Origin of the sequence: Kitasatospora sp. NPDC058063 (genome assembly GCF_042885395.1) — a bacterium.
GTDB classification, from domain to species: Bacteria; Actinomycetota; Actinomycetes; order Streptomycetales; family Streptomycetaceae; genus Kitasatospora; species Kitasatospora lactacystinica.
The window spans coordinates 1-56,869 of the sequence record NZ_JBHVSD010000006.1; the positions used below are offsets into that span (position 1 = coordinate 1).

Consider the following 56,869-nt stretch of genomic DNA (forward strand, 5'->3'; position numbering starts at 1 on the left):
CGCCCCACCCACAGGGTCGGCAGTCTGAAAATCATCCAGCCCCCGGAGCACCCACCCCCTGCGCCGCCCCCGGCCCCCCACCCTCCCGAGAGCCCCCTCCCGAAAGCCCCCCACCCAGCACAAACAAGAGCGCCCCCTCCCCGACCCGTGGGTCGGAAAGGGGGCGCCCTCAAAAGGCTCTGCTACAACCTCAGTTGTCGCCGTCCTCGTCGATCAGGAAGCCCCGCATCGGCGCCGGAGCCTGCTGCATCGGCTGCGGCGGCTGCGGTCGGACCGCCGCCATCGGCTGGGTCATCCCGGCCGGCTGCATCTGCGGCGCACCGCTGTTGCCACCGGTCGACTGCCCGCCGAAGCTCGGCGCCGGGGAGTTGCCGCCGAAGGCGCTGTTCCCGCCGAAGGACGGCGAGTTGCCACCGAAGGACGGCTGGTTGCCGCCGAAGCTCGGCGCACCGCTGCTCATCGCACCGGCACCGGCCGGGGCCATCGACGAGGCCGCCGGCGGCAGCGACGCGGTGGCGGGGATCCGCGGCGGAGCGAGCGAGTCGTCGGCCTGCGACTCCAGCTGGCGCAGCTGGGTCTCCAGGTACGACTTCAGTCGCGTGCGGTACTCACGCTCGAACGCCCGCAGGTCTTCGACCTTGCGCTCCAGCGTGGCCCGCGCCGACTCCAGCGATCCCATCGCGACGCGGTGCTTCTCCTGCGCGTCCCGCTCCAGCGCGTCGGCCTTCGCACGGGCGTCGCGCTCCAGGCCCTCGGCCCGGCTGCGCGCCTCGCCGACGATCTTGTTGGCCTCGGAACGGGCCTCGGAGATCGCCTGGTCGGCGGTCTGCTGAGCGAGCGCCAGCACACGGGCGGCACTGTCGCCGCCGGGGCCCTGCTGCTGCATCGGGCCGCCCATGGGGCCGCCCATCTGCTGCGGGCCGCCCATGGGGCCGCCCATCGGCTGCATCTGCTGCTGGCCCATGCCCTGGCCCATCGGGTTGCCCATCTGCTGCGGGCCACCGGGACCGCCCATGGGCTGCAGCATCTGACCGCCCATCGGCTGGACCAGCTGCTGCTGGCCGCCCATGGTCTGGTTCATCTGCTGCTGCTGCGGGCCGCCGGCGGGAAGCTGCGGCGCGGATCCGGCGGGCAGGCCGAGGGGCTGGTTGCCCATCTGCTGCTGCTGCTGCGGGCCGGGGCCCATCTGCTGGGGACCACCCGGGCCCATCTGCTGCGGGCCGCCGGGGCCCATCTGCTGCGGGCCACCCGGACCCTGCTGGCCGGGGACCGGCGGGCCGGATATGGCGGCCGGCACCGGGGCGCCGCCCTGTCGGGGCGCGTCCTGCTGCGGCTCCTTGCGCAGGTTGGCCTGGTTCTGCGCGGCGGCACGAGTCGCGGCGGCCAGCTTGGCGCGCAGGTCCTCGTTCTCCCGGAGGAGGCGGGTCAGCTCCGCCTCGACCTCGTCGAGGAAGGCATCGACCTCGTCCTCGTCATAGCCTTCACGCAGGCGGACGGTCGTGAACTGCTTGTTCCGAACGTCCTCGGGGGTCAATGGCATCTCTTCACCTCAACGTGATCGTCGGCACACCGGCATCCTGTCGCATCGCTCACCTACGACTAGGGGTGCACAAGCGAGATCAGGACATACACAATGATCATCAGTACGAAGAAGGACAGGTCGAGCGCCACGCCCCCGAAACGCAACGGCGGAATGAGCCGCCGAAGAAGCTTGAGCGGCGGATCCGTGACAGTGTACGTGGCCTCCAGGACCAGGACCATGGCCTTGCCGGGCCGCCACGAACGCGCGAACTGGAAGACCCAGTCCATGACCAGCCGTACGAGCAGGAACACCAGGAAGACGGTCAGGGCGTAGTAGAGCACCGCCCACACGATGTCCATCGCGTATCCCTCTCCCCGGTCCCGATCCCTCGGGCCTGCCGCTCGTCACCTGTCGCCAACCACTGTTGATCAGATCCACACGTAAAGTCGTGGCCGGGTCAGCTCTGGTTGAAGAACCCACCCTCGGCGATCCGAGCCTTGTCCTCCGCCGTGACATCGACGTTAGCAGGCGACAGCAGGAACACCTTCTGTGTCACGCGCTCGATACTGCCGTGCAGACCGAAGACGAGTCCAGCCGCGAAGTCTACGAGGCGCTTCGCGTCGGTGTCGTCCATCTCGGTCAGATTCATGATCACGGGGGTCCCGCCACGGAACTGTTCCCCGATGGTACGGGCCTCGTTGTAGGTCCGGGGGTGCAGCGTGGTGATGCGGTAGGGCTCTCGTTCGTTCACGACCTTGGGCATGATCACCGGCGCGCTCTTCTCCAGGTTGTGGCGACGTTCGGGTGTGATGGACGACACGGGGGCCATCCTCGGAGTCTCCTGGCGGATCGGCACCGCCGCGGGCACCGGCTGCGGGGTGATCGAGGAGACCGGGGCGGGCGCGGCGGCCGCGGGAGCCGGGGCCGGCCGGGGGATGTCCTCGGTCCGCTGGCCCGTCCGGATCGGTTCGGGGTCCGCGTCGTAGTCGTCGTCGGGGTCGTACCCCTGGCCGTCGTACGTCTCGTCCTCCACGAGGCCGAGGTAGACCGCCATCTTGCGCATTGCGCCGGCCATGCTCCTGTCTCCTCCGCTCATAGCCACCTCGCTCGCGCTCGGTGGCGGCTTCGCGATGCGCGCACCTTCTGATGGTCGCTTCGCTCGTTCCGTACGGACCGGCTCCGGCCCGGGCCGTACGGCCCCGCCTGCGGATTCCGCGGTCCCTCCACGACGGCGTGTCAGCCCGACGGCCGGTCAGATGCGTGGAGTGGGGGCCGCGGAGCTGCGATCCACGGTTCGCTAGCGCTCCGAAGAGCTGCTAGATTCTGTCCTATTTTGTCCTGCTGTCTGATCTACTTACCCGGTGACGTTACCTGAGGGGTGACCTCACTCCGAGTACCGCCGTTCCGACGCGCACATGTGTCGCTCCGGCGGCAATCGCCTGCTCAAGGTCACCGCTCATCCCTGCGGAGACCATGGTGGCAGCCGGATGGGCCGCCCGTACGGCGGTTGCGATTTCCGCCAGCCGATCGAAGGCCCGGGCCGGGTCTCCGGCCAGCGGGCCGGCCAGCGGAGCGACGGTCATCACACCGTCCAGCCGCAGCCCGGGCGTGTCGGCGATCGCGTCGGCCAGTTGCGCGACGTCCTCCGGCGCGACCCCCGCCCGGTGCTCACCCTCCCCGTGCGCCTTGTCCAGCGCCACCTGCACCAGGCAGCCCAGCTCCGGGCGCTCCGCCTTGAGCACCGCCGCGGAGAGCGACTCGACCAGCCGGAGCCGGTCCACCGAGTGCACGTGGTTCGCGTAGCGGACGACCGAGCGGACCTTGTTGGTCTGCAGCTGGCCGACGAAGTGCCAGTCAAGAGGAAGGTTTCTGCACTGCTCCGCCTTGGGAGCGGCGTCCTGGTCCCGGTTCTCCGCGACGTCCGTCACCCCGAGACCGGCCAGCAGCGCGGTGTCCTCGGCGGGGTAGGTCTTGGTGACGACGACCAGGGTGACCTCCTCCCGGGCGCGCCCGGCGGCCGCGCACGCGTCCGCGATCCGGCGCTCGACCACGTCGAGGTTGGTGCCGAGTTCCTCGTACCGGGCCCGCTGGCCCTCCGTCAGCGCGGCGGTGAACTCCGGGCTTCCCGGGAACGGTCCGTAGATGTCGTTCGTCATCAGTGATCAGAGCCCAACCAGACGTAGCTCGCGAGCCGGCCGGTGCGCTGCTCGCGGCGATAGGAGTAGTGATCGGCGGATTCAAGGGTGCAGACCGGTGATCTCACCAGCTCCTTGACCCCCACCGCGGCCAGCTGGGCCGCGACTCCCTCCGGCACGTCCAGCGCCGGAGTCCCCCAGGAGGTCTCGGCGAAGGCCTCCGGCACCACCGCGGCGACCTCGGCGCGCAGCTGCGCCGGCACCTCGTAGCAGCGGCCGCAGACCGCGGGCCCGGTGGCGGCGGTGATCCGCGAGGGCTCCGCGCCCAGTTCGACCATCGCCCGGACGGCCGCGGGCACCACCCCGGCCGCCAGCCCGGGCCGGCCCGCGTGGGCCGCGCCCACCACGCCCGCCACCGGATCGGCCAGCAGCACCGGAGTGCAGTCGGCCGTCAGCACCGCCAGTGCGAGCGGCCGGTCGGAGACCACCGCGTCCACCGTCGGGGCCTGACCGGGCGGCTGGCGCCCGGTCACCACGGCAACCTCGGCGCCGTGCACCTGGTTCATCCACACCACGTCGGCCGGGTCGAGACCCAGCTGCCGGGCGGCCAGCGCCCGGTTCTCCCGCACGGCCTCCGGGTCGTCCCCCACCGCGCCGCCGAGGTTGAGCTCCCCGTACGGCGAAGTGCTCACCCCGCCCCACCGGGAGGTGAAGGCGAAGTGAGCACCCGCGCGGATCGAGTGATCGATCACTTAAGGAAGTCCGGGACGTCGAGCTCCTCTGCCGGGCTCTCCACGTACGGCTGCCGGGCCGGCTGCACCTGCGGCGGCACCGGGGCGGCGGTCGTGGTGGCCGAGGTCTCGGCGGTCCGGCTCGACGACGCGGTCGAGGACTCGCCCTCCGACCGGGACGTCACCGAGCCGATGCTCCCGTAGGACGGGCGGCCGGCCGGACGCTCCGGGGCGGCCGGCGGGGTGGCCGGGCGCTCCGGGGCGGTGGACTTGACCACCGGGTCGCGGACGATCGCCGGCGGCTGCCCGCCGTCGAAGCCGGCCGCGATGACGGTGACCCGGACCTCGTCGCCGAGCGCGTCGTCGATGACCGCACCGAAGATGATGTTCGCCTCGGGGTGGGCGGCCTCGCTGACCAGCTGGGCCGACTCGTTGATCTCGAACAGGCCGAGGTCGGAGCCGCCCGAGATGGACAGCAGCACGCCGCGGGCGCCGTCGATCGAGGCCTCCAGCAGCGGCGAGGAGATCGCCATCACGGCGGCGGCCTTGGCGCGGTCCTCACCGCGGGCCGAGCCGATGCCCATGAGCGCCGAACCGGCCTCCGACATCACGGACTTGACGTCGGCGAAGTCGAGGTTGATCAGACCCGGGGTGGTGATCAGGTCGGTGATGCCCTGGACACCGGAGAGCAGGACCTGGTCGGCCGAGCGGAAAGCGTCGAGCACGCTGACCTGGCGGTCCGAAATGGACAGCAGTCGGTCGTTGGGGATCACGATGAGGGTGTCGACCTCTTCGCGCAGGGAGGCGATTCCGTCCTCGGCCTGGTTGGCCCGGCGCCGTCCCTCGAAGGTGAACGGACGGGTGACCACGCCGATGGTCAGGGCGCCCAGGGAGCGCGCGATGTTGGCGACGACGGGCGCGCCGCCCGTGCCCGTGCCACCGCCCTCACCGGCGGTCACGAAGACCATGTCGGCCCCCTTGAGGACCTCCTCGATCTCCTCGCGGTGGTCCTCGGCGGCCTTCCGGCCGACCTCGGGGTTGGCGCCGGCGCCGAGGCCCCGGGTGAGTTCACGGCCCACATCGAGCTTGACGTCGGCGTCGCTCATCAGGAGGGCCTGCGCATCGGTGTTGATCGCGATGAACTCGACGCCCTTGAGACCGACCTCGATCATCCGGTTGATGGCGTTGACACCACCGCCGCCGATTCCGACGACCTTGATGACTGCGAGGTAGTTCTGCGGTGCTGCCACGTCGAAGGCCTCTCGCCTCGAATTTCCGGGTCGGCCCGACCCGGGGCGGGGCCGTACCGACGGATGTCGATGGGTAGGGAGCCTGGTTTCTGACTGAATGTCCGAAATGCCGACCGCCGACCCCAACCCTAAACTTGACCTTTAGGGTTAGTTCTGTGCCTCCGTCACATCACCAGGAAACACAGTCTGGTGACACAGGACACTAGGTGGCTCCGGGCACGCGTTTCAACGAACACGCCGAGCTTCCCTTTTTCTTTTGAGCCTATGTGATCATCGGCCGGCATAGGAAACCGGGGGTGACCACCAAGAGTCGGGCCGACACTTCAAGGCGTCAACCCCTCCCTCAGGCAGAGAACCTACCGGATCATCCCGACACCGCCGGCGCCTCCGGCGCCGTCACGTCGAAGTTCGTGCCCTTCTGCTTCATCAGTGCGACCAGCACCCTGGCCTTCCGGTCGATCTGCTCCGGACTCCCCCAGCGCACCGTCGCACCCCCGCTGAGCTGCAACTCGATGTCGTCGTAGGAGTGCACCAGCACCGAGCCGGCCCGCTTGGCGACCTCCGGCGGCAGCCCGGCGGCCACCGCCACCGCGCCCTGCACCAATTGCGGACGGGAGATCACCCCGTCCACGTCGTTCGCCTGCTGACTGAGTCGCAGCTCGACCACCGGAACGCCCTCCGGCGGAGCCGGTTCGGTGGCGAAGCTCACGCCCCCGGCATCCACCTGGGTGAACTGGCCGTCATCCCCCTTGACGGCGGCCACCGCCTTGCGCTGGACGACCTTCACCCGCAGGGTGTGCGGCCAGCCCCGCCACACCTCGGCCTCGGCCACCCGGGGGATCCCCTCCACCCGGTGCCGGACGTCGTCCAGGTCCACGCGCGCCAGCGGGCCGTCACCGAGCCCGCCGACCGCCGCGCGGACCTGGTCCGCCGTCAACTTGTCGTCGCTCATGCCCTGGACCGCGACGCTGCGCACGTCCAGGACCGAGGAGAGGAACACCAGCCAGGCCAGCACGCCGAGCACCGTGGCGCCGAGCACGCCCAGCACCACGATGCCCCGCCGGGAGAGCCGGAGGCGGGGAGCGGACTCCTCCACCTCCAACTCCTCCTCCAACGGGTCGGCGAGCCGGCCGTCAGCCACGGCGGCGGCCGCCGCGGTGGGCCTGGATCGCCTCGTAGACCATGCCGACCAGCAGGTCGTCGGCGTCCCGGCGGCCGAACTCGGCGGCCGACCGGCTCATGTCCCACAGCCGCTGCGGGTCGGTGAGCACCGGCAGCACGTTCTGGAGCACCCAGTCCGGAGTCAGCTCGGCGTCGTCCACCAGCAGGCCGCCGCCGGCCTTGACCATCGGCTGGGCGTTCAGCCGCTGCTCGCCGTTGCCGATCGGCAGCGGGACGAAGGCGGCGGGCAGGCCGACGGCCGCCAGCTCGGCCACCGTCATGGCGCCGGCCCGGCAGAGCATCATGTCGGCGGCCGCGTAGGCCAGGTCCATCCGGTCCAGGTACGGCACCGGGCGGTACGGCGGCATCCCGGGGACGTCCGCCACCTGCGGCAGCTCGTTCTTCGGGCCGACCGCGTGCAGGATCTGCACGCCGTACTGCTGGAGCCGCGGGGCGATCGCGGTGATCGTCTCGTTGAGCCGGCGCGCGCCCTGGGAGCCGCCGGAGACCAGCAGGGTGGGCAGCCGCTGGTCGAGGCCGAAGTAGTGGCGGGCCTCGGGGCGGGCCGCGGCGCGGTCCAGGGTGGCGATGGTCCGGCGCAGCGGGATGCCGATGTACCGGGAGTCGCGCAGCTTGCTGTCCGGCGTGGAGACCGCCACGAAGTCGCTGTAGCGGGCGCCGATCTTGTTGGCCAGGCCCGGGCGGGCGTTCGCCTCGTGCACCACGATCGGCACGCCGGCCCGCTTGGCGGCCAGGTAGGCGGGCATCGCGACGTAGCCGCCGAAGCCGACCACGGCGTCCGCGTTGACCCGCTCGATGATCTCCTGGGCGGCCCGGACGGTGCCGCGCAGCCGGCCGGGGACGGTGATCAGCTCCGGGGTGGGCTTGCGGGGCAGCGGCACGGCCGGGATGAGCTCCAGCTGGTAGCCGCGCTCGGGGACCAGCCGGGTCTCCAGTCCGCGCTCGGTGCCCAGGGCGGTGATCCCGACGGACGGGTCGTGCCTGCGGAGGGCATCCGCGAGGGCCATGGCCGGCTCGATGTGACCGGCGGTCCCCCCGCCGGCGAGTACGACATGCACCGAAATTCACCGCTCCCTGCGTGCCGGCCCCGGGGCCGGGCGCGCTGTGGTTCGTCGTCGTGGCAGCACCCGGGCCAGTTGTCTCCTGATCCGGGAGTTCTTGCTCCGGGCGGCCAGGGCCGCCTTCGCGCCCGAGGTGCTGCGCGCCAGGCACAGCAGCACTCCGATCGCGGACATGGCCGACAGCATGGCGGAACCGCCGTAGGAGAACAGCGGGAGCGGGACGCCCGCGATGGGCAGCAGTCCCAGCGCCGACCCCAGGTTGATCATGGCCTGCGCCATGATCCAGGTGGTGGCGGCTCCCGCGGCGTACCTGACGAAGGGGTCCTTCGTACCGATGGCCACACGGATACCCGCGTAGCCTAGTGCCGAGAAGAGACCGAGGACCGACAGCGTCCCCACCAGACCGAGTTCCTCGCCGGTCGCGGCGAAGATGAAGTCGGTGTGCGCCTCGGGCAGCTGGCCCCATTTCTCCACGCCGGCGCCGAGGCCGGTGCCGAAGCCGCCGCCGTTGGCGAACGCGAAGACGCCGTGCAGGGCCTGGAAGCAGGCGCCCTCCGGGTCGAGCTTGGTGACGCCGATGCAGCTCAGCCGCTCCGCCCGGTGCGGCACGGTGACCACCAGGGCGGTGCAGACCACCACCGCCACCCCGAGGGTGGCCACGAACAGCCGCAGCGGCGCGCCGACCATCCAGAGCAGCGCGAACACCATGGCCACCAGGATCATCGAGGTGCCCATGTCGCCGCCGAACATGATCAGCGCGAGCAGCAGCAGGGCCCCCGGCACCAGTGGCACCAGCAGGTGCTTCCACGAGTTGAGGGTGCCGGCCTTCTGCTTGCGGGCGAGCAGGTCGGCGCCCCAGAGCACCAGCGCGAGCTTGGCGAACTCCGAGGGCTGGAACTGGAAGAAGCCGAAGTCCAGCCAGTTCTGGTTGCCGTTGATCCGCACCCCGATGCCGGGGATGGCCACCAGCGTGAGGGCGCCGATCACAGCGATCATCACCGGATAGGTGATCACCCGCAGCACCGCCACCGGGACGGAGGCGAAGCCGATCAGCAGGACCAGGCCGAGGATGGCCGCGATCAACTGCTTGAGGAAGTAGTACTGCGCCGTGTGGTGCTGGTTCAGGGCGAGGATCTGCGAGGCCGAGAAGACCATCATCAGACCGAGCACGACCAGCAGCAGGGTGCTGCCGACGACCAGCAGGTACGGGGTGAGCGGCCGGTCCAGCCAGTACCGGACCCGGGCCCGGAAGGCCTGGACGCGGGCCAGTGGACCGGCCGACTTGTACTTGGTCGTGGTGGCGGAGATCACTCTCATCGGCTCGGCGGCGTCCCGCTTCTCCACGCCGGAATCCGCTCTGCCCTGCCCCGCCACCGCTCCCCACTCACTGTTCTCCGTCCGACGCCCGCGCCGGACCGCCTACTCGCCCGCCAGCTCCCGGACGGCCGCCGCGAAGAGGTCGCCGCGCTCGCCGTAGTTGGTGAACATGTCCATCGAGGCGCAGGCCGGTGCCAGCAGCACCGTGTCACCCGATCGGGCGAGCGACGCGGCCGTTCGAACGACCTCGGCCATCGCCACCGCGCCAGTCTGGCCCTCGGCCGCCTCGATCACCGGCACATCCGGAGCGTGTCGCTCCAGCGCCTCCCGGATCAGCGCCCGGTCCTCGCCGATCAGCACCACCCCGCGCAGCCGCTCGGCCGCGCCCTGCACCAGGTCGTCGAAGGTCGCGCCCTTGGCCAGTCCCCCGGCGATCCAGACGATCGGCCGGTAGGCGGCCAGCGAGGCGGCCGCCGCGTGGGTGTTGGTGGCCTTGGAGTCGTCGATGTACGCGACCTCGCGGACCACGCCGACCTCGGCGATCCGGTGGGCGTCCGGGCGGAAGGCCCGCAGGCCCTCCCGGACGGCCTTCGGGTCGACGCCGTACGACCGGGCCAGCGCCGCCGCGGCGAGCGCGTTGGCGATGTTGTGCGGGGCCGGCGGGTTGACGTCCTCGACGGCGCCCAGCTCGGCCGCGTTCTTGGCCCGGTCCTCGACGAAGGCCCGGTCCACCAGCAGCCCGTCCACCACGCCGAAGTTCGACGGACCGGGCGCGCCGAGGCCGAAGCCGATAGCCCGGCAGCCCTCCTCGACGTCGGCCTCGCGGACCAGCGCCTCGGTGGCCGGGTCGGCCAGGTTGTACACGCAGGCGACGACGTTGCCCTCGTAGATCCGGCCCTTGTCGGCGGCGTACGCCTCCATCGAGCCGTGCCAGTCGAGGTGGTCGGGTGCCAGGTTGAGCACCGCCGCCGAGTACGGGCGCAGCGAAGGCGCCCAGTGCAGCTGGTAGCTGGAGAGCTCGACGGCGAGCACGTCGTACGGCTCCTCGGCGAGCACCGCGTCCAGCACCGAGACCCCGACGTTGCCGACCGCGGCGGTGCGCCGGCCGGCGGCGGTGAGGATCGAGGCGAGCATCTGGACGGTGGTGGTCTTGCCGTTGGTGCCGGTGACGGCCAGCCAGGGGGCGGGTTCGCCGGTGCCGGGCAGCGGCCTGCGCAGCCGCCAGGCCAGCTCGACGTCGCCCCAGACCGGCACCCCGGCCGCCTCGGCGGCGGCGAACAGCGGGCTGTCCGGCGCCCAGCCGGGCGAGGTGACGATCAGTTCGGTGCCCTCGGGCAGGCTCGCCCCGTCGCCGAGCCGCACGGTGACGCCCAGCGCCTCCAGCTCGGCGGCCCGGGCGGCCAGGCCGGGCCCGCTGCCGCCGTCCACCACGGTGACCCGGGCGCCGAGGCCGTGCAGGACGCGCGCGGCGCTGATGCCGGAGACGCCCAGCCCCGCGACGGCGACCGGCAGGCCGCCGAAGTCCGGGTTGGTCAGGTCGGGGTCGGTCATCCGGTCACCCATCCCGCGTAGAACAGTCCGAGGCCGACGGCGACGCACAGGCCCTGGATGATCCAGAACCGGACCACGATCAGGACCTCGGTCCAGCCCTTGAGTTCGAAGTGGTGCTGCAGTGGCGCCATCTTGAAGACGCGCTTGCCGGTCATCCGGAAGGAGCCGACCTGGATGATCACCGAGAGGGTGATGATCACGTAGAGGCCGCCGAGCAGGGCGAGCAGCAGCTCGGTGCGGGAGCAGATCGCCAGACCGGCCAGGGCGCCGCCGAGGGCGAGCGAGCCGGTGTCACCCATGAAGATCTTGGCGGGCGAGGTGTTCCACCACAGGAAGCCGAAGCAGGAGCCCATCAGGGCGGAGGCCACGACGGCGAGGTCCAGGGGGTCGCGGATGTCGTAGCAGTTGGCGGTCGCGGTGATGGCGTAGGCGCAGCTCTGGGTGTGCTCCCAGATGCCGATGAAGGTGTAGGCGCCGAAGACCATCACCGAGGCACCGGTGGCGAGGCCGTCCAGACCGTCCGTCAGGTTCACGCCGTTCGACATCGCGGCGATCATGAAGTACGCGAAGATGACGAACAGGACGGGGCCGATCGCCCACTTGAAGTCCCGGACGAAGGACAGGCTCTGGGACGCCGGGTTGAGCCCGCGGTCGTCCGGGAACTGCATCGCCAGGACGGCGAACCCGAGGCCGACGATCGACTGGCCGGCCAGCTTCGCCTTGGCCCGCAGGCCCAGCGAGCGGCGCTTGACCACCTTGATGTAGTCGTCCAGGAAGCCGACCAGGCCGAGACCCGCGGTCAGGAAGAGCACCAGCAGCCCGGAGGCCGTCGGGCTCTCGCCCGTTATCGCCTTCGTGGCGAAGTACGCGATCAGGGTCGCCAGGATGAAGGCGATGCCGCCCATGGTGGGCGTGCCCTTCTTGCTGTGGTGCGCCTTGGGGCCGTCGTCACGGATGTACTGGCCGTAGCCGTGCTTCGCCAGCACCTTGATCAGGGCCGGGGTGCCGAGCAGCGACAGGATGAGACCGATCATCCCGGAGAAAAGGATCTGCTTCATTATTCGGCCACACCGTCCGCCAGGAGGGCCTCGGCCACCTTCTCCAGCCCCACCGAACGGGAAGCCTTCACCAGGACCACATCCCCCGGCCGCAGCTGACTGCGCAGCAGCTCGACCGCCGCGTCCGCGTCGGACACCAGCACCGACTCCTCACCCCACGAACCTTCGTTCCTCGCGCCGAGTTCCATGCAGGCCGCCTCGCGTCCGCCGACCGCCACCAGCTTGGTGACGTCGAGCCGGACCGCGAGCCGCCCGATGGCGTCGTGCTCGGCCAGGCTCTCCTCGCCGAGCTCCCGCATCTCCCCGAGCACCGCCCAGGTGCGGCGGCGCTCCGGGCCCCGGCCGCCCATCGAGACGAGCGCCCGCAGCGCGGCCCGCATCGAGTCGGGGTTCGCGTTGTAGGCGTCGTTCACGACGGTGACACCGTCGGCCCGGTCGACGACCTCCATGCGCCAGCGGGACAGCGCACCCGCTTCGCCCAGGGCTGCCGCGGTGTCGTCGACGGACATCCCGAGCTCCACCGCCACCGCAGCGGCGGCGAGGGCGTTCGAGACGTGGTGCTCACCGTACAGGCGCAGCTGCACGGTCGCGGAACCGGCCGGGGTGGTGAGCGTGAAGGATGGCCGCCCGGTGGCGTCCAGGCGAACGTCGGTGGCCCGTACGTGGGCGTCCGGTGATTCCCCGAACAGGACCACCTTCGCCCTGGTGCGGGAGGCCATCGCGCGCACCAGCCGGTCGTCCGCGTTGAGGATCGCGGCACCGTCGGCGGGCAGCGACTCCACCAGTTCGCCCTTGGCCTCGGCGATCGCCTCCTGGGAGCCGAACTCGCCGACGTGGGCGGTGCCGACGTTGAGGACCAGGCCGATCCGGGGCGGGGTGATCGAGGTGAGGTACTCGATGTCGCCCTTGTGCCGGGCGCCCATCTCCATCACCAGGTGCCGGGTGCCGGCCTCGACCCGCAGCGCGGTCATCGGGTGGCCGATCTCGTTGTTGAGCGAGCCGGGCGGGTAGACCGTCGCGCCGTGGCGCTGGAGCAGCTGGGCGATCAGGTCCTTGGTGCTGGTCTTGCCGGCCGAGCCGGTCAGCGCGACCACGGCGGTGCCCTCGGCGCGGGCGACCACGGCGCGCGCCAGCCTGCCGAGCGCCTCCACCACACTGTCGACCAGGACGGCGGGCACGCCGACCGGGCGGGAGGCCAGCACCGCGACGGCGCCGTCCCCGACCGCCTTGGCCGCGTAGTCGTGGCCGTCCACGTGCTCGCCGACGAAGGCCGCGAACAGGCCGCCGGGGACCACCTTCCGCGAGTCGACCTCGACCGGGCCGGTGACCAGGGCGTCCGGGTCGGCGCCGTCCAGCGTGCCTCCGACGGCGGCGGCCACCTCGGCGAGGGTCAGTGCGATCACTGCTGCTCTACTCCTCGGTCGCCCCGTACGGCCGCGGCCCGCGCGACGGACTCGCGCAGCACCTCCCGGTCGTCGAAGGGGCGGATCTCGTCTCGTACGTACTGGCCGAGCTCGTGGCCCTTGCCGGCCACCAGCACGGTGTCCCCCGCCTGGGCGCGGGCGACGGCGAGTGCGATCGCCTCGGCCCGGTCGGGGACGACCAGGACGGCCCCGCGCTCGGCCTCGGGCACCGCGGCGGCGCCGTTCAGCATGGTGGCGAGGATCGCCAACGGGTCCTCGCTGCGCGGGTTGTCGCTGGTCAGCAGGGCGGTGTCGGCCAGGCGGGCGGCGATGGCGCCCATCGGGCCGCGCTTGTGCGGATCGCGGTCGCCGCCGCAGCCGACCACGACGTGCAGCCGGCCCTCGGTGACCTGGCGCAGCGAGGCGAGGACGGCCTGGAGGGCGTCCGGCTTGTGGGCGTAGTCGACGACGGCGACGAACGGCTGTCCGGCGTCCACCCGCTCCAGCCGGCCGGGCACGCCGGGGACGGCGGCGACGCCGGCCACGGCCCGCTCCAGCGGCAGCCCGGCGGCGACCAGCACGGTGATCGCGGCGAGCGCGTTGGCGACGTTGAACGGACCGGGCAGCGGGACGGAGGCGTCGGCCTCGGCGCCGTCCGGGCCCAGCACCCTGAAGGTGGAGCCGACCGGCCCGAGCCGGACGTCCACGGCCCGCCAGTCGGCCCCGGCGGCGCCGGTGGCGGAGAAGGTGGTCACCGGGATCTCGGCCTCGGCGGCGAGCCGGCGGCCGTACTCGTCGTCCAGGTTGACCACGCCCCGGCGGGACTTGCCGGGCTGGAAGAGCCGGGCCTTCGCCTGGAAGTAGTCCTCCATGTCCGGGTGGAAGTCGAGGTGCTCGGGGGTCAGGTTGTTGAACAGCGCGACGTCGTACGCGACGCCGTCGGTCCGGCCGAAGACCAGGGCGTGGCTGGAGACCTCCATGGTCACCGCGTCGGCGCCGCGCTCGGCCATCACGCCGAGGATCGCGTGCAGGTCGGTGGCCTCGGGGGTGGTGCGCTCGCTCTTGATCCGCTCCTCGCCGACCCGCATCTCGACGGTGCCGATCACTCCCGGGCTGCGCCCGGCGCCGCGCAGGCCGCCCTCGACCAGGTAGGAGGTGGTGGTCTTGCCGTTGGTGCCGGTCAGCCCGAGCATCAGCAGCCGCCGGGAGGGGCGGCCGTAGACGATCGCGGCCAACTCGCCCATGACGGCCCGCGGCCGGTCGACGACCAGCAGCGGAAGGCCGGTGGCGGCCGCCTGCTCGACGCCGGCCGGGTCGGTGAGCACCGCCACCGCGCCGGACTCCGCGGCCTTGGCCGCGAAGGCCGCGCCGTGGTGATTGGCGCCCGGGAAGGCCACGTACACGTCGCCCGGGCGGACCGCGCGGGAGTCGTGGGTGACACCGCTGACGGCGCCGCCCTCGACGGGCGGCAGGCCCAGTTCGGCGGCCAGCTCGGCGAGCGGCAGGGCGGTGGTCCCGGTCGGGCGGGGCGGACTCACGGTGGTTTGATCGGGTTTCGGCACGGCGGGAAGGCTATCCGCCGAAGGGTGTCCAGGGCCAAACCGGCCCTTCGCCGCGCCGTGCTCCGGCCCGGCCGGTTCGTTGCTCATCGCTCGTTCACGGCTTCCAGTCGACGGTGAGGTTGGGCGCCTGGCTGCCGCTCGGTGGGACCTGCATGGTCTTCAGGGTGAACTCCATCACCTGCTTGAACACCGGGCCGCACAGCTGGCCGCCGAAGTGGCCGTTGACCGGGCCCTGGAGGGTGCAGGAGACGGTGTACCGGGGGGCGTCGGCGGGGGCGAAGCCGATGAAGGAAGCGGTGTAGCCGTCGTAGCCGACGCCGTTGGCGGCGCCCCGGTTGGCGGTGCCGGTCTTGCCGGCGACCCGGTAGCCGGAGATGGCGGCCTTGCCGCCGGTGCCCTGCTCGTCGTCGACGACCGACTCCAGCATCGAGGTGAGGGTCTTGGCCGTCTCCGGGCTGACCACCCGGGTCTGCTCCCCCGGCGCGCTCGGCGTGTACTTGCCGTTCGGGTCGGTGACGCCCTGGACGATGCTGGGCGCGACCCGCACCCCGCCGTTGGCGATGGTGGAGTAGACCGAGGTGGCCTGCAGCGCGTTCATCTGCAGCGGGCCCTGGCCGAAGGAGATGTTGTACTTCTCCGAGGCGACCAGGTCCTCCGGCTTCTTGAGCATCCCGGGGGTCTCCCCGGGGAAGCCCAGGCCGGTCGGCCGGGCCACGCCGAACTTGCGCATGTAGCCGTCCAGCACCTGGTTGGCCTTCAGCTGGTCGCCGTCGCCGAGGGTCTCGACCGCCTCGATGGTGCCGATGTTGGACGACTTGGCGAGCACCCCGGCCAGGGTCAGGTACCAGGGGTCGTGGTCGATGTCGTCCTTGAATTGCTGCCCGGCCCGGACCAGCCGGTTGGGCACGGTGACCTTGGTGTCCCAGGTGGCCTTGCCGGAGTCCAGCACGGCGGCCAGGCTCATCAGCTTGGCGGTGCTGCCCGGCTCGTACGCGTCGGCCAGGGCGGGGTTGCCCAGCTGCGCCTGCTTGGACAGGCTCAGGTCGTTCGGGTTGAAGCCGGGCGCGGTGGCCATCGCGAGGACCTGACCGGTCTTCACGTCCTGGACCACCACGTAGCCCTTCTCCGCGCCGGAGTTGGCCACCTGGTCGGTGATCGCCCGCTGGGCGGCCCACTGGATGTCCCGGTTGATGGTCAGCTTCACGTCGTCGCCCGGCACGGCCGGCTCCATCGAGCCCCCCGCGGTGGGCACCAGCCGCCCGCCCGACTGGGCGTAGCTGCTGTGGCCGTCCTTGCCGGCCAGCAGCTTCTGATACTGGAGCTCCAGGCCGCCGGCGCCCTCGCCCTCGGCGTTGACGAAGCCGACCAGGTTGGCCGCCAGCCCGTCCGCGGGGTAGATCCGCTTCTGGGTCTCCCGGTTGAACACCCCGGCCAGCGGGTTGGCGCACTCGTTGTCCACCCGGGTGCGTCCGCCCTGGTCGGCGGGCTTGCCGAGCAGCCTCTTCTGGGCCTGGCAGGCCCGCGAGCCGGCCTGCTTCTCCAGGCCCGACTTGAGGTCGCTGATCTGCTTCTTGGCGGCCGGGGTCCGCTGGGCCGCGAGCCGCTTGTAACGGCTCTTGGGGGTGTGCAGGTCGGCGGCGATCTTCTCCTTGGGCACGCCGAGGATCGGCGACAGCAGCGCGGCCGCCTGCTCCGGCGCGTCCGGGATGCCGGTCGCCTCCGGGGTGAACATCGCCGGGTCGGCGGTGATGTCGTACGCGTCGACGGTGGCCGCCAGCGAGACCCCGTCGGAGGACGTTATCGAGCCGCGTTCGGCGGTGATCGGGATGTTCAGGTAGCGGTTGGTGTTGGCGTCGGCGGCCAGCGCGTCGGCGTCCACCAGCTGGAGCTGCACCAGGCGGCCCGCGAAGACGGAGAACACCAGCGACAGCACCACGCTGATCACCCGCAGCCGGCGCTTCGGTTCGGCCAGCTTGAGCGCCTTGGGGCGCAGCGACGGACGGCTCCGCGGGCGCACCGCCGCCTGGCTGCGGGCCGGCGGGCGTCCCTCGGGGCCGCGCTGCTGCGGCGCCCGCGGGGTACGGCCGACGGAGGCCGACCTGGAGGGCTGGGCCTTGGCCGACTGGCTGCGGGCGGGCTGACCCTTCGCCGGCTGGCTCCTGGCCGGCTGGCCCTTCGCGGGCTGACCCTTGACCGGCTGGCCGCGGCCGGAGCCGGACTGCGCGCGCGGCGCACCGCCGCGGGGCACCGGACGGCGGCCGTTGCCGCCGCCGGACCCACTGGTGGGCTGACGTGGAGTGCTCATGCGACCACCTCGCTGCGCTCGGCGGACGCTTCGCACCATTCGTACCTGTTGACGGTTCGCCCGTTCCGCCCGCTCACCGGCCGGCACCCCCGCTCGGCTTCGCGCCCGCGGCGGGCGGGACCGGGTTGAGCTGGATCACCGAGTCACCGGCGGACGCCGCCGGGGTCGGCGCGGGCGGCGGGGCTGCGGGCGACGGGGCACCGCCCGGCTGCGGCGCGGCCGGCGACGGCCCGGCGCCGGGCTGGGCGGCACTCGGCTGGGCCCTGGTCGGCCACGGCTCGGCCGTGGACCGCTTGACCGGCGGGCTGTCCTGCGCCGGGCCCGGGGTGCCGATCACCTTGCCGCCGTTCGGGACGTCCAGGAAGGCCATGCCGCCGGCCGGGACCATGCCGAGCTCGGCCGCGCGCCGCGACAGCGCGTCCGGGGCCGAGCTCTGGTCGATCTCGTGCTGGAGGCCCTGCTGCTCGTCGGTCGCCGTCGTGGTCTGCTTCTGCAGCCGGGACAGCTCGAAGGAGCCCTCGTTGAGCGCGGTGTTCAGCGTGAGCAGGCCGAGCAGCCCGGCCGCCAGCAGCACCACGATGAGCACCGCGAACGGCGTGCGCCGCCGCACCGGGCGCCTGCCCGGCCGGACCGTGATCCGTGCCCTGCCCTGCCTCGGGAGTCCTCCCCGCCCCGCCCGGACCTCACCGGCCACCGGCCCCACCGCTCTCCTCCGCCCTTCGGACCCGCCGGGACCGGTTCGTCAGCCCCGCTTGCTACGGTCCCTGATCCTCTCCGCCACCCGCAGCCGCACGGGCGCGGCACGCCGGTTCTCCTCGATCTCCTCCTCGGTGGCCAGCTCGGCACCGCGAGTGATCAGTTTGAGCCAGGGCTGGTGCTCCTCCGGGATGAACGGCAGGCCCGGCGGAGCGGTGCTGGTCGCACCGGCGGCGAAGCACTGCTTGACCAGGCGGTCCTCCAGCGACTGGTAGGACATCACCGCGATCCGGCCGCCCACCGCGAGGACGTCCAGCGCGCCCGGGATCGCCCGGTCCAGGACCTCCAGCTCGCCGTTGACCTCGATCCGCAGCGCCTGGAACGTCCGCTTGGCGGGGTTCCCGCCGGTCCGACGGGTCGCCGCCGGGATGGCGTTGCGCACCAAATCGACCAGACGCGCGCTGTTGGTGAACGGTTCCTTCTCCCGCTCCCGCAGGATCACCGAGGCGATCTTCCCGGCGAACCGCTCCTCGCCGTACACCTTGAGGATCCGGGCCAGGTCGCCGTGGCTGTAGGTGTTCAGCACCTCCGCCGCGCTGATCCCCCGGGTCTGGTCCATCCGCATGTCCAGCGGCGCGTCCTGCGCGTACGCGAAGCCGCGCTCGGCCTCGTCCAGCTGCATCGAGGAGACGCCGAGGTCGAACAGGACGCCGTCCACCTCGTCGATGCCCAGGCGCTCCAGCACCTCGGGGATCTCGTCGTAGACGGCGTGCACCAGGGTGGCCCGGTCGCCGAACGGGGCCAGCCGCTCGCCGGACAGCTTCAGCGCCACCGGGTCGCGGTCCACCGCGACCAGCCGCACCTGCGGGAACTGGGTCAGCAGCGCCTCGCTGTGCCCGCCGAGGCCGAGGGTGGCGTCGACCACGACGGCACCGGGGCGCGAGATCGCCGGGGCCAGGGCGTCCATGCACCGCTGGAGCATCACCGGAACGTGCTTGGGGCCCGGTTCGTTGGTGGTCATGCGCGGTGGCGCCCTTCCTCGGTGCGGAGCAGCCCGACGTCCGGGAGCTGCGACCATTCTCGCCCACCGTGCCCCGGCACGACGAAGCGGCCCGTGGTCCCCGCCCGCTCAAGGGGAAGGTCGTGACCGCCCGGCACCGGGGAAGGTGCGCCAGGTGGACACGGAGCGGGAGGAGGCCACGGACCGCGTCGACCGGGCCGCACCGGCCGGGAAGGCCCGGTTGACGGGCCCCGGCGGGTGTGCTCCACTGCGCCGCAAACTCTATCGCGCGGGCCTTGCCAGTCAATGGTCCGCTCCGGCGCACCACCCGGGCGGCGGTACGGATCACCGCAGGTCGCGGGCGTGCGGGTGGACCGGTGGCGGCACGGATCGGGGGCCTTCGACGGCCGGCGCGCGCCCCCTCCCCGCCCCGCGTGCGGGTCACCCCGCACCAGCCCGGACGAACCCTCCGGTTGTGGCGATGCACCCGATCGCGGCGCCCGGTTCTGTAGCTCCCCGCCCCACCGCGCGCTCCTGATCCGCACTAACGTCGCCACCATGACAGTGACACCAGACCGGCCCTCGCCGAACGCCGCTGCCGCCCCTGCCAGACCCACCGTCATCGACCGCTTCGTCACGGCCAACCGCACCTACGCCGTGACCTTCCAGGACGGCGGGATGGACGCCCGCCCGGTGCAGAAGATCGCCGTGGTCGCCTGCATGGACGCCCGCCTCGACCTGTTCGCGGCGCTAGGCCTCGAACTCGGCGACGCGCACGTCATCCGCAACGCCGGAGGCGTCGTCACCGACGACACCATCCGCTCCCTGACCATCAGCCAGCGCGCCCTCGGCACCCGCTCGATCGCGCTGATCCACCACACCGGCTGCGGCCTGCTCGGGCTCACCGAGGACTTCCGCCGCGAGCTGGAGCTGGAGGTCGGCCAGCGCCCGCAGTGGGCGGTGGAGGCCTTCGTCGACCTGGACGGCGACGTCCGCCAGTCCATGCAGCGCGTCCGCACCTCTCCCTTCCTGCTGCACACCGACGACGTCCGCGGCTTCGTCTTCGACGTCCACACCGGCCTGCTGCGCGAGATCGACTGAGTACTCCGTCCGCTCGTCCCCGGGCCCGCCGCAGCCGCCCGGAGACGAGCGGACCGGCCACCCGCGGTCCAGGCATTCGGGAACCGCCGAATGGTGACTTCTGGCCATCCCGCGGGGGAGAATGCGCCTGCCGGTCGGACCCCGAACCACCTGGGGCGGCCAGGCCGCAGGCCGCCTTTCCCGGCGCCGGATCCTTGTTCGGAACCGCCCCCGGGACGGCCGCGTCAAGCATGGGGTGGGGCCCGGCCTCGGGACGGGGCGGGCACAGGGTGCCAGGGAGCGTAAACGGGTGACGAGCTACAACGATCAGGCCGGACTCGGCAGTCCTGCGGGGGGCGAGCAGCAGAGGGCGAACGGGTACCAGCCGGTCGGGCTCCCCGAGCTCGCCGCGGTCGTCGACCGCGTCCGCGCCAACGTCGAGAGCGTGATCGAGGGCAAGCCGGAGGCCGTCCGGATCGCCCTGACCGTCCTGCTCGCCGAGGGCCACCTGCTGCTGGAGGACGTGCCCGGCGTCGGCAAGACCATGCTGGCCAAGGCGCTCGCCCGCTCGCTCGACTGCACCGTGCGCCGCATCCAGTTCACGCCCGACCTGCTGCCCTCGGACGTCACCGGCACCAACATCTACGACCAGCAGCGGCACGACTTCGAGTTCCGCCCGGGCGCGATCTTCGCCCAGGTCGTGGTCGGCGACGAGATCAACCGCGCCTCGCCCAAAACCCAGTCCGCGCTGCTGGAGTCCATGGAGGAGCGCCAGGTCACCATCGACGGCACCAGCTACGAGCTGCCCTCGCCGTTCATGGTCGTGGCCACCCAAAACCCGGTCGAGATGGAGGGCACGTACCCGCTGCCGGAGGCCCAGCGCGACCGCTTCATGGCCCGGATCTCGATCGGCTACCCCAGCCCCGAGGCCGAGCTCGCGATGCTGGACGTGCACGCCGGCGCCAGCCCGCTGGAGGACCTCCAGCCGGTCGCGCACGCCTCCGACATCCTCAAGCTGATCGACCTGGTCCGCGGCGTGCACATCGCCGACCCGGTCCGCCGCTACGCCGTCGACCTGGTCGGCGCCACCCGCACCAGCCCGGAGCTGCGCCTGGGCGCCTCCCCGCGCGCCACCCTGCACCTGGTCCGGGCCGCCCGCGCCGCCGCCGCGCTGGACGGGCGCGACTACGTCACCCCGGACGACATCCAGCGCCTCGCCGTCCCGGTCCTGGCACACCGTCTGATGCCGACCGCCGAGACCCAGCTCAGCCGCCGCACCTCCGAGCAGATCGTGACCGACCTGGTCGCCCGGCTGCCGCTGCCGCGCCCGCAGGGCGGCCCGGCCGTCCGGAGGGGCTGAGGTGACCCAGTCCGACTCCGCTTCGGGACTGCGGGCCGGGTTCCGCGGTCTCACCACCCGGGGGCGGTCCTTCCTCGCCGCCGGGGTCACCGCGGTGGTCTGTTCCTACCTGCTCGACCAGAACGCCCTGCTGCGCGTCGGCGTCCTGCTCGCCGCCCTGCCGCTGGTCGCCGTGGTGGTGGTCGCCAACACCCGCTACCGGGTGGCCAGCGGACGCCGGCTCAGCCCGCGCCGGGCCGTCGCCGGCCAGGAGGCCCGGGTCCACCTGCGGGTCGACAACGTCTCCCGGGTGCCCACCGGCGTGCTGCTGCTGGAGGACAAGGTCCCGTACGTGCTCGGGCCGCGCCCGCGCTTCGTGCTGGACCGGGTCGAGCCGCGCGGCAACCGCGAGGTCTCCTACCGGGTCCGCTCCGACCTGCGCGGCCGCTACCCGCTCGGGCCGCTCCAGCTGCGGCTGTCCGACCCGTTCGGGATGTGCGAGGTGACCCGCGCCTTCACCGCCTCCGACGTCCTCACCGTCGTCCCCCAGGTCCAGGCGCTGCCGTCGGTACGGCTCAGCGGCGAATGGATCGGCCAGGGCGAGAGCCACAGCCGCACCCTGGCGCTGGCCGGCGACGACGACGTGATCCTGCGCGAGTACCGGCCCGGCGACGACCTGCGCCGGGTGCACTGGCGCTCCACCGCCCGGTACGGCGAGCTGATGGTGCGCCGCGAGGAGCAGCCCCGGCAGGCCCGGGCCACCGTCGTGCTGGACACCCGGGAGATCGCCCACCGGGGCAGCGGCCCCGCCTCCTCCTTCGAGTGGGCGGTCGGCTGCGCCGCCTCGGTCTGCGCGCACCTGCTGGAGCGCGGCTACCAGACCCGGCTGCTCACCGACACCGGGCTGTCCGTGCCCGCGCCCGGCGCGGGCGGCGGCCACGGCAGCGCCGCCACCTCCGGGCTGATCCTGGACGCCCTCGCCGTCGCCGACCTGTCCGACGGCGGCACCCTCTCCCGCGCCGAGGATCCGCTGCGTGCCGGCGGCGAGGGCCTGCTGGTCGCCGTCCTCGGCGACCTGGACGACGCCCAGGCCACCCGGCTGGGCCGGCTGCGCAGCCGCGCCGGCGGCGCGATCGCCCTCCTGCTGGACACCGGCACCTGGGCCGGCCTGCGGATGCTCGCCCCGGACACCGGCGGCGACGACTTCCGCGCCCGGGTCCGGCAACTGCGCGAGTCCGGGTGGACGGTGATCCCGGTGCGGGCCGGGGACTCCGTACCGGACCTGTGGCGGGCCGCCGACGGCAGCAGGACGACCGCCCCCTACCGAGAAGAGGCCGGCGCGTGACCACCCGGGCCAAACTGACCGCGTACTCGGCGCTGGCCACCGCCCTCGCCTCGCTGTGCATGATGCCGCTGCTCACCACCCGCAGCTGGTTCACCCACGCCGTCCTGGTGATCGCAGTGATCTCCGCGGTCGGCGCGGGCCTGCGCCGCTCCCCGCTGTACCGCTGGACGGTGCCGGTCGGGCAGCTGCTGGTCCTGCTCCTCCTGCTGCTGCTCGGCTTCGCAGGCGCCGGCGGGGTACTGCCCGGGCCGGCCACGATACGGGTCCTGGACCAGGTCCTCAGCTCCGGCCTGGACGACATACAGCAGTACGCCATCCCGGCTCCGCCGACCGCCGGACTGCGGCTGATCCTGGTCTCGGCGATCGGCCTGATCGCCGTCGCGGTGGACACCGTCGCGGTGACCTACCGGCGCTCGGCGCTGGCCGGGCTGCCGCTGCTGGCCCTGTACTCGGTCGGCAACGGCCTGGCCGGGGAGCACGGCAGCTGGGTCTGGTTCGCCGTCGCCGCGGCCGGCTACCTGCTGCTGCTGTTCGCCGAGGGCCAGGACCGGGTCTCCCGCTGGGGCCGGGTCTTCTACGGCGGGGCGCGCGGCTCGGTGGAGTCCGGCCGGGTCAGCCCGGGCGGCCGGCAGGTCGGCGTGCTGGCCCTGGCGGTGGCGCTGCTGCTGCCGGTGATCCTGCCGCAGTGGAGCTCCGGACTGCTGAACTCCGGCTCCGGCGGGTCGAAGGGCAAGGGCGCCGGCGGGAGCCTGACCAGCCTCGACCCGATGGTCAGCCTGGAGGCCGCGGTCACCAGGCCGACCGACGCGGAGCTGCTCACCTACACCCTGGACAGCTCGCTGGCCGATCAGACCTATCTGCGGACCGGCTCGCTCGACCAGTTCGACGGCACCAACTGGAAGCTCGCCAGCCCCACGGTCACCGACCTCCCGGCGACGCTGCCCACCCCCGAGGGCCTGCGCGACGCCCAGCTCCCCCGGATCGACGTCGACCTCAAGATCGGCGACCGGCTGGAGGGCAGCTGGCTGCCGATGCCCTACCCGGCCGTCTCCGTCCAGGTCCCCAAGCCCGGCGACTGGAAGCTCGACCCGCTGACCCGCACCGTCCTGCCGGCCAACGACAAGGCGATCCGCAACCTGAGCTACCACGTCAGCGCCCTGGACCTGCGGCCCACCGCCAACGACCTGCGCCTCGCGGCCACCGCGCCGCAGGACATCAGGGAGCACTACACCGCCGTCCCGGCCGACCTGCCGCCGGTGGTCGCCGAGAAGGCCAGGGCCGTCACCGCCGGCGCCCGGAACGACTACGACCGGGCGACGGCGCTGGTCAACTGGTTCACCGGGCCGGACTTCACGTACGACACCGCGGTCAACGGCGGCACCGGCAGCGACGCCATCGCCGTCTTCCTGCGCGACCGCCGCGGCTTCTGCGTGCACTTCGCCTCCACCATGGCGGCGATGGCCCGGGTACTGAAGATCCCGGCCCGGGTGGCCGTCGGCTTCACCCCCGGCGACAACAAGGGCGGCGGCCTCTACTCGGTGACCGGCCGGATGTACCACGCCTGGCCCGAGCTGTACTTCTCGGGCTACGGCTGGCTGCGCTTCGAGCCGACCCCGAGCCGCGGCGTCCCGGCCCGCTACACCGAGGCGTCCAACGCCCCGACCAGCGCGCCGACCCAGCAGGTGACCGCCGCCCCGCAGAGCGCCTCGGCCGCCCCCGCGCCGACCTCCAGCTCGGACTGCACCCCCAAGCAGCGCCAGCTGGGCGAGTGCGACACCAAGGGCAAGGCCGTCGCCACGGCCGCCGAGGAGTCCTGGCTGCTCTCCCCGCAGGTGCTCGTCACCCTGGCCGCGGTGCTCGTGCTGATCGCACTGCTGCTCGCCCCGATGCTCTGGCGCGCCGCCGTGCGCCGCCGCCGACTGGGCGGCGGGGGCCGGCGCGGGCCCGGCGGGAGCGGGCCGGCGGAGCTGACCGACGCCCAGGTGCTGGCCGCCTGGGACGAGCTGATCGACTCCGCCTGGGACCTCGGAATTCCCCCGGACGAGTCACGCACCCCGCGTTCGGCGGCCCGCCGGATCACCGAGAAGGCGCAGCTGGACGCGGACTCCTCGGCCGCCACCGGCCGGCTGGCGCTGGCCACCGAGCGGGTGCTCTACGCCCCGCCCGGGCGGCCCACCACGGAGCCGCTGGCCGCCGACGTGCGCACCGTCCGGCGCGGGCTGCGGGCGAGCGCCGGCCGGGCCGGGCGGACCAGGGCGCTGCTGCTGCCGCCGTCCTCGGCCCAGCTGTGGTGGCGGATCTCCGACGCGGTGCGGGCGGCCCGGGCGGCGGTCGGCACCCGGGTCGGCCGGGCGGTCGAGGCGGTCCGCGCGCCGGTGCGGCGGGTCTTCACCCGGCGCAAGCGGTCCACGCCGCAATCGTGACGCCGGAGTCCTGACCCGGACACGAAGCCGGGGCGGGCAGTCGATCGACTGCCCGCCCCGGCTTCATCCGTTTCGTACCCATCGGCTCCGGCCATCGGCCGGGCGGCTCAGAAGCCCCCGGTCTGCTCGTCCCGACGACGCTGCCAGCGCTGCTCCACCCGGTCCATCATCCCGGCCTTGCGGCGCGGGGCGGCGGCCGGGCGGGCCCCGGTGCCCTGGCCCGCGGGCCCCCGGCGCCAGCCGGTCACGGCGAACACCGCACATCCGAGCATCACCAGGAAGCCCACGACGCTGACCCAGATCTGGTCCGGCACGACCATGCCGCCCATCAGCAGGCCGATGCCCACCACGAAGCCGGCGACGGCCAGGTAGACCCGCCGACGGGTGTAGGTGCGCAGCCCGGTTCCCTCAAGCGCAGACGCGAATTTGGGATCTTCGGCATACAGCGCTCGCTCCATCTGGTCGAGCAGTCGCTGCTCGTGCTCCGAGAGCGGCACGGAGTCCTCCTACTCGTCGGTCGCGCGTGCGACCGGTCCGCCCACCCCGGTCGGGGAGGCAAGTCCAATCAGCCTTGGGGCACACGGTCGGACGCCCGTGCGGGGGACCCGGCCCGTGTCGTCCATATGCCCCACGCGTCCGGCTGTCATGCTTTCCGGCTTTACCCAGATCATACGGTCCGTGGGCCCGTTACGGAGTGGTCTGCGCCGCGTGGGACGGGCCACTTCGAGCGGGGACGGCCGCATCGGAGTCAACGCGCCACGCCCCGGACAAGTGCCCGATCGGATGGAATCGTCCCGGACCTGGGCAGGTTTGCCACCGGGCGGCGCGGAGCGACCGGGGGCCGACCGGCGCACGGACGGGCTACGGGCGGGGAACCGCCAGGCCTCCGGGGCGCGAACCGCCGCCGTACGGTGTGCAAAAAAACCGTACGACGGTGGCAGGGTTCGTGAAGGGGCGCACGCGCCCTGAGAGGAGCGCGTGCCGGACGGAACGCCTCAGGCCAGGGTGGCCAGCAGGTGCAGCTGAGTCGCCACGGCATGGAACGCGGGCTGCTCGGCGGCGGCCTCCTCCAGCTTCAGCAGCGCGTCCAGGGCACCCGGCTCGGCGTCCACCAGCACCCCGGGGACGAGGTCGGCGAAGACCCGTACGCCGTGCACCGACTCCACCCGCAGGCCGGCGGCCTCGGCCAGCCGGCCCAGCTCCTCGCCGGTGAAGCGGCGCGGCATCGGGTCCTGCGCGCCCCAGCGGCCGTCCGTGGCGGAGAGCACGGTGCGGGCCTCGTTGAAGTGGCCGGCCAGCGCGCGGGCCAGCACGGCGCCGTTGCGGTTGGCCGCCAGCAGGCTGACCACACCGCCCGCGCGCAGGGTGCCGGCCAGGCTGCCGAGCGCCTCGGCCGGGTCGTCCACGACCTCCAGCACGCCGTGGCAGAGCACCGCGTCCACGCTGCCGGGAGCGACCAGCTCCGGCAGGGTCTGGGTGTCGCCCTGGACGGCCCGCACCAGGTCCGTCACACCGGCCTCGGCGGCCCGGCGCTCCAGGGCGAACAGGGCGTCCGGGCTCGGGTCGACCACGGTGACGCGGTGGCCGAGCTTGGCGACCGGCACGGCGAAGTTCCCGGTGCCGCCGCCGGTGTCGACCACGTCGAGCACCGGCTGGTCCAGCTCGGCCGCCCGCTTCTCCAGGGCTGCCCGGACCACCTCCCACACCACGGCGGTACGCAGGGCACTGCGGGGACGCGTCGGGTACAAGGTGGGGCTCCTTGGCACGTGCAGTTCGATCAGGATGCCTCCACCTTAGAGCCTGTCTCCTGGATCCTTGCCGGGCCCACCACGCCGGGGCACGCACCTCGCCGCGTTGTCGTCGGTCGCCAATGCTCCGCAGTGGCTCCCTCCTCCGCCTTGCGATGCACGCACCCCAACGCCGCGGCCTGATCCGACAAAATCCAGGAGACAGGCTCTGGACCGGCCCGGCGGGGACCTCGTCGGACCGGCCCGGCGGGGACCCTGTCAGACCGGCGGCTCGTCGGCCTCCAGTGGCAGCCGGGGCGGGGGCGGCGCGGCGTGCAGGCCGAGCAGCCGCTCGACCAGGCGCAGGAAGAGGGCGGAGTTGCGGATCAGGTCGTCGGCGTCGCGGGCCGAGGCGGCGCCCCTGATCCCGGCCTCGGCGGCGGCCCGGCGGCGGGCGCCGGCGCCGTAGTAGAGCGCCCATTCGGCGAGTTCCGGGGCCACCTCGGGCAGCACCTCCCAGGCGCTGCGGATGGCCTTGCGGCGGCGCGGACTCTTCTCCGGGCGGCCGCGCACCGCCAGGACGGCCGCCACCGTGCGCAGCGCGGCCAGGTGGGCGGTGGCGTAGCGCTCCAGCGGGTCCTCCAGGGCGCGGGCCCGGACGAGGGTGCGGTGGGCGTCGGCGAGCAGGTCGAGGGCGGCCGGCGGCGCGGCGGTCCGGCGCAGCACGGGGTGGACGTCCGCTCCGGCGGGGCGTCGGGCGGACGGCCCCGGGAGCTGTGGCAGGGCGGCGGAGTGGAGGCGGGCGGTGACGGGCTCAGGACGACTGATGGTCATGGTCTCCCCCGTTCCGAGGCAGCGCGCGGACCGGGTGGTCCGTGCCTTCCCATCGTGAACGGCACCACTGACAATCCGGCCCGGAAGGCCGCTCCTGCGGCGCGAAGGGGCCGTAAGGAGTCCGGAAAAGCCGTAGGGAGACCGGAAAACGGGGTAGCGGCGGCAGGCGCGGTCCTCCCCCGGTTCCGCGCCGCCGCCGTGTCGTCGCTCCGCCGGTCCACCCCCTGGCCGGCGGCGGCGAACTCCCCCTCGCGGCCGGTCTCCCCCCGGCCCGCTCCGCCGCCCCGTGTCGGCGGTGCGGGGACCACGACCAGCCCCGTGGCGGTCCGTCCGCCGCCTCCCCCGGCCTGCGCGGCCGGGAGACGGACGGATCCGCCGCCCGGGCGGGCCGGGCGCCCGACGCGCCGCCCTCCCGGGTGCCACCACTCTCCCGTCCGCGCAGGTCGTCGGCCATCCGCTGACGTACTCAACCGCGAATCTGAGTATCCGTACTCAGTCCGTCCCGGCCCGCCGTCCGCCGGAACCGCGACGTGCGTCCACAACGTCCCGGGTGCCGGTACGGTACGGCGGGGCCGGGCGGAACCGGCCCCGCCGGACGAGGAGCGGACGCGATGACGAGGAGGGGGACGCGATGACGGTCCTGCCGCTGATCTTCACCAGCGGGCTGGCCAGCGGCATCAACGCCTACGCGGTGGTGCTGCTGCTCGGCCTGCTGGGCAGGTTCGGTGACGCGGACTCGGTGCCGCAGGCGCTGGAGCGCACGGACGTGCTGGTGGTGGCGGGCGTGCTGTTCGCGCTGGAGGCCGTGGCCGACAAGATCCCGTACGTGGACAGCGTCTGGGACGTCGTGCACACGGTGATCCGGCCGATCGCCGGTGCCACCGTCGGCGTGCTGATCGCGAGCAACGACCCCGGTTCGCTCAGCGAGGTCGCGGCCGGCGCGATGGGCGGCACCTCGGCGCTGGTCAGCCACCTGGTGAAGTCCTCGCTGCGGATGGCCGTCAACACCTCCCCGGAACCGGTCAGCAACATCGTGGTCAGCATGGCCGAGGACCTCTCGGTGGCCGGCCTGGTCACGCTGGCGATCTTCCACCCCTGGCTGGCCGCCTCGGTCGCCGCCGCGGTCCTGGTCGCCGGTCTGCTGCTGGTCCGGCTGGCGATCACGAAGATCCGCGCCTTCCGGGCCCGCCGCCGCGAACGCAGGGCCGCCAGGGCGGCGGGCGCCGCGGGCACGGCGTAAACCTGGTCCCAGGGCGTGTCTGACAATTCGCGTCGGATCAGGGCGCGGCGTCGGGGTGCGTGCATCGCAAGGCGGAGGAGGGAGCCACTGCGGAGCATTGGCGACCGACGACAACGCGGCGAGGTGCGTGCCCCGGCGTCGCGCACCCGGCGGGCATTGTCAGACACGCCCTAGGATCGGGGCCATGGCAAAGATCGTCGTCATCGGCGCAGGAATGAGCGGGCTCGCGGCGGCCTCCCGGCTGGCGACCCTCGGCCACCGGGTGACGGTCTGCGAGGCGGGCGGCACGTACGGGGGCATGGTCGGGCGGTACGAGCGCGACGGCTTCGCCTTCGACACCGGCCCCGGCCTGCTCTCCCTCCCGGCCGTCTACCGCGACCTCGCGCTGAAGACCGGCAAGGAGCCGCTGGAGCAGCTGGTCGAGCTGGCCCCGGTCGACCCGGAGAGCCGGCACCTGTTCCCCGACGGCACCGCCGTCACCCTGCCCAACGCCTCCCGCGGCGGTGTCAGCCAGGCCCTGGACGCCGCCTTCGGCGCCGGCTCCGGCGCCCGCTGGAGCGAGGTGATGAACCACGGCCGGACGGTCTGGGAGGCCACCCGCCGCCCGCTGCTGGAGGAGGCGCTCCCGGCCGACCTCGGTGTCCTGTCCCCGGCCGGCCGGGCCCGGGTGGACACCGACCCGTACCCCGTGCCGCCGCGCGCCGGCCTGGCCCGGCTGCGCCGCCCGCGGCCGTGGAGCCTCGCCGACGTGGCGCGGCGGCAGCTCGGCGGCCACCCCGGCCTGACCGCCCTGCTGGGCGAGCCCGCGCTGCGGTACGGCCTCCTGCCCGGGCAGGCCCCGGCGGGGGCCGCCGTGCTGCCGTACATGGAGCAGTCCTTCGGCGTCTGGTACGTCCGGGGCGGCCTTCGCGCGCTCGCGGACGCCGTGTACCGGCGCTGCGAGCTGCGCGGGGTCGGGTTCCGCTTCGACACCCCGGTCACCCGGGTGGTCGTGGAGAACGGCCGGGCGTGCGGGGTCGGGACGGCGGACGGCCGGATCGACGCGGACCTGGTGATCTCCGCGATGGACACCCGCACGCTGTTCCACCACGGCATCGCCGAGTGGCCGGGGGTGCCGGCCGAGGACTGGGAGCCGTTCGAGGTGCCCGGCCGGTTCAGCGTGCTGCTCGCCCTGCGCGGGCCCCGGCCCGAGGGCACCGCGCACCGGACGGTGGTCCACGCGGTGGACCCGGCCGCCGAGGAGAACGCCCTCACCCTGTCCGCGCCGCTGTGCGAGCGTCCCACCGTGCAGGTGCTCCGCCCGGACGACCCGGCGCTGCGCCCCGACGACGCCCACGAGAGCGTGGTGCTGACCGCGACCGTCCCGGCCCAGGAGGAGGACGTCGACTGGACCGCCCCCGGTGTCGCCGACCGCTACGCCGACCGGTTGCTCGCCCACGTCGACGCGGCCGGCCTGGGACTGCGCGAGCGGGTGCTGTGGCGGGTCGTGCGCACCCCGGAGGACACCCGCCGGGAGACCGGCGCGCTGTTCGGCTCGGTCGCCCGCCCGGTGCTCGCGGGTTCGTACGCGGGGCTGCACGCCGCCAATGCGTCGCCCGTCCCGGGCCTCTACCTGGTCGGCGGCAACGCCCACCCCGGCGGCGGCCTCGCCCGCGTCGGCATGTCGGCCTGCATCACCGCCGGGCTGATCGGCCCGGCGTAGGGCCCGGCGGCCCGGCCCGGTCGGCGCCTCTGCTGCCGGGCCCCTGCCGGGTCAGCCCTGGTGCCAGGTGTTCTGCTGCTGGTAGCCGTAGTTCTGGTCGTACGCCGGCTGCTGCGGGATGCCCTGGACCTGCGGGTCGGGCTGCGGCTGCCACTGCTGCTGGGGCTGGGCGTTCGGGTCCCAGGTCTGCTGGTGCTGCGGCTGCTGGTAGCCCGCGTACGGGTCCTGCTGCTGGTCCTGCTGCTGCGGGTAGCCGCCGTACGGGTCCTGCTGCTGGGGGTAGCCGCCGTAGGACTGCTGCTGGTCGTAGGCGTAGGCGGGCTGCTGCTGGGTCTGCCACTGCTGCTGGTCGTAGCCGGACTGGTAGGCGGCGGCGTACGGGTCCTGGTGCTGCTGCTGGACCTGCGGCTGCTGCTGCTCGTAGTACCCGGGGGCGTAGACGCCGTCCTGGGCGAGTTCCTGCATCTCGAAGGCGGCGGTCTGCTCGACCTCGGGCACCTCGTCGGGCACCTCGACGGGGACCGGCGCGGCGGCCCGGGTCTCCTCGACGGCGCTGACCTCGCCGACCCGCTTCCTGGCGACGGCGACGGCCGCCACCGCGGCGGCGCCGCCGGTCAGGGCGCCCAGCAGCGGCACCTTGGCGAGCGGGCCGGGCAGGGTGCCGTCGGCCTTCCGAAGGGACCAGCCGGCCTGGTGGCCGCGCTTGACCGCGAGGGTGACGAAGGTCTGGCCGACCGCGAACAGCGCGGCGCCGGCCCCGATCACCACGACCGAGCCGAGGACCATCCCGGCGGCCACGCCCAGGAAGCCGGCCAGGGCCAGGACCCGCCAGTGCAGCGGCGCCCGGTTCTGCAGCAGCACCTCGGCGACCAACCAGAGCGCCACCACCGCCAACGCGGTGTACAGCAGCAGGTATCCGATGCCCATCCGCCCGCTACCTCCAGTCGCGTACCCGCGCTTGTGCGCCGCGCGTGTGCGGCGACTGTACCGGTTCAACGGCCGGGGTACCGCATCGCGTTCCCGCCGCCCCGGACGGCGGCCGCACACGACCGAGCCCGTCACCGTCGGTTCGGTGACGGGCTCGTGAACACCCGGCGCCGGCGCTGCGCGGGCGCGGGCCCGGCCGGCCGGTCAGCGCTGGTGCAGCCCCAGGTTCTGGTAGATCTCCAGCGTCGCCGTCGAGTGGTTCAGCGTGATGAAGTGCAGACCGGGCGCGCCCTCGGCGAGGAGGCGCTCGGCCATCGCCGTGGCGTGCTCCATGCCGATGGCCCGCAGCGCCGCCGGGTCGTCGATGGCCGCCCGCAGGCGGGCCTCCAGGTCGGCGGGGAAGGCCGAGCCGCTGAGCTGGGGGAAGCGCTCCAGCTGCTTGGCGTTGGTGACCGGCATGATCTCCGGGATGATCGGCGTCTCGCAGCCGGCGGCCGTGACCCGGTCGCGCAGCCGCAGGTAGTCGTCCACCTCGAAGAACATCTGGGTGATCGCGTAGTCGGCCCCGGAGCGGATCTTCGCCACGAAGTGCCGGATGTCCTCGTCCCAGTCGGTCGAGCGCGGGTGCATGTTCGGCGAGGCCGCGACGCCGACGCAGAAGTCGCCGATGCCCTTGATCAGCTCCACCAGCTCGTACGCGTAGGTGACGCCCTCGGGGTGGCTGACCCACTCGCCCATCGGGTCGCCGGGCGGGTCGCCCCGGACCGCCAGGACGTTCCGCACGCCCTGGTCGGCGTACTGGCCGATGATGTTGCGCAGCTCCGCGATCGAGTGGTCCACCGCGGTGAGGTGGGCGACCGGGGTCAGGGTGGTCTCGGTGGCGATCCGGCCGACCATGTTGACGGTGCGCTCGCGCGAGGAGCCGCCGGCGCCGTAGGTCATACAGACGAAGTTCGGGTCGAGCGGTTCGAGCCGACGGATGGCGTCCCAGAGTTTCTGCTCGCCGACCTCGGTGCGCGGCGGCATGAATTCGAAGGAGAAGGAGCGCTTTCCGGCCGCCAGGAGGTCGCGCACCGTCAGTGCGCGATCCGTTCTCGTGGAAGCGATACCGAGTGCCATGCTGGCAGGCTATCCGGCGTTCGAAGGGGCCGGACAACCGTATTCCACCTATTGAGACAAGAGATGGAAGACGTTCCGGTTCACCCCGGCCCCGTTCCGCGGCGCCTCCTCCGAGCCCCCGCGGGGCCGCTCGCACACCCGTTCCCAGCCGCACCGTTACGCTTGCTGCACCCCAGAGAACCAGCGGAGCCCCATCGTGACCTCGTCCAGCACCCGGCCGGCCAACCCCAGTGCGGCCAACCCCATTGACGTGGAGGACGTCCGCACCCGCGTCAACGCGGCGCTCGCCGCGTTCATGGACGGCCAGTCCGTGCTGCTCGACAAGATCTCGCCCCGGCTGGCCCCCGCCGCCGACGCGCTGCGCGACTTCCTGCTGGACGGCGGCAAGCGCCTGCGCCCGGCCTTCTGCTACTGGGGCTGGCGCGGCGCCGGCGGCCCGGCCGGGGGCGCCACCGGTGAGGCGATCGCCAACGCGGCCGCCGCCCTCGAGCTGCTCCAGGCGAGCGCCCTGGTGCACGACGACCTGATGGACCGCAGCGACACCCGCCGCGGCCTGCCCTCGGTCCACCGCCGCTTCGAGGCGCTGCACCGGGACAGCGGCTGGCGCGGCGACCGCGAGCAGTACGGCACCTCGGCCGCGGTGCTGCTCGGCGACCTGCTGCTGATCTGGTGCGACGAGCTGTTCCTGCGCTCCGGCCTGGAGCCGGCCGCCGTCCTCGCCGCCAAGCCGGTGTTCGACCTGATGCGCACCGAGGTCATGCTCGGCCAGTACCTGGACGTCCTGGAGCCGGTGGCCGGCGACTCGACCGACGAGGGCGCGCTGGACCGGGCGCGGACGGTGCTGCACTACAAGTCCGCGAAGTACACCATCGAACGGCCGCTGCAGGTGGGTGCGCTGCTGGCCGGTGCCGGGCCGGAACTGGTCGAGGCGTACGGGGCGTTCGGGCTGCCGCTGGGCGAGGCCTTCCAGCTGCGCGACGACCTGCTCGGCGTCTTCGGGGACCCGGCCGTCACCGGCAAGCCGGCCGGGGACGACCTGCGCGAGGGCAAGCGCACCCTGCTGGTCGCGCACGCGATGCGGGGCCTGCCGGCCGCCGACGCCCGGCACCTGGACGAGCGGCTCGGCGCCCCGGACCTGGCGGCCCCTGAGGTCGCCGAGCTGCGCGCGCTGGTCGCCCGCAGCGGCGCGCCCGAGCTGGTGGAGCACCGGATCGAGGAGCTGATGCGGCAGTCGCTGGCCGCGCTGGAGGCCGCTCCGCTCGCAGACGACCGGGCCCGTACGGTGCTGCTGGCCCTGGCCGAGGCCGCCACCGTCCGCAAGTACTGACGGACGGCGACGGCCCCGGGGCCTGGAGGCCTGCGGGCCCCGGATCCTGCTGATCCGGGCCGGTCAGAGCGCGGCGCGCACCCGGCGGGACAGCTCGGCGGCGGCCGCCCGCGGATCCGCCGCGGCGGTGACGGCCCGCACCACGACGATCCTGCGGGCACCGGCGGCCAGCACCTCGTCCAGGTTGCCGAGGTCGATCCCGCCGATCGCGAACCACGGCCGGTCGGTGTCCTGCTTCGCCGCGTACGAGACCAGGCCGAGGCCCGGGGCCGGGCGGCCCGGCTTGGTCGGGGTCGGCCAGACCGGGCCGGTGCAGAAGTAGTCCGTACCGGGTTCGGCGATCGCCGCGTCCACCTCGGACTCGGCGTGGCAGGAACGGCCGATCAGCACGTCCTCGCCGAGGATCGCCCGGGCGGCCCGCACCGGCAGGTCGTCCTGGCCGAGGTGCAGCACGTCCGGCCGGGCCGCGTGGGCGACGTCGGCGCGGTCGTTGACGGCCAGCAGCTTGCCGTGCCGGCGGCAGGCGTCGGCGAAGACCTCCAGGGCCTCCAGCTCCTGCTTGGCCTCCAGGCCCTTGTCCCGCAGCTGGACGATGTCCACCCCGCCCGCCAGCGCCGCGTCCAGGAACTCGGCGAGGTCGCCCTGCTCCCGGCGGGCGTCGGTGCACAGGTAGAGCCGGGCGTCGGCCAGCCGGGTACGCAGCGTGTCCGCCGCCATCAGATCAGCATCGCCTGGGCGCGGCGCTTCACCTCGGTGCCGCGGTTCTCCCGCAGCGCCTGGATCGGGCTGCCGGGCAGCGACGGGTCCTCGGTGAAGAGCCACTCCAGGATCTCCACGTCGTTGTACCCGCAGTCCCGCAGGACGGTCAGGGTGCCGGACAGGTGCTTGACCAGGCCCGGGCCGTCGATGAACGCCGCCGGGACCTGCAGCGACTTGTTCGGCCCGCGCCGGACGGCGATCAGGCCGCCGTTCTTGACCAGGTCACGTACCTCGGTGACCCGGACCCCCCACTGCTCCGAGATGTCGGGCAGGTACATCCAGTCGGTGACCAGGGCTTCAATCTTGCTTTCGATCTCACTCACGCCACCAGACTGCCACCTCCGCGGCCCACCGCGCACCAGGCACTACCCCGCGACGGCCGACTTCAGCGGCACCGCCGGGTCGCCCGCGCGGGCCGGATCCAGGGCCGTACCGCGCTCGATCAGCCTCCGCCCCTGGGTGAGGTCGCGCGGCCGGTCCACGGCCAGCAGCGCGCTCGGCACGCCGTCGCGCAGCCAGATCACCGACCAGTCGCCGTCCCGCGGGGAGCCGCGCCACAGCAGCTCGTCGCCCTCGGCGTGCCGGCCGGCGTACTGGACCATCCGGCCGAACTGCTCGGACCAGAAGTACGGCACCGGGTCGTAGGCCGGCACGTCCGCGCCCAGGACGGCGGCGGCCACCGCCTCGCCGGACTGCAGGGCGTGGTCCCAGTGCTGGACGGCCAGCCGGGCACCGGCCCGGGCCGAGGGGTAGCTGACGCAGTCGCCGGCCGCGAACACGCCGGGCACCGAGGTGCGCAGCCGCCCGTCCACCACGACGGCGCCGGCCGCGTCCAGCTCGACCCCGGAGCCGGCCAGCCAGCCGGTCGCGGGGCGGGCCCCGATGCCGACCACCACCTCGTCGGCGGGCAGGTGCGAGCCGTCCGCCAGCAGCACCGCGCCGGGCTCGACGGCGGCCACGCCGACCCCGCAGCGCAGGTCGACCCCGGCCCCGGCGTACCAGGCGGCCATCGCCGAGCCGACCTCCGTCGGCAGCGCGCCGGGCAGCGGCGCCGGGCCGGCCTCGACCACGGTCACCTCGCAGCCCGCCGCGCGGGCCGCGGTGGACACCTCGGCGCCGATCCAGCCCGCGCCGACCAGCACCAGCCGCAGCCCGGGGCGCAGCAGCGCGCGCAGCGCCAGGGCGTCGTCCAGGGTGTGCAGCAGGTGCGCGCGCTCGGCGCCGGGCAGGGCCCGCGGGACGGCGCCGGTGGCGATCACCAGCGAGCCGTACGGGAGGTCGCCGCCGTCGGTGTGCAGCACGCCGGGGGTCAGGCCGGTGGCCCGGCGGCCGGTGAGCAGCTCGATGCCGAGCTGCCCGTAGTCGATGTCCAGGGCGGTGGAGTCGGCCTTGCCGAGCAGCACGTCCTTGGAGAGCGGCGGCCGGTCGTACGGCGCGTGCGGCTCCTCGCCGACCAGCACGATCGGCCCCTGCCGGCCGCCCTGCCGCAGCTTGAGGGCGCACTGCGCCCCGGCCAGCCCGGCTCCGACGACGACCACCCGATCCGTTCCGCTCAGCTCTGCCACGCCCGTCACTGTACTCAGCGCGACGCGGCGGCCTGCGGGCCGTCCGCCCGCTGTACGGGCCTTCGGCCGGGCCGACCCCCGGCGTTAAGGTGGGGGCACCACACGGGAGCCCGGCGCACCGGGCTGAGAGGCGGGCTGGCACGGCCTGCGACCGTCCGAACCTGATCCGGGTCATACCGGCGAAGGGAGAAGAGCAGCTTTGTCACGCTTGCCATCAGGCGCCCACGCCGACGTGCTGGTGATCGGCGGGGGCGTCATCGGCCTCGCCGTCGCCTGGCGCGCCGCGCAGCGCGGGCTGCGGAACGTGATCGTGGTCGACCCCTCCCCCGGCGGCGGGGCCGCCGGGGTCGCGGCCGGGATGCTCGCCCCGGTCACCGAGCTGCAGTACGGCGAGGAGCCGCTGCTCCGCCTCGGGATGGCCTCGAACGAGCGGTACGCGGCCTTCGCCGCCGAGCTCTCCGAGGCGAGCGGCGGCCGGGACACCGGCTACCGCCGCTGCGGCACCGTCGCCGTGGCGCTGGACTCCGACGACCGCGAGGAACTGCGCGAGCTGCACGCCTTCCACCAGCGGCTCGGTCTGGACTCGACCTGGCTGACCGGCCGGGAGGCCCGCAGGCTGGAGCCGATGCTCGCCCCCGGCGTGCGCGGCGGCCTGCACGTCGCGGACGACCACCAGGTGGACCCCCGGCGCCTGCTCACCGCCCTGGCCGCCGCCTGCGAGAACGCGAACGTCCTGCTGCACCGCGCCGAGGCCGTCGAGCTGCTGGTCGAGGACGGCCGCGCGACCGGTGCCCGGCTCTCGACCGGGGAACGGGTGGGCGCCGGGCAGGTCGTCCTCGCCGCAGGGCCGCACAGCCACCGGCTGCCCGGCCTGCCCGACGGTGTGCTGCCCGCGATCCGCCCGGTGAAGGGGCAGGTGCTGCGGCTGCACGTCCCGGACGCCTACCGCCCGTTCCTGTCCCGCAACGTCCGCGCCGTGGTCCGCGGCCGGCACCTGTACCTGGTGCCCCGGGAGAACGGCGAGCTGGTGGTCGGCGCGACCACCGAGGAGCAGGGCTACGACACCACCGTCACCGCCGGCGGGGTGTACGAACTCCTGCGCGACGCCCACGAGTTGGTCCCGGGAATCACCGAACTCCCGCTGCTGGAGACCTCCGCCGGGCTGCGCCCCGGATCGCCGGACAACGCCCCGCTGCTCGGCCCGACGTCACTGCCCGGACTGGTCGCCGCCACCGGCCACTACCGCAACGGCGTGCTGCTCACCCCGGTGACCGCCGACCTGGTCTCCGAGTACCTGGCCACCGGTGAAGTCCCCGAAACGGCAAGGCCGTTCACACCCCTGCGCTTCTCCCCCGAACCCCCCGCTGCGAAGGCCTCCGCATGACCGAGATCGCCCCGAACGAGATCACCCCGAACGAGATCGCCCTGACCGTCAACGGCGAGCCCCGCCGGGTGTCCGCCACGACCACCCTCGCCGAGGTGGTGGCCGCCGTCAGCGCCGCCAACACCGGTGTCGCCGCCGCGCTCAACGAGGCCGTGGTGCCCCGCGGTTCGTGGCCCGGGACGGCGCTGGCCGGCGGCGACCGGATCGAGATCCTCACCGCCGTGCAGGGAGGCTGAACCATGGCCGACGACCTTCTGACCATCGCCGGGACGGCCTTCTCCTCCCGGCTGATCATGGGCACCGGGGGCGCCCCCAGCCTGGAGGTCCTGGAGCGCGCGCTGCTCGCCTCCGGCACCGAGCTGACCACCGTCGCCATGCGCCGGGTCGACGCCTCCACCCAGGGCTCCGTGCTCGACGTGCTGACCCGCAACGGCATCCGGGTGCTGCCCAACACGGCCGGCTGCTTCACCGCCGGCGAGGCCGTGCTGACCGCCCGGCTGGCCCGCGAGGCGCTCGGCACCGACTGGGTCAAGCTGGAGGTGATCGCCGACGAACGCACCCTGCTGCCCGACCCGATCGAGCTGCTGGACGCCGCCGAGACGCTGGTCGACGACGGCTTCACCGTCCTGCCGTACACCAACGACGACCCGGTGCTGGCCCGCAAGCTGGAGGACGTCGGCTGCGCGGCCATCATGCCGCTGGGCTCGCCGATCGGTTCGGGCCTGGGCATCCGCAACCCGCACAATTTCCAGCTGATCGTGGAGGGTGCGGGCGTCCCGGTGATCCTGGACGCGGGCGCCGGCACCGCCTCCGACGTGGCGCTGGCGATGGAACTGGGCTGCGCCGCGGTGATGCTCGCCTCCGCGGTGACCAGGGCTCAGGACCCGGTGCTGATGGCCGAGGCGATGCGGCACGCCGCCGAGGCGGGCCGGCTCGCCCACCGGGCCGGCCGGATCCCGCGCCGCTTCCACGCCGAGGCCTCCTCCGCGATGGCCGGCCGGGCCGACCTGGACACCCGCGAGCACCCCGCGTTCTGAACCGTCGCGCATGTCACAAGCCGGTCCCGGAGGCGGTGTCCTCCGGGACCGGCCGTCCCGGGCGGCTCTAGACTCTCCGAGTGGACATGGCACTGCACGACCCCTTGATCGGCGCCCTGCTCGACAACCGGTACCGGGTCGAGCAGCGCGTCGCGACCGGCGGGATGTCCACCGTCTACAAGGGCACCGACACCCGTCTGGACCGCGTGGTCGCACTCAAGGTGATGCACCCTTCGCTGGCCGGCGACGAGGGTTTCACCGCCCGCTTCATCCGCGAGGCCAAGGCCGTCGCCAAGCTCACCCACCCCAACGTGGTCACCGTCTTCGACCAGGGCGCGGACGGCGGTCACGTCTTCCTCGCCATGGAGTACGTGCCCGGCCGCACCCTGCGCGACCTGCTGCGCGACCGCGGCGCGCTGTCCGTCCGGGCCGCTCTGGACGTGCTGGAGCCGGTGCTGGCCGCGCTCGGTGCCGCCCACCGGGCCGGGCTGGTCCACCGCGACGTCAAGCCCGAGAACGTGCTGATCACCGACGGCGGCCTGGTCAAGGTCGCCGACTTCGGCCTGGTCCGGGTGCTCGGCACCGCCGACGGCGCGCCCACCTCGACCACCACCGCCACCGGCGGCACGGTCATGGGCACCGTCTCCTACCTGGCGCCCGAGCAGATCCTCCCGGACGCCCCGACCGACCAGCGGGTGGACGTCTACGCGGCCGGCATCCTGCTGTACGAGATGCTGACCGGCCGCCGCCCGCACACCGGCGACAATCCCGTCCAGGTCATGTACAAGCACCTGCACGAGGACGTCCCGGCCCCCTCGCTGGTCGCCCCCGCCGTCGGCCCCGAACTGGACGCGATAGTGGCCGGCGCCTGCGCCCGGTCCGCCGACGCCCGCCCGTACGACGCGGTCGAGCTGCTCGCCGCCCTCCAGCGGGTGCGCCGCACCCTCACCCCGGCCGAGCTGGACGCCGAGCCGCCGGCCTCCACCCGGCCCGGCCCGCGCTACCCGACCACCGAGCCGACCTCGGTGGTCCAGCCGCTGCCGCGGCCCGCCGACGCCCCGCCGACCGAGCGCACCAGCGTGCTGGACATGCCGCCGGAGCTGATGGACGAGCTGCTCGCCGAGCCCCGCCCGTACGACGAGCCGACCCCGGTGCAGCGGCGCCGGCCGGCCGCGCCGCGCCGCCGTCTCCCGCGCGGTCCGCTGATCTGGACGGCCGCGGTGGCCGCCCTGATCCTGGCGATCGGCGGCGCCACCTACGGGATCTCCGAGGGGCTGTACGGCGCGGTGCCGGGCGTGCTCGGCAAGGACCGGGCCGAGGCGCAGCGGGTCCTGGACAAGGAGGGCCTGCACGGCAGGTTCGTCGAGGTGTTCAGCGAGTCCGTGCCGTCCGGGCAGGTGATCTCCGTGGATCCCGGGGTGGGGGCGCGCACCCGCAAGAGCGACAGCGTCACCGTCACCGTCTCCAGGGGTCCCAAGCGGATCGCGGTGCCGGACCTCACCGGCAAGAGCTCCGCCGACGCCGCCTCGGCCCTGGCCGGCGCCCAGCTGACCAGGGGCGGCGTGACCGAGACCTACGACGACACCGTGCCCGAGGGCTCGGTGATCAGCAGCTCGCCGGCGGCCGGGCAGCTGCTGCAGGAGAACTCCGCGGTCTCGCTGGTGGTCAGCAAGGGCATGGTGCCGGTCCCGAACGTCACCGGGATGGGCAAGGACGAGGCACAGAAGGCGCTCCAGGCGGCGGGCTTCACCATGCAGACCAGCGGCTGGGACGTGTTCGGCGCGGTCACCTCCTCCGGCCAGAGCCCGGCGGCGGGCGAGCGGCGCCCGCAGCGCAGCGTGGTGACGGTCAAGTTCTCGCTGTTCTAGGACGCGTCCGACCCGCTCGGCCGCCGCGAGGGGTTCAGCGCAGCGGCCCGTCGCCGGGCTCCTCCTGGTAGGAGTAGCGCTGCTCGCGCCAGGGGTCGGCGAGGTTGTGGTAGCCGCGCTCCTCCCAGAAGCCGCGCCGGTCGGCCCGCATGTACTCCACCGCGCGCACCCACTTGGGGCCCTTCCAGGCGTACAGCCGCGGTACCACCAGCCGCACCGGGAAGCCGTGCTCGGCGGTGAGCGCCTCGCCGTTGCGGTGGGTGGCGAGCAGGGTGCGGGGGTCGGCGAAGTCGGCCAGCCGCAGGTTGGCGCTGTAGCCGTACTCGGCCCAGACCATGACGTGGGTGACGCCCGGTGCCGGGGGCACCAGGTCGAGCACGGCGGCGGCCGACACGCCCGTCCATTCGTTGCCGAGCACCGAGAACTTGGTCACGCAGTGCATGTCCCCGACGACGGTGGTGCGCGGGAGGGCGCAGAAGGCCTCGAAGTCCCAGCTGTGCTTCTCCGCCGAGGCGGTGGCGCCGAACACCTGGAGGTCCCAGGTCAGGGGCTTGAAGCGGGGCACCGGCCCGTAGTGCAGGGCGGGCCAGCCGCGCTGCGCGCGCTGGCCCGGGGGGAGCCTCGGGTCAGACGGCGGAAGCGGTTCGTGTTTCGACTGACCCATGGATCCATGGTGACAGACGGCGGACGAGCCTCGGCGCGCGCCCCTTTGCGCGGATTCGCGCCCCGGCCCGTACGGAGCAACGGTCGAGCCCCCACCAGCACGTTCCGTCATGAATCGGATATTCCGCCACATCTCCTAGTGAGTGTGAACTTACTGGAATTTCCTCCCGAAGCGGTGCCAGGATGCGCAGCGCAGGACCCAGCACAGGACGCAGGACAGGACTCACGCAGGAGGCATCACCATGCAGGGCGATCCCGAGGTCATCGAGTTCCTCAACGAGCAGCTCACCGCCGAGCTGACCGCGATCAACCAGTACTTCCTGCATGCCAAGATGCAGGAGAACTTCGGCTGGACGAAGCTCGCCAAGTACACCCGGCACGAGTCCTTCGACGAGATGAAGCACGCCGAGACGCTCACCGACCGGATCCTGTTCCTGGACGGGCTGCCCAACTACCAGCGGCTGTTCCACGTCCGGATCGGCCAGACGGTCAAGGAGATGTTCGAGGCGGACCGCCAGGTCGAGGTCGAGGCGATCGACCGGCTCAAGCGCGGGATCGTGGTGATGCGGGCCAAGAACGACGTCACCTCGGCGAACATCTTCGAGGATATCCTGGCCGACGAGGAGCACCACATCGACTACCTCGACACCCAGCTGGAGCTGCTGGACAAGCTCGGCGAGGCGCTCTACCTCGCTCAGGTCATCGAGCAGCCGGAGTCCTGAGGCGGTCCTTCCGGGCGGCTCGGGCGGCTCGGACGGCCCGGGCCGTTCAGGCCGCCCGCAGTGGGACCACCGGAGCGGCCTTCGGCGCGGGGACCGGGGCGGCCGGGGCCTCCGGGTCCGCGAGGCCGAGCTTCGCGGCCAGCCGGGCGGTCGGGCACGGGCGGGCGCCGTGCTCGCCGAGCAGCGCCTGGATGCGGCGCACGCAGGACCCGCAGTCGGTGCCGGCCCGGCAGCCCTTCGCTATCTGGCGCGGGGTGCTGGCGCCGCCGTCGATCGCCTTCTTCACCTGGTCCTCGGTGACCGCATGGCACATGCACACGTACATCGCGGTCTCTCCCGGGGTGGAGCGGAATGGATCTTGACTAAGGTTCGCCTTAGTTCACTGAGGCTTACCTTACCCGGGCAAACGGGTACGAAAAAGCCCCTCCGGGCTCGGGAACACCGAATCCGGAGGGGCCTTCGTCACATCCGACGGGCGCCGGGCCTACTGGCCCCGGTACATCTCCGCCACCAGGAACGCCAGGTCCAGCGACTGGCTGCGGTTGAGGCGCGGGTCGCAGGCCGTCTCGTAGCGCTGGTGCAGGTCGTCCACCAGGACCTCGTCGCCGCCGCCGACGCACTCGGTGACGTCGTCGCCGGTCAGCTCCACGTGGATGCCGCCCGGGTGGGTGCCGAGCGCGCGGTGCACCTCGAAGAAGCCCTTGACCTCGTCCAGGACGTCGTCGAAGCGGCGGGTCTTGTGCCCGCTGGAGGCCTCGAAGGTGTTGCCGTGCATCGGGTCGCAGATCCACACCGGCTTGGCGCCGGAGGCGGTGACCTTCTCCACCAGGGTGGGCAGGTGCTCGCGGATCTTGCCCGCGCCCATCCGGGTGATGAAGGTCAGGCGGCCGGGCTCGCGCTCCGGGTCCAGCTTCTCGATCAGGGCGAGCGCGTCGTCCACCGAGGTGGTCGGGCCGAGCTTGACGCCGATCGGGTTGCGGATCTTGGAGGCGAACTCGATGTGCGCGTGGTCCAGCTGCCGGGTGCGCTCGCCGATCCACACCATGTGGCCGGAGACGTCGTACAGCTCGCCGGTGCGCGAGTCCACGCGGGTCAGCGCGGTCTCGTAGTCGAGAACCAGCGCCTCGTGCGAGGAGAAGAACTCGACCGCCTTGAACTCCTCCGGCACCACGCCGCAGGCGCTCATGAACGCCAGGGCGTTGTCGATCTCCCGGGCGAGCTGCTCGTAGCGCTGGCCGGCCGGCGAGTTGCGGACGAAGTCCTGGTTCCAGGCGTGCACCTGGCGCAGGTCCGCGTAACCACCGGTGGTGAACGCGCGCACCAGGTTGAGCGTCGCGGCGGACGCGTTGTACATCCGCTTCAGGCGCTCCGGGTCCGGGATGCGGGACTCGGGGGTGAACTCGAAGCCGTTCACCGAGTCGCCGCGGTAGACCGGCAGGGTCACGCCGTCGCGGGTCTCGGTCGACTTGGAGCGCGGCTTGGAGTACTGGCCGGCGATGCGGCCGACCTTCACCACCGGCACCGAGGCGGCGTACGTCAGCACGGCGGCCATCTGGAGCAGCGTCTTCAGCTTGTTGCGGATGTGCTCCGCCGAGACGCCGTCGAAGGCCTCGGCACAGTCACCACCCTGGAGGAGGAAGGCCTCCCCGCGCGCCACGGCCCCGAGCCGGGCGCGCAGCTGGTCGCACTCGCCGGCGAAGACGAGCGGCGGATAGGAGGCGAGCTCGGCAAGGGTCTTGCGCAGAGCCTCTTGGTCCGGCCATTCAGGCTGCTGCGCCGCGGGCAGGGACTGCCAGGAATGGGCAGCCCTCGAAGTCTCAGTCGTAGCGGTCACATCGCCAAGGCTACGGGGTGACAGGAGTGACTCGTGACTATTGCCCGAGGGATGAGACACATCTCGGACAAAGACGTGACGGCCCTCACCCGCCCCGGCGCATCCGCTAGGGTCGAATCATGCACGCGCCCCACACCCACTCCTGGTGGTGGGCCTCCCCCAAGGGTGGCCCACGAACGACGCGTTCCTAGACGAACACGACGGCCGCCCCTCGGGGCGGCCGTCGGCGTCTGCGCAGACGGCCCTCCGGGAGCGGACCTTGCACCGCCTCTCACCAGCCCACCCGGAAGGAAGCCGTTTCCCGTGACCACCGCCGTCGACCTGCTCACCCGCCTCACCGGCCCGGACGCCCCCGCGTTCGCCCTGCTGCACCGCCGCACCCCCCGGCTCAGCCCGGACACCGTCGAGGTGCTGCTGGGCACCGTCGACCGCTACGAGCACCTCGCCGACCTGCCCGTGCGCAGCGGCCCGCCGGCCGGCGGCGGCCCGGTGCACGATCTGCTCGCGCTCGTCCCGTACCGCCAGATCCGCGAGCGCGGCTTCGAGGCGCACGACGACGACACCCCCCTGCAGGCCCTCTCGGTGACCGAGCAGCACACCCTGCCGTTGGCCGAATTCACCTATGCCCTACCGAAATTGCCGGTCTCACTTGCCGGTGGCGGGTTCGATGTGGACGACGATTCGTACGCGTCGATCGTCCGCAGGGTCATCCGGGACGAGATCGGCAACGGCGAGGGCGCCAACTTCGTGATCCGGCGCGACTTCCACGCGACGCTGGAAGACTTCTCGCCGGAGCTCGCGCTGACGCTCTTCCGCCGGCTGCTGGAGCAGGAGCGCGGCGCGTACTGGACCTTCCTGGTGCACACCGGTGACCGGGTGCTGGTCGGCGCCTCCCCCGAGGTGCACGTCCGGCAGAGCGGCGGCACCGTCGTGATGAACCCGATCTCCGGCACCTACCGCTACCCGGCCGGCGGCTCCGACCTCGACTCGCTGCTCCAGTTCCTGCACGACCCCAAGGAGCTGGAGGAGCTCACCATGGTCGTGGACGAGGAGCTCAAGATGATGTGCACGGTCGGCGACCTCGGCGGCCAGGTCCTCGGGCCCCGGCTCAAGGAGATGGCCCACCTCGCCCACACCGAGTACGAGCTGCGCGGGCGCACCTCGCTGGACGTCCGCGACGTGCTCCGCGAGACGATGTTCGCCGCGACCGTCACGGGCAGCCCGGTCGAGAACGCCACCCGGGTGATCAAGCGCTACGAGCCCACCGGGCGCGGCTACTACTCCGGCGCGCTCGCCCTGATCGGCCGTTCCGCCAGCGGCGGGCAGCTGCTGGACTCGCCGATCTGCATCCGCACCGCCGACATCGACCCGGCCACCGGCCGGCTGGTCGTCCGGGTCGGCGCCACCCTGGTGCGCCACTCCGTCCCGGAGTCCGAGGTCGCCGAGACCCACGCCAAGGCCGCCGGGGTGCTCACCGCGATCGGCGCCCGGCCCACGCCCTCCCGGCTGCCCCACCCGGTCGGGCCCCGGCTCGCCGACGACCACCGGGTGCAGGCCGCCCTGGACTCCCGCCGGGCCGACCTCGCGCCGTTCTGGCTGCGGATGCAGCAGCCCGCCGAGATCACCGAGACCGAGCCGACCCTGGTCGTGGACGGCGAGGACACCTTCACCTCGATGCTCTCCCACCTGCTCGGCTCGCTCGGCCACCGGGTGACGGTGGCCCGGTACGACGAGCCGGGGCTGCGCGAGCGGGTCGCGGCGCACCGGGGCGCACTGGTGCTCGGCCCCGGCCCGGGCGACCCGGCGCTCGCGGACGACCCCAAGATGATGCTGCTGCGGCCGATCGTCGCGGACGCGCTGGCCGCCGTCCGCTCCGGCGCCCGCACCTCGCCGCTGCTCGCGGTCTGCCTGAGCCACCAGCTGCTGGCCGCCGAACTCGGGCTCGCGCTGGGCCGCAAGGCCGTCCCGTACCAGGGGGCGCAGGAGCGGATCGACCTGTTCGGCGGCAAGCAGACGGTCGGCTTCTACAACACCTTCACCGCGCGCTGCTCGGACGCCGACGCGGCGCGGCTCGCCACCGAGGGCGTCGAGGTCTCCCGGGACGCCGTCACCGGCGACGTGCACGCACTGCGCGGGCCCGGCTTCGCGGGGCTCCAGTTCCACCCGGAGTCGGTGCTCACCCGCGACGGGGTCGGCATCGTGGCCGGCCTGCTGCGCGGGGCGACGGCCGCACTGCGCTGAGCCGACGGCGCGGCCCCGGGCGGACGTACACCCGCCCGGGGCCGCGCCGCAGCCGCTGCCGGACCCTCAGATCTCTTCGTCCAGGCCCTGCTCGATGGCGTACCGGACCAGCTCCACCCGGTTGTGCAGCTGCAGCTTCCCGAGCGTGTTCTGCACGTGGTTCTGCACCGTCCGGTGGGACAGCACCAGCCGGTCGGCGATCTGCCGGTACGACAGCCCCTTGGCCACCAGCCGCAGCACCTCGGTCTCCCGGGCGGTCAGCCGCGGGGCGGCCGGCGCCGAGGCCGGGGCCGGCTCGGCGGCCAGCCGGCGGAACTCGCCGAGCACCAGGCCGGCCAGGCCCGGGGTGAACACCGCGTCGCCGACGGCCGTACGGCGCACCGCGTCCAGCAGCTCCTCCCGCCCGGCCGACTTCACCAGGTAGCCGGTCGCGCCGGACTTCACCGCCTCCAGCACGTCCTGGTGCTCACCGCTGGCCGACAGCACCAGCACCCGCACCGCCGGGTCGTGCGCGACCACCTGGCGGCACACCTCGGCACCGGGCAGGCCGGGCAGATTGAGGTCCAGCACGACCACCTGCGGCGTGCAGGCGCGGGCCCGGCGCACGGCCTCCTCGCCGTCGCCCGCGGTGGCCACCACGTCCAGTCCGGCCTCGGCGAGGTCACGCGAGACGGCGTCCCGCCACATCGGGTGGTCGTCCACCACCATCACCCGCACCGGCCGGTCGGCGGTCGGCTGATCGGTCATCGGCTGGCTGGTCATTGAGTGGCCTTCCTCGGGACGCGCAGTTCGACCTCGACGCCCTCCCCGGGCGCCGAGTACAGCTCGGCCGTGCCGCCGAGGTCCAGCAGCCGGCCGCGGATGGACTGGGAGACGCCGAGCCGGCCCGCCTGCTCGGCCTCGCCCAGCCGGCCCGGGGCGTAGCCGGGGCCGTCGTCGCGGATGCCGACCGTGACGGCCTCCGGCTCGTCCTCGACCAGGATCCAGGCCCGGGCCCGCTCCCCCGCGTGCTTGCGCACGTTGTCGACGGCCGCGCCGACGGCCGCCGCGAGCTCGCCCGCCGCCTGACCGGGCAGCAGCACCGGGGTGCCGGGGGCGGAGAGCGTGATCCGCTCGTCCGCGTACGGGCGCAGCAGCACGGTCAGGTCGCAGGGCGTGTGCGGGTCCGGCGGCTCGGCGGCGTCGGACCGCGACGCGCGCCGCGCCGGCAGCGGACCGCCCGTCATCAGCGCCCGCAGCGCGCGCTCCTGCTCACCGGCCAGCCGGCCGAGCTCGGCGAAGTCCGCGCCGGAGTCCGTCCGCTCGCTCAGCTCCGCGCCGCGCCGCTGGACCAGGGCGAGCACCTGGAGCACGCCGTCGTGGATGTCCCGGGAGAGCCGCTCGCGCTCCCGGGTGGCCGCCTCGACCTGGAGCGCCCGGGTGAGGGTGGCCTCGCTGGCCCGGGCCAGCTCGATCACGTAGCCGATCGCGCAGCCGGCCACCATCAGCAGCACGATGTTGTGGATGTTGTCGCCGGTCGGCCCGCCGTGGCCGAGGATGTTGGCGACGCCGATCACCGAGCCCGAGGCCGCAGCGGGGCGCCAGCCGCCCTTCGCGGCGAAGCCCAGCACCGTGCCGGCCGCCCAGATGGTCGGCAGGGTGGGCGCGCCGTGGCTGATCCGGGCCGGGGAGTCGGTGATGCCGCTCATCACGATGCCGGTGACGGCGAGGGTGAGGTCGGCGCCCAGGACGTACCAGGTGCAGCGCTGCGGGTTGGCGAAGGCCCGGGTGCTGGCCAGGGTCCACAGGGTCAGCGCGCCGAGGAAGATCCAGCCGGCCACCGGGTGCAGGAAGTGCAGGTACGAGTTGAAGTACCGCAGCAGGGCGTAGCACAGGGCCAGCACCCGGAAGTAGGAGATCGCCTTCCACAGCGGGAGTTCGACGGACATGCCGCCGGCCGCCACCGTGCCGCCGACCGCGCCGGCTCTGCCCCCGTCGTCCGTCATCCGCCCCTCCCCTGGGCCCGTCCGGGCGGCCGAGCGGCCGTCCGGGCGCCTACTCCGGCTTCTCCTGCTGCTTCTCCGAGGTGCCCGTCCCGGCGGCCTTCTCGGCCTTCTCCGCCTTCTCGGCCTCGGCGGCCTCCGCCTTCTCCGCCTTGGCGGCGGCCCGGCGCTCGGCGTCGGCCTTCTTCTTGTCGTCCGCGATCTGCCGCTTGGCGGCGGTCGCGTAGATGTCCACGTACTCCTGGCCGGAGAGCCGCATGATCTCGTACATCACCTCATCCGTCACCGAACGGAGGATGAAGCGGTCGTTCTCCATGCCGTGGTAGCGGGAGAAGTCCAGCGGGCGGCCGATCCGGATGCCGGGGCGGATGCCGAAGTTGGGGATCACCTGGCCGGGCGGCTGCACCTTCTCGGTGTCGATCATGGCGACCGGGATCACCGGGGCGCCGGTGGCCAGCGCGACGCGGGCCAGGCCGCCGACCTTGCCGCGGTACAGCTTGCCGTCGGGCGACCGGGTGCCCTCCGGGTAGACGCCGAACAGCTCGCCGCTGTCCAGCACCGCGATGGCGCTGCGGATCGCGGCCTCACCGGCACCGCGCACGCCCGAGCGGTCCACCGGCAGCTGGCCGACGCCCTTGAAGAACGCGGCGGTCAGCCGGCCCTTGAGGCCCGGGGTGTTGAAGTACTCGGCCTTCGCGATGAAGGTGACCCGGCGCCTGATCAGGGCGGGGAAGAAGAACGAGTCCGAGAAGGACAGGTGGTTGCTCGCGATGATCGCCGCACCCTCGGTGGGGATGTTCTCCTCGCCCTCGATCCAGGGCCGGAAGAAGATCCGAAGCAGTGGCGCGACGATCATCTTCATCAGTCGGTAGAACAACCCGGGCCTCCTGTTATGCGGACCGGTCGATCCTAATGCCCCGCGGCCGTCCGCTGTGCCCGCCCCCGCCGTACGGACCGCGTCCGGCCCCTTCGCAGGGGGTGTACGACCCGGCGCGGAGCGTGGGACGATGCGATTTCGCAGCACTTCCCCCTCCAGCGTCCCCTCCCCCAGCGCCACCCGCCCGCGAAGGAGTCCGCCATGCCGTTGCTGCCCGGTGCCGAGCCGTACCGCCACACCGGCGGACCGGTGGGAGTGCTGCTCTGCCACGGCTTCACCGGGTCGCCGCAGTCGCTGCGGCCGTGGGCCGACGAACTGGCGGCGGCCGGCTTCACCGTCTCGCTGCCGCTGCTGCCCGGGCACGGCACCCGCTGGCAGGACATGCAGCTCACCCGCTGGGAGGACTGGTACGCCGAGGTCGAGCGCGAGCTGCTGGCGCTCGCCGACGAGTGCGAGCAGGTCTTCGTCTGCGCCCTGTCGATGGGCGGCGCGCTGGCGCTGCGGCTCGCCGCGCTGCACGGGCCGACGGTCTCCGGGCTGGTGCTGGTCAACCCGTCGGTGCGCTCGGACACCCCCGCGAGCGTGCTGCTGCCGGTGCTGCGCCACCTGCTGCCCAGCCTGCCCGGGGTCGCCAACGACATCGCCCGGGCCGGTGCGGTCGAGGTCGGCTACGACCGCACCCCGCTGCACGCCGCCTGGTCGCTGAGCCGGCTGTGGCGGGAGGTCCAGCGGCTGCTGCCGGAGGTGACCCAGCCGGTGCTGCTCTTCCACAGCCCGCAGGACCACGTCGTCTCGCCGGCCAACTCGGAACTGGTACTGGCCCGGATATCCTCGACGGACGTGACGGAGCGGCTGTGCCAGCGCAGTTTCCACGTCGCGACGCTGGACCACGACGCGGCGGAAATATTCGCGGCCGGCCAGGACTTCATCCAACGGCTGGCCCCCGCGCACGCGGCGGGCGTCACCCGGGTCGAATCCGACGATCACCATGGCTGAAGGGCCGGAAGTGCACGAGAGCAGCACGGCGGGCGGCGGGGACGAGACTCCCCGCGAGGACGGCGCGACCAAGGACGGCGGGACGGACGCCGCCACCCCGGGCGGTGCGCCGACGGACCGTACCGGCCCGGAGGGCGCGGCGACGCCCCCACCCGGCCGGGACGCCGCCGCCGGCTCCGCGGGAGAGGCCGCCGGCGACACCGCCGAACGCCGTCCGCGCCGTGCGCCCGAGCGCAGCCAGGCCGAGCAGGACGCGATCTTCGCCGCCCTGGTGGCACAGTTCGACGACCCGGTCGACCTCAACAACCCGAACTGGCCCGAGGTCGAGAACCTCCGGGCGCAGAACGAGCTCAAGGGCGGCTACAAGGAAGGCGGCGCCGGCGGCCGCGGCGACCAGGACGACCTGGCCGACCTCGCCCCGCAGCCCCGCCCCCGCTCCGGCCGACCGGTGATGCCGGCGGGCGGCGCGGGCCCGCGCGACTTCGAACTGGCCGAGGAGACCGACGAGGGGCACTTCGTCCCGCCGGAGCCCCCGCCGCTGCCGGCCGCCGACGTGACCGCCAAGTTCGCCTGGCTGGCGGTGCTCGGCGGCCCGGCGCTGCTGCTGGTCGACGCGGTGGTCTGGCGGGAGATCTCCGGCTGGCCCGCCTGGGTCGGGATCACCGCCTTCCTCGGCGGCTTCGTGACCCTGGTCGCGCGGATGAAGGACCGCGACGAGGACGAGCCGGAGGACCCGGACCACGGCGCGGTCGTCTAGGGCGTGTCCGGCAATTCCCGCCGGCCGCTCGGCCGGCTCGTCGGCAGTTCGAGGACGGCGAGCACCGGCAGGTGGTCGGTCGCGGCCCGCAGGTCGGCCTCGGTGACGCCGGGCAGCCCGTGCGGCACCCCACAGCCGAGGACGGTGATCCCGGGTGTGGCGAAGACGGCGTCGATCCGCTGGTAGGGGCGCTCCGGCACGGAGGTGAACTCGCCTCCCCAGGGCGCGGTCGGGTACCCGTCCTGGAGCCGCGAGGCCAGCAGCCGCCAGCCCGGCCCGTCCGGGTGCTCGTTGAAGTCCCCTGCCACGACGCCGAGTTCGGCGATCGCGAGCTGGTCGAGGAGCAGCTCGAACTGCCCGTACCGCTCCTCCTGGTCCAGGCTGAGGTGGCAGCTGGTGACGCTGAACGGCGCCGTGCCGGGCAGCCGCAGCAGCGCACCGGCGAAGCCCCGGGCGTGCAGGCCGCGGGTCTTGGGCAGCAGCCGGTCGTGCACCTCCAGCAGTTCCACCGCGCCGGGCCGGCCGAGCAGCAGCGGGCCGGCGGCGGTGCGGCCGCCGCCGGCCAGCACGGCCGTGCCGGTGCTCCGGGCCAGCCAGGCGGCCTGGCCCTCGGGCCGCCAGTAGCGCGGGGACTCCTGGACGCAGACCACGTCCGGCTCGCAGGCCCGGATCACCCGGGCCAGCGCCCGCCGGTCGTCGCGCAGCGAGCGGATGTTGTAGCTGAGCAGCCGCAGCCGGCCCGGGCCCGGCGGCGGCAGCGGTTCGGCCCGCGCGGTGGTCCCGGTCACGGCGGTGGTCGTGGTCGCGGCGCTCATGGTCCTCCCCTGGGCGGTCACCGGATCGATCCGACCGTACGCGGCCGGGCCGGGACGTGCGACGGCGGCGGTGCGTCCGGGATCGGTCGGGGCCCGGTCGCACCGCCGCCGGCGGGCTCGGAGGGGGTCAGGCGGTGCGGGCGAGGTCCGCCGCGCCGACGATGCCGGCGGCGGAGCCCATCGAGGCCAGCACGACCTCGGCGCGCGGGCGGTGCACCCCGCCGGTCAGGTAGTGCTCGAACGCCTTGGCGACCGGGTCGAGCAGCAGCCGGCCGGAGTCGGAGACGCCGCCGCCGAGCACGAAGACGCCCGGGTCGAACAGCGCGGCGAGGTCGGCCATGCCGCGGCCCAGCCAGTCGGCCAGTTCCGCGTAGCACTCCAGGGCGAGCGGGTCGCCCTCCTCCGCGGCCTGGGTGATGTGGATGCCGCGGATGGTCTCGGCCACGCCGTCGTTGAGTTCCAGCATCCGGTGGCCGCGCTGCGGGTCGGCGGCCGCCTTCTCCCGGCCGTAGCGGCGCAGCGAGCGCCCGGAGCCGTACTGCTCCCAGCAGCCCTTGCCGCCGCAGCCGCAGAGCAGGCCGTCGGGGACCATGTTGAGGTGGCCGATCTCGCCGGCCACGCCGAAGCGACCGCGGTGCAGCCGGTTGTCCAGGACGATGCCGCCGCCGATGCCGGTGCCGACGGTGATCAGCAGCATGTCGCGGTGGTCGGCGGCCGCGCCGAAGCGGAACTCGGCCCAGGCCGCGCAGTTGGCGTCGTTCTCGACGACGGTGGACAGGCCGGTGAGCTCTTCGATCCGGCCGCGCAGCGGCTCGTTCTCCCAGTCGATGTTGGGAGCGAAGATCACGGTCGAGCGGTTGCTGTCGACGAACCCGGGGGCGCCGACGCCCACCGCCGTGACACCGGGGTGCTCCTCCTTGAGCTCGCGCACGGCCTGCGCGATGGCGTCGACCGCCCACTGCGGGTCGGCCGGGGTGGGCACCCTGGTCCGGGCCAGGATGGCACCCGCCTCGTCGACCACGCCTGCCGCGATCTTGGTCCCGCCGACATCGACGCCGATGGTCAGAGCCATGTGTCCCTCAGCTATTCACTCGTTCCGCTGGGCGGAACGCTACCGCCCAACCCGGCCCCCGTACACAGCCTCGCATACATTATCCGAAGACAATCCTGGGACAGCCTGGCCGTGACGCTTCAAAAGTCGTATCTAATCTCCTTCTTCGTGACGTATGAGAACAGCGCGATCACCCTCCGAAAGTCACGGTTTCACTGCTTGACGGACGACCCGTCAGCCTCGTCAACATCGCCGTCGAGGTCGCCGTCGAGGTCGAGGTCGATCTTCGCGGTCGGCGCGCCCTGCCCGGCGGTCCAGCGGCTCTCGTGCCCGGCCACGGCGGCGCGGTAGGCGGCCAGCAGCTCGGCGCCCGCGGCGGCGAGCCCGGTGCCGGCCGCGGCAAGGTGGGAGTAGACCTCCGGCTGCTGGGTGCGCAGCCGGTCGGCCAGCCCGGACAGGGTGATCAGGGTGGTGGCGCTCGCCTCCTGGGCCTTGTCGCCGAGCGCACCGGCGAACCGGCGCACCTCGTCCACCAGCGGGCCCAGCTCCGGCCCGAACGGGTGCCCCTGGCCGCCCTGCTCGCCGTCCTGCTCGGCGTCCGGCCGGCCGCCGGGCTCGGTGCGGTCGTCGGTGCTGGTCATCGCGGGCGCCTCCTCAGCCGGGGCCGCACCCCGCGGCCCCTCGGGCCCGACGCTACCCGACCGGCCGGGCGGCCCGAAAAGCCGCCGGACCGCTGCCGGATCCCTGCCAAAGCGCCGCCAAAGCGCCGCCGAACCCCCGTCAGCCCCGGGGCCAGAGCGCCGGGTCGGGCGCGAACCGCACCGAGAGCACCCCGTCGTGCAGCCCCGCCCCGGCCACCGTGCAGCGGCGCAGCGCGGACGGGAGGGTGAGCACCCGGCGGTGGGTGCCGATTCCGACCACCAGTTCGTCACCCCGGCGGACCAGGTCCAGTTCGGAGCGGTCGGCGCCGGGCAGGTCGAGGTGCCAGACCAGCAGGCCCTCCTCGGCGAGCCGGTCCTCGACCGGCCAGGGCCCGGGGGCGAGCCGCTCGGGCCCGTCCCCGTCCCCGTAGAGCCGGTCGGCGACGGCTTCCAGGGTGGCGTCGGCCAGGCCGGTGACCAGCACCGGGGCGTCGGTCTCGGCGGCGAGCGCGGTCAGCTCCTCCTGCCGGCGGCGGGCCAGGGCGGCCAGCCAGGGGTCGGGCGAGGAGACGGCGGCCCCGGGCAGCGCGCCGTGCACCACCACGGCGTCCGGCCGGTGCCCGTGCAGCGCCAGTCCGGCCCGGATCCGGCGCAGCTCGCGGTACGGGTGGCCGTCGGCCGGGACGACCAGCCGGACGCTGGTGCCGGGGCCGGTGATCGCGGCGCGGGACTCGGCGAGCGCCGCGACGGCCTTGGTGCGCCCCTCGTACAGCCAGTCGGCGGGCATCGGGACACCGGCCAGCCCGGCCAGCAGCGGGCGCAGCGCCCGGGCGGCCTGCCGCTGCTCGGGGACGAGCCGGTCCAGGTAGCGGGCGAGCTGTTCGGGCAGGGCGAGGGTGGCGATCAGCTCGGCGGGCGGCGGGGCGAGCACGACCAGGACGTCCTGGTCGGCGGCGGGCAGGGCGCGCAGCAGGGCGAGCCGGGCGATGCCGGGGAGGGCGGTGAGCTCCTCGGGGTCGAGCTGTTCGGCGCCGAGCAGGTCGAGGGCGGGCTTGAGCCGGCCGGTGAGCTCGCCGACGGCGTAGCGGAAGGCGGCCTGCTCGTCGATCCGGGAGACGGTCAGGCCCGGTGCGTGGAGGAGCGGTTCGGGCTCCAGCCGGGTGCCGAGGGCGGAGTCCAGGGCGCGGTGCGGGTCGTCGGCGGCCAGCAGCCAGGTGCGGTGGCCGCGCCGGGCGGCGTGCAGGGCGGTGGCGGCGGCCACCGCGGGAGCCCCCGCGTCGCCGCTGATCAGGATGGTGCGTGTCGCCGTCATGCCGTCCGGCCCCCCGTTCGGTCGTGTCAGCCTTCGACGCGCTTCTTCAGACCGGCCAGGGCGCGGTCGATGATGACCTTCTCGGCCTTGCGCTTGATCATGCCGAGCATCGGGATCTTGACGTCCACGGCGAGCTGGTACGTCACCTCGGTGCGGCCGCCGGCCAGCGGGGCGAGAGTGTAGGAGCCGTCCAGCGAGCGGAGCATCTGGCTGCGGACGAGGGTCCAGGAGACCTCGCGGTCACCGTCCCAGGTGTAGGCGAGGACGTGCTCGTCGCGGATGGCGCCGGCGTCGAGCAGCAGCCGGACCTCGGCGGCGCGGCCGTCCTCGCCGGCCTTGAGGACCTCGATCTCCTTGACCTCCCCGGTCCAGGCCGGGTAGGCGGCGAAGTCGGCGATCACGGCCATGACCGTGGCCGGGGTCGCGTCGATGGTGATGCTCGACCTGGTGTGCTCCGCCATGGAATGGCCCTCCGCCTCGTCCCTCTGCCTGCCGGTCCGGCCGGGGCGCGCTCGGCCCGGTCCGCCCGGAGCAGGCTATCGCGCCCGGCGGGCGGCGCGGCGGCGCGGGCCGTTCCCGGCGGGCGGCCGTGGTGCGGGCGGGCGCCGGGCGGCCGGGCATGTTACCGGCCGGTCGCCCTGCTCTGTCGTAGGGTGCCATTCGAACGACCCGGTCACGGCCTGGTCGGACCCGGCCGGGTGTGACACTTCGAACACCGGAGCCGACCCCTCTGGTCGAAGCTGCCTACCGGGCAGTAACGTCCTGCCGTCCCGCAGCGTCGCGAACGAGGAGCAGTCTTGCTCGACTTCAGCCTTCCGGCCCTCTACCAGGTACCGAGCGGCGGCAACCTCGCCGACCCGGTGCACCGGAACGCCGAGGAGCACCCGGACGTCGCCGTGCTCAGCCGGAAGGTGGACGGCCAGTGGCAGGAGTTGACGTCGGTCCAGTTCCTGGCCGAGGTGCACGCCGCCGCGAAGGGCCTGATCGCCGCCGGCGTCGAGCCGGGTGACCGGGTCGCCATCATGTCCCGTACCCGGTACGAGTGGACGCTGCTGGACTTCGCGATCTGGACGGCCGGCGCCGTCACCGTGCCGGTGTACGAGACCTCCTCCGCCGAGCAGGTCGAGTGGATCCTCGGCGACTCGGGCGCGGTCGCCGTGATCACCGAGACCGACCAGCACGTCCGGGTGGTCGGCGAGGTCCGCGAGCGGCTGCCTGAGCTGAAGCACACCTGGCAGATCGAGGGCGGGGCGCTCGCCGCCCTGGCCGAGGCCGGACAGGGCGTCCCCGACGCGACGGTCCACGAGCGCCGCCGGATCGCCGGCCCCGACGACATCGCCACCATCGTCTACACCTCGGGCACCACCGGCCGCCCGAAGGGCTGTCAGCTGACCCACGGCAACTTCCTGGCCGAGTGCGGCAACGTCGTCGAGCGCCTGGCCCCGCTGTTCCGCACCGGCGAGAGCTCCGTCCTGCTCTTCCTGCCGCTGGCCCACGTGCTCGCCCGGATCGCCGAGATCGCCCCGGCGATGGCCCCGATCAAGCTCGGTCACGTCTCCGACATCCGGGACGTCACCGCCGAGCTGGCCGCCTTCCGGCCGACCCTGATCCTGGGCGTGCCCAGAGTGTTCGAGAAGGTCTACAACACCGCCCGCGCCAAGGCCCAGGCCGACGGCAAGGGCAAGATCTTCGACAAGGCCGCCGAGACCGCGATCGCCTACAGCCGGGCGCTGGACGCCGGCGGCGCCGGGCTGGTGCTGCGGCTCAAGCACGCGGTCTTCGACAAGCTGGTCTACGGCAAGCTGCGTGCCGCCCTCGGCGGCCGGGCCACCCACGCCATCTCCGGCGGCGCCCCGCTCGGCGAGCGCCTGGGCCACTTCTACCGGGGCATCGGCTTCACCGTCCTGGAGGGCTACGGCCTGACGGAGACCTGCGCGGCCACCGCCTTCAACCCGTGGGACAAGCCGAAGATCGGTACGGTCGGCCAGCCGGTGCCCGGCGCCTCCGTGCGGATCGCCGAGGACGGCGAGGCCTTCTTCAAGGGCCCGCACGTCTTCACCGGCTACTGGAACAACCCGCAGGCCACCGCCGACACCCTCAAGGACGGCTGGATCGCCACCGGCGACCTCGGCTCGCTGGACTCCGACGGCTACCTGACCATCACCGGCCGCAAGAAGGAGATCATCGTCACGGCCGGCGGCAAGAACGTCGCCCCCGCCGTGATCGAGGACCGGATCCGGGCCCACGCCCTGGTCGGCGAGGTCATGGTGGTCGGCGACCGCAAGCCCTTCATCGCCTGCCTGATCACCGTCGACCCGGACTTCTTCCCGAAGTGGAAGGAACTCAACGGCAAGCCCGCCGGCGCCACCGTCGCCGACCTCGCCGGCGACCCGGACCTGCTGGCCGCCCTCCAGAGCGCGGTGGACGACGGCAACGCCGCCGTCTCGCACGCCGAGGCGGTCAAGAAGTTCCGGCTGCTGGACACCGAGTTCTCCGAGGAGAGCGGCCACCTGACGCCCTCGCTCAAGC

General features: G+C 73.4%; 51 protein-coding genes and 1 riboswitch (1 of these 52 cut by a window edge). Of the genes, 16 read left to right on the top strand and 35 right to left on the bottom strand.

Annotation, left to right across the window (positions count from 1 at the left end):
• Positions 1-190: 190 nt before the first annotated feature.
• The 16 genes from ACFVUY_RS11715 to rsmH all read right to left on the bottom strand — a co-directional run bounded on the left by ACFVUY_RS11715 (position 191) and on the right by rsmH (position 18,794).
• On the bottom strand, positions 191-1,540 hold the full coding sequence (locus tag ACFVUY_RS11715; RefSeq protein ID WP_387694827.1) for a DivIVA domain-containing protein: 1,350 nt from the start codon (positions 1,538-1,540) through the stop codon (positions 191-193).
• Between the two features lie 59 nt (positions 1,541-1,599).
• Positions 1,600-1,881: a YggT family protein gene (locus ACFVUY_RS11720; protein ID WP_030060143.1), complete on the bottom strand. Its 282-nt coding sequence runs from the start codon at positions 1,879-1,881 to the stop codon at positions 1,600-1,602.
• Positions 1,882-1,979: 98 nt separating this feature from the next.
• Entirely contained in the window at positions 1,980-2,597 is a 618-nt protein-coding gene (locus tag ACFVUY_RS11725) for a cell division protein SepF (RefSeq protein ID WP_224276937.1), read from the bottom strand.
• Positions 2,598-2,889: 292 nt separating this feature from the next.
• Complete coding sequence (locus ACFVUY_RS11730; protein WP_387694826.1) at positions 2,890-3,678, bottom strand: YggS family pyridoxal phosphate-dependent enzyme; 789 nt, start codon at positions 3,676-3,678, stop codon at positions 2,890-2,892.
• Positions 3,678-4,409 (bottom strand): peptidoglycan editing factor PgeF, encoded by a 732-nt coding sequence (pgeF, locus tag ACFVUY_RS11735; protein ID WP_380551098.1) that lies wholly within the window; start codon positions 4,407-4,409, stop codon positions 3,678-3,680. Before pgeF ends, ACFVUY_RS11730 begins: the two co-directional genes overlap by 1 nt.
• Positions 4,406-5,638 carry a cell division protein FtsZ gene (gene ftsZ / locus ACFVUY_RS11740; protein ID WP_387694825.1) on the bottom strand — a complete coding sequence of 411 codons (1,233 nt, stop codon included), beginning with the start codon at positions 5,636-5,638 and terminating at the stop codon, positions 4,406-4,408. The genes pgeF and ftsZ overlap by 4 nt, the downstream gene beginning before the upstream one ends.
• Before the next feature lie 364 nt (positions 5,639-6,002).
• Positions 6,003-6,779, bottom strand: a complete 777-nt coding sequence (locus ACFVUY_RS11745; RefSeq protein ID WP_387694824.1) for a cell division protein FtsQ/DivIB — start codon at positions 6,777-6,779, stop codon at positions 6,003-6,005.
• Positions 6,772-7,878 (bottom strand): undecaprenyldiphospho-muramoylpentapeptide beta-N-acetylglucosaminyltransferase, encoded by a 1,107-nt coding sequence (gene murG, locus ACFVUY_RS11750; protein WP_359912813.1) that lies wholly within the window; start codon positions 7,876-7,878, stop codon positions 6,772-6,774. Before murG ends, ACFVUY_RS11745 begins: the two co-directional genes overlap by 8 nt.
• A 6-nt stretch (positions 7,879-7,884) precedes the next feature.
• Positions 7,885-9,225: a putative lipid II flippase FtsW gene (gene ftsW, locus ACFVUY_RS11755; RefSeq protein WP_387694823.1), complete on the bottom strand. Its 1,341-nt coding sequence runs from the start codon at positions 9,223-9,225 to the stop codon at positions 7,885-7,887.
• 75 nt (positions 9,226-9,300) lie between these two features.
• A complete protein-coding gene (gene murD / locus ACFVUY_RS11760) occupies positions 9,301-10,749 on the bottom strand; it encodes a UDP-N-acetylmuramoyl-L-alanine--D-glutamate ligase (protein ID WP_387729409.1) in 1,449 nt (482 codons plus the stop codon).
• Positions 10,746-11,807: a phospho-N-acetylmuramoyl-pentapeptide-transferase gene (gene mraY / locus ACFVUY_RS11765; RefSeq protein ID WP_359827635.1), complete on the bottom strand. Its 1,062-nt coding sequence runs from the start codon at positions 11,805-11,807 to the stop codon at positions 10,746-10,748. Before mraY ends, murD begins: the two co-directional genes overlap by 4 nt.
• Entirely contained in the window at positions 11,807-13,210 is a 1,404-nt protein-coding gene (gene murF, locus ACFVUY_RS11770; RefSeq protein WP_387694821.1) for a UDP-N-acetylmuramoyl-tripeptide--D-alanyl-D-alanine ligase, read from the bottom strand. The genes mraY and murF overlap by 1 nt, the downstream gene beginning before the upstream one ends.
• Positions 13,207-14,859 carry a UDP-N-acetylmuramoyl-L-alanyl-D-glutamate--2,6-diaminopimelate ligase gene (locus ACFVUY_RS11775; RefSeq protein WP_387694820.1) on the bottom strand — a complete coding sequence of 551 codons (1,653 nt, stop codon included), beginning with the start codon at positions 14,857-14,859 and terminating at the stop codon, positions 13,207-13,209. Before ACFVUY_RS11775 ends, murF begins: the two co-directional genes overlap by 4 nt.
• Positions 14,860-14,866: 7 nt before the next feature.
• On the bottom strand, positions 14,867-17,077 hold the full coding sequence (locus ACFVUY_RS11780; RefSeq protein ID WP_387729411.1) for a penicillin-binding transpeptidase domain-containing protein: 2,211 nt from the start codon (positions 17,075-17,077) through the stop codon (positions 14,867-14,869).
• Positions 17,078-17,150: 73 nt separating this feature from the next.
• Positions 17,151-17,687, bottom strand: coding sequence for a cell division protein FtsL (locus tag ACFVUY_RS11785; protein WP_387729413.1), 537 nt, complete (start codon positions 17,685-17,687; stop codon positions 17,151-17,153).
• 132 nt (positions 17,688-17,819) lie between these two features.
• Positions 17,820-18,794: a 16S rRNA (cytosine(1402)-N(4))-methyltransferase RsmH gene (gene rsmH, locus ACFVUY_RS11790; RefSeq protein ID WP_387729416.1), complete on the bottom strand. Its 975-nt coding sequence runs from the start codon at positions 18,792-18,794 to the stop codon at positions 17,820-17,822.
• A 537-nt stretch (positions 18,795-19,331) separates the two neighbouring features.
• On the opposite strand from rsmH, the gene ACFVUY_RS11795 reads away from it, so the two are divergent.
• The 4 genes from ACFVUY_RS11795 to ACFVUY_RS11810 all read left to right on the top strand — a co-directional run bounded on the left by ACFVUY_RS11795 (position 19,332) and on the right by ACFVUY_RS11810 (position 24,960).
• Complete coding sequence (locus ACFVUY_RS11795) at positions 19,332-19,874, top strand: carbonic anhydrase (protein WP_224283459.1); 543 nt, start codon at positions 19,332-19,334, stop codon at positions 19,872-19,874.
• 289 nt (positions 19,875-20,163) lie between these two features.
• Positions 20,164-21,213 carry an AAA family ATPase gene (locus tag ACFVUY_RS11800; RefSeq protein WP_380357231.1) on the top strand — a complete coding sequence of 350 codons (1,050 nt, stop codon included), beginning with the start codon at positions 20,164-20,166 and terminating at the stop codon, positions 21,211-21,213.
• 1 nt (position 21,214) lies between these two features.
• A complete protein-coding gene (locus tag ACFVUY_RS11805; RefSeq protein ID WP_387694815.1) occupies positions 21,215-22,537 on the top strand; it encodes a DUF58 domain-containing protein in 1,323 nt (440 codons plus the stop codon).
• Positions 22,534-24,960, top strand: coding sequence for a DUF3488 and DUF4129 domain-containing transglutaminase family protein (locus tag ACFVUY_RS11810; RefSeq protein WP_387729418.1), 2,427 nt, complete (start codon positions 22,534-22,536; stop codon positions 24,958-24,960). Before ACFVUY_RS11805 ends, ACFVUY_RS11810 begins: the two co-directional genes overlap by 4 nt.
• 107 nt (positions 24,961-25,067) lie before the next feature.
• On the opposite strand, the gene ACFVUY_RS11815 is transcribed toward ACFVUY_RS11810, so the two are convergent.
• The 3 genes from ACFVUY_RS11815 to ACFVUY_RS11825 all read right to left on the bottom strand — a co-directional run bounded on the left by ACFVUY_RS11815 (position 25,068) and on the right by ACFVUY_RS11825 (position 27,521).
• Positions 25,068-25,457: a DUF3040 domain-containing protein gene (locus tag ACFVUY_RS11815; RefSeq protein ID WP_049651927.1), complete on the bottom strand. Its 390-nt coding sequence runs from the start codon at positions 25,455-25,457 to the stop codon at positions 25,068-25,070.
• A gap of 498 nt (positions 25,458-25,955) precedes the next feature.
• A complete protein-coding gene (locus ACFVUY_RS11820; protein WP_359897125.1) occupies positions 25,956-26,708 on the bottom strand; it encodes a methyltransferase domain-containing protein in 753 nt (250 codons plus the stop codon).
• Positions 26,709-26,966: 258 nt separating this feature from the next.
• Positions 26,967-27,521: an SAV_6107 family HEPN domain-containing protein gene (locus tag ACFVUY_RS11825; RefSeq protein WP_387694813.1), complete on the bottom strand. Its 555-nt coding sequence runs from the start codon at positions 27,519-27,521 to the stop codon at positions 26,967-26,969.
• 631 nt (positions 27,522-28,152) lie between these two features.
• Between ACFVUY_RS11825 and ACFVUY_RS11830 the strand changes: the two genes are divergently transcribed.
• Positions 28,153-28,761: a DUF4126 domain-containing protein gene (locus ACFVUY_RS11830; RefSeq protein WP_387694812.1), complete on the top strand. Its 609-nt coding sequence runs from the start codon at positions 28,153-28,155 to the stop codon at positions 28,759-28,761.
• Between the two features lie 184 nt (positions 28,762-28,945).
• Positions 28,946-30,463 carry a phytoene desaturase family protein gene (locus ACFVUY_RS11835; RefSeq protein ID WP_387729420.1) on the top strand — a complete coding sequence of 506 codons (1,518 nt, stop codon included), beginning with the start codon at positions 28,946-28,948 and terminating at the stop codon, positions 30,461-30,463.
• A 51-nt stretch (positions 30,464-30,514) separates the two neighbouring features.
• Here ACFVUY_RS11835 and ACFVUY_RS11840 read toward each other — a convergent pair whose 3' ends face one another.
• Positions 30,515-31,390, bottom strand: a complete 876-nt coding sequence (locus tag ACFVUY_RS11840) for a hypothetical protein (RefSeq protein WP_387729422.1) — start codon at positions 31,388-31,390, stop codon at positions 30,515-30,517.
• A 204-nt stretch (positions 31,391-31,594) separates the two neighbouring features.
• Positions 31,595-32,509, bottom strand: a complete 915-nt coding sequence (gene metF / locus ACFVUY_RS11845) for a methylenetetrahydrofolate reductase [NAD(P)H] (protein WP_359897118.1) — start codon at positions 32,507-32,509, stop codon at positions 31,595-31,597.
• A gap of 196 nt (positions 32,510-32,705) precedes the next feature.
• On the opposite strand from metF, the gene ACFVUY_RS11850 reads away from it, so the two are divergent.
• Positions 32,706-33,836 (top strand): polyprenyl synthetase family protein, encoded by a 1,131-nt coding sequence (locus tag ACFVUY_RS11850; RefSeq protein ID WP_359897116.1) that lies wholly within the window; start codon positions 32,706-32,708, stop codon positions 33,834-33,836.
• Between the two features lie 63 nt (positions 33,837-33,899).
• Here the strand turns inward: ACFVUY_RS11850 and thiE are convergent, their stop codons facing one another.
• The 3 genes from thiE to ACFVUY_RS11865 are packed head-to-tail and all read right to left on the bottom strand — an operon-like array spanning position 33,900 to position 36,169.
• Positions 33,900-34,553, bottom strand: a complete 654-nt coding sequence (thiE, locus tag ACFVUY_RS11855; protein ID WP_387694809.1) for a thiamine phosphate synthase — start codon at positions 34,551-34,553, stop codon at positions 33,900-33,902.
• The gene (locus ACFVUY_RS11860; protein WP_189915099.1) at positions 34,553-34,918 is read right to left on the bottom strand and encodes an Rv2175c family DNA-binding protein; all 366 of its coding nucleotides are present in this window, start codon (positions 34,916-34,918) and stop codon (positions 34,553-34,555) included. The genes thiE and ACFVUY_RS11860 overlap by 1 nt, the downstream gene beginning before the upstream one ends.
• A gap of 42 nt (positions 34,919-34,960) precedes the next feature.
• Positions 34,961-36,169, bottom strand: a complete 1,209-nt coding sequence (locus ACFVUY_RS11865; protein WP_387729424.1) for an NAD(P)/FAD-dependent oxidoreductase — start codon at positions 36,167-36,169, stop codon at positions 34,961-34,963.
• An 83-nt stretch (positions 36,170-36,252) separates the two neighbouring features.
• Positions 36,253-36,365, top strand: a riboswitch (TPP riboswitch).
• A 3-nt stretch (positions 36,366-36,368) separates the two neighbouring features.
• Between ACFVUY_RS11865 and thiO the strand changes: the two genes are divergently transcribed.
• The 4 genes from thiO to pknB all read left to right on the top strand — a co-directional run bounded on the left by thiO (position 36,369) and on the right by pknB (position 40,449).
• The gene (gene thiO, locus ACFVUY_RS11870) at positions 36,369-37,544 is read left to right on the top strand and encodes a glycine oxidase ThiO (RefSeq protein WP_380551967.1); all 1,176 of its coding nucleotides are present in this window, start codon (positions 36,369-36,371) and stop codon (positions 37,542-37,544) included.
• Positions 37,541-37,780 (top strand): sulfur carrier protein ThiS, encoded by a 240-nt coding sequence (gene thiS, locus ACFVUY_RS11875; protein WP_380551970.1) that lies wholly within the window; start codon positions 37,541-37,543, stop codon positions 37,778-37,780. Before thiO ends, thiS begins: the two co-directional genes overlap by 4 nt.
• A 3-nt stretch (positions 37,781-37,783) precedes the next feature.
• A complete protein-coding gene (locus ACFVUY_RS11880) occupies positions 37,784-38,581 on the top strand; it encodes a thiazole synthase (RefSeq protein ID WP_387694805.1) in 798 nt (265 codons plus the stop codon).
• 86 nt (positions 38,582-38,667) lie between these two features.
• On the top strand, positions 38,668-40,449 hold the full coding sequence (gene pknB / locus ACFVUY_RS11885) for a Stk1 family PASTA domain-containing Ser/Thr kinase (protein ID WP_387729748.1): 1,782 nt from the start codon (positions 38,668-38,670) through the stop codon (positions 40,447-40,449).
• 34 nt (positions 40,450-40,483) lie between these two features.
• On the opposite strand, the gene ACFVUY_RS11890 is transcribed toward pknB, so the two are convergent.
• Positions 40,484-41,113, bottom strand: a complete 630-nt coding sequence (locus ACFVUY_RS11890; RefSeq protein ID WP_359897107.1) for a sulfite oxidase-like oxidoreductase — start codon at positions 41,111-41,113, stop codon at positions 40,484-40,486.
• A gap of 241 nt (positions 41,114-41,354) precedes the next feature.
• Between ACFVUY_RS11890 and bfr the strand changes: the two genes are divergently transcribed.
• Positions 41,355-41,834, top strand: coding sequence for a bacterioferritin (bfr, locus tag ACFVUY_RS11895; protein ID WP_359897105.1), 480 nt, complete (start codon positions 41,355-41,357; stop codon positions 41,832-41,834).
• 46 nt (positions 41,835-41,880) lie between these two features.
• On the opposite strand, the gene ACFVUY_RS11900 is transcribed toward bfr, so the two are convergent.
• A complete protein-coding gene (locus ACFVUY_RS11900) occupies positions 41,881-42,159 on the bottom strand; it encodes a bacterioferritin-associated ferredoxin (RefSeq protein ID WP_387729429.1) in 279 nt (92 codons plus the stop codon).
• 159 nt (positions 42,160-42,318) lie between these two features.
• Entirely contained in the window at positions 42,319-43,668 is a 1,350-nt protein-coding gene (locus ACFVUY_RS11905; RefSeq protein ID WP_359897101.1) for a class II 3-deoxy-7-phosphoheptulonate synthase, read from the bottom strand.
• 303 nt (positions 43,669-43,971) lie between these two features.
• Here ACFVUY_RS11905 and ACFVUY_RS11910 point away from each other — a divergent pair, with 303 nt between their 5' ends.
• The gene (locus ACFVUY_RS11910; RefSeq protein WP_387694803.1) at positions 43,972-45,909 is read left to right on the top strand and encodes a chorismate-binding protein; all 1,938 of its coding nucleotides are present in this window, start codon (positions 43,972-43,974) and stop codon (positions 45,907-45,909) included.
• A 66-nt stretch (positions 45,910-45,975) separates the two neighbouring features.
• On the opposite strand, the gene ACFVUY_RS11915 is transcribed toward ACFVUY_RS11910, so the two are convergent.
• From ACFVUY_RS11915 to ACFVUY_RS11925, 3 genes are read right to left on the bottom strand one after another with little or no spacing between them, the layout of a single operon-like run.
• Positions 45,976-46,671 (bottom strand): response regulator, encoded by a 696-nt coding sequence (locus tag ACFVUY_RS11915; protein ID WP_387729432.1) that lies wholly within the window; start codon positions 46,669-46,671, stop codon positions 45,976-45,978.
• Positions 46,668-47,894 carry a MacS family sensor histidine kinase gene (gene macS, locus ACFVUY_RS11920; RefSeq protein WP_387729434.1) on the bottom strand — a complete coding sequence of 409 codons (1,227 nt, stop codon included), beginning with the start codon at positions 47,892-47,894 and terminating at the stop codon, positions 46,668-46,670. The genes ACFVUY_RS11915 and macS overlap by 4 nt, the downstream gene beginning before the upstream one ends.
• 49 nt (positions 47,895-47,943) lie before the next feature.
• Positions 47,944-48,768, bottom strand: a complete 825-nt coding sequence (locus ACFVUY_RS11925) for a lysophospholipid acyltransferase family protein (RefSeq protein ID WP_387729437.1) — start codon at positions 48,766-48,768, stop codon at positions 47,944-47,946.
• A 201-nt stretch (positions 48,769-48,969) separates the two neighbouring features.
• Here ACFVUY_RS11925 and ACFVUY_RS11930 point away from each other — a divergent pair, with 201 nt between their 5' ends.
• Both ACFVUY_RS11930 and ACFVUY_RS11935 read left to right on the top strand, forming a co-directional pair.
• Entirely contained in the window at positions 48,970-49,764 is a 795-nt protein-coding gene (locus tag ACFVUY_RS11930; RefSeq protein WP_359897094.1) for an alpha/beta fold hydrolase, read from the top strand.
• 10 nt (positions 49,765-49,774) lie between these two features.
• Positions 49,775-50,521, top strand: coding sequence for a hypothetical protein (locus tag ACFVUY_RS11935; protein ID WP_387694800.1), 747 nt, complete (start codon positions 49,775-49,777; stop codon positions 50,519-50,521).
• On the opposite strand, the gene ACFVUY_RS11940 is transcribed toward ACFVUY_RS11935, so the two are convergent.
• The 5 genes from ACFVUY_RS11940 to ACFVUY_RS11960 form a co-directional block, all read right to left on the bottom strand.
• Positions 50,518-51,336 (bottom strand): endonuclease/exonuclease/phosphatase family protein, encoded by an 819-nt coding sequence (locus ACFVUY_RS11940; protein WP_387729440.1) that lies wholly within the window; start codon positions 51,334-51,336, stop codon positions 50,518-50,520. The two genes, ACFVUY_RS11935 and ACFVUY_RS11940, sit on opposite strands and share 4 nt — an antisense overlap.
• 127 nt (positions 51,337-51,463) lie before the next feature.
• Entirely contained in the window at positions 51,464-52,408 is a 945-nt protein-coding gene (locus ACFVUY_RS11945; protein WP_387689166.1) for an ROK family glucokinase, read from the bottom strand.
• A gap of 191 nt (positions 52,409-52,599) precedes the next feature.
• Positions 52,600-53,028 (bottom strand): DUF5304 family protein, encoded by a 429-nt coding sequence (locus tag ACFVUY_RS11950; RefSeq protein ID WP_387729442.1) that lies wholly within the window; start codon positions 53,026-53,028, stop codon positions 52,600-52,602.
• Positions 53,029-53,167: 139 nt separating this feature from the next.
• A complete protein-coding gene (locus tag ACFVUY_RS11955; protein ID WP_387729444.1) occupies positions 53,168-54,340 on the bottom strand; it encodes an ArsA family ATPase in 1,173 nt (390 codons plus the stop codon).
• Positions 54,341-54,366: 26 nt separating this feature from the next.
• Positions 54,367-54,801, bottom strand: a complete 435-nt coding sequence (locus ACFVUY_RS11960) for an SRPBCC family protein (protein WP_359897082.1) — start codon at positions 54,799-54,801, stop codon at positions 54,367-54,369.
• Between the two features lie 336 nt (positions 54,802-55,137).
• Here ACFVUY_RS11960 and ACFVUY_RS11965 point away from each other — a divergent pair, with 336 nt between their 5' ends.
• On the top strand, positions 55,138-56,869 hold the 5' portion of the coding sequence (locus tag ACFVUY_RS11965) for an AMP-dependent synthetase/ligase (RefSeq protein WP_387729447.1). Its footprint extends 62 nt past the window's final position; only the first 1,732 of its 1,794 coding nucleotides appear in the window; its start codon is at positions 55,138-55,140; its stop codon lies beyond the right edge, outside the window.

Coding starts and splice junctions, on each gene's coding strand:
- ACFVUY_RS11715 (WP_387694827.1), bottom strand. CDS start 1,540: ATGCCATTGACCCCCGAGGACGTTCGGAACAAGCAGTTCACGACCGTC.
- ACFVUY_RS11720 (WP_030060143.1), bottom strand. CDS start 1,881: ATGGACATCGTGTGGGCGGTGCTCTACTACGCCCTGACCGTCTTCCTG.
- ACFVUY_RS11725 (WP_224276937.1), bottom strand. CDS start 2,597: ATGGCCGGCGCAATGCGCAAGATGGCGGTCTACCTCGGCCTCGTGGAG.
- ACFVUY_RS11730 (WP_387694826.1), bottom strand. CDS start 3,678: ATGACGAACGACATCTACGGACCGTTCCCGGGAAGCCCGGAGTTCACC.
- murD (WP_387729409.1), bottom strand. CDS start 10,749: ATGACCGACCCCGACCTGACCAACCCGGACTTCGGCGGCCTGCCGGTC.
- mraY (WP_359827635.1), bottom strand. CDS start 11,807: ATGAAGCAGATCCTTTTCTCCGGGATGATCGGTCTCATCCTGTCGCTG.
- ACFVUY_RS11775 (WP_387694820.1), bottom strand. CDS start 14,859: ATGAGCAACGAACCGGCCGGGCCGGAGCACGGCGCGGCGAAGGGCCGG.
- ACFVUY_RS11780 (WP_387729411.1), bottom strand. CDS start 17,077: ATGAGCACTCCACGTCAGCCCACCAGTGGGTCCGGCGGCGGCAACGGC.
- rsmH (WP_387729416.1), bottom strand. CDS start 18,794: ATGACCACCAACGAACCGGGCCCCAAGCACGTTCCGGTGATGCTCCAG.
- ACFVUY_RS11795 (WP_224283459.1), top strand. CDS start 19,332: ATGACAGTGACACCAGACCGGCCCTCGCCGAACGCCGCTGCCGCCCCT.
- ACFVUY_RS11825 (WP_387694813.1), bottom strand. CDS start 27,521: ATGACCATCAGTCGTCCTGAGCCCGTCACCGCCCGCCTCCACTCCGCC.
- ACFVUY_RS11830 (WP_387694812.1), top strand. CDS start 28,153: ATGACGGTCCTGCCGCTGATCTTCACCAGCGGGCTGGCCAGCGGCATC.
- ACFVUY_RS11835 (WP_387729420.1), top strand. CDS start 28,946: ATGGCAAAGATCGTCGTCATCGGCGCAGGAATGAGCGGGCTCGCGGCG.
- ACFVUY_RS11840 (WP_387729422.1), bottom strand. CDS start 31,390: ATGGGCATCGGATACCTGCTGCTGTACACCGCGTTGGCGGTGGTGGCG.
- metF (WP_359897118.1), bottom strand. CDS start 32,509: ATGGCACTCGGTATCGCTTCCACGAGAACGGATCGCGCACTGACGGTG.
- thiE (WP_387694809.1), bottom strand. CDS start 34,553: ATGGCGGCGGACACGCTGCGTACCCGGCTGGCCGACGCCCGGCTCTAC.
- thiS (WP_380551970.1), top strand. CDS start 37,541: ATGACCGAGATCGCCCCGAACGAGATCACCCCGAACGAGATCGCCCTG.
- ACFVUY_RS11880 (WP_387694805.1), top strand. CDS start 37,784: ATGGCCGACGACCTTCTGACCATCGCCGGGACGGCCTTCTCCTCCCGG.
- pknB (WP_387729748.1), top strand. CDS start 38,668: ATGGCACTGCACGACCCCTTGATCGGCGCCCTGCTCGACAACCGGTAC.
- ACFVUY_RS11890 (WP_359897107.1), bottom strand. CDS start 41,113: ATGGGTCAGTCGAAACACGAACCGCTTCCGCCGTCTGACCCGAGGCTC.
- bfr (WP_359897105.1), top strand. CDS start 41,355: ATGCAGGGCGATCCCGAGGTCATCGAGTTCCTCAACGAGCAGCTCACC.
- ACFVUY_RS11900 (WP_387729429.1), bottom strand. CDS start 42,159: ATGTACGTGTGCATGTGCCATGCGGTCACCGAGGACCAGGTGAAGAAG.
- ACFVUY_RS11915 (WP_387729432.1), bottom strand. CDS start 46,671: ATGACCAGCCAGCCGATGACCGATCAGCCGACCGCCGACCGGCCGGTG.
- macS (WP_387729434.1), bottom strand. CDS start 47,894: ATGACGGACGACGGGGGCAGAGCCGGCGCGGTCGGCGGCACGGTGGCG.
- ACFVUY_RS11930 (WP_359897094.1), top strand. CDS start 48,970: ATGCCGTTGCTGCCCGGTGCCGAGCCGTACCGCCACACCGGCGGACCG.
- ACFVUY_RS11940 (WP_387729440.1), bottom strand. CDS start 51,336: ATGAGCGCCGCGACCACGACCACCGCCGTGACCGGGACCACCGCGCGG.
- ACFVUY_RS11945 (WP_387689166.1), bottom strand. CDS start 52,408: ATGGCTCTGACCATCGGCGTCGATGTCGGCGGGACCAAGATCGCGGCA.
- ACFVUY_RS11950 (WP_387729442.1), bottom strand. CDS start 53,028: ATGACCAGCACCGACGACCGCACCGAGCCCGGCGGCCGGCCGGACGCC.
- ACFVUY_RS11955 (WP_387729444.1), bottom strand. CDS start 54,340: ATGACGGCGACACGCACCATCCTGATCAGCGGCGACGCGGGGGCTCCC.
- ACFVUY_RS11960 (WP_359897082.1), bottom strand. CDS start 54,801: ATGGCGGAGCACACCAGGTCGAGCATCACCATCGACGCGACCCCGGCC.